The 55,613-nt window shown below is 71.0% G+C and carries 53 protein-coding genes; 18 read left to right on the top strand and 35 right to left on the bottom strand.

All coding sequences use genetic code 11. The features are described 5' to 3' along the window. Positions 1-46: 46 nt before the first annotated feature. Positions 47-2,698 carry a GNAT family N-acetyltransferase gene (locus AB0H21_RS36280; RefSeq protein WP_358525927.1) on the top strand — a complete coding sequence of 884 codons (2,652 nt, stop codon included), beginning with the start codon at positions 47-49 and terminating at the stop codon, positions 2,696-2,698. A gap of 78 nt (positions 2,699-2,776) precedes the next feature. Then, complete coding sequence (locus AB0H21_RS36275; protein ID WP_358525926.1) at positions 2,777-3,463, top strand: CBS domain-containing protein; 687 nt, start codon at positions 2,777-2,779, stop codon at positions 3,461-3,463. Positions 3,464-3,537: 74 nt separating this feature from the next. On the opposite strand, the gene AB0H21_RS36270 is transcribed toward AB0H21_RS36275, so the two are convergent. Then, positions 3,538-4,413 carry a universal stress protein gene (locus AB0H21_RS36270; protein ID WP_358525925.1) on the bottom strand — a complete coding sequence of 292 codons (876 nt, stop codon included), beginning with the start codon at positions 4,411-4,413 and terminating at the stop codon, positions 3,538-3,540. A 327-nt stretch (positions 4,414-4,740) separates the two neighbouring features. Beyond that, positions 4,741-5,412, bottom strand: coding sequence for a CBS domain-containing protein (locus AB0H21_RS36265; RefSeq protein WP_358525923.1), 672 nt, complete (start codon positions 5,410-5,412; stop codon positions 4,741-4,743). 225 nt (positions 5,413-5,637) lie between these two features. Here AB0H21_RS36265 and AB0H21_RS36260 point away from each other — a divergent pair, with 225 nt between their 5' ends. After that, complete coding sequence (locus tag AB0H21_RS36260) at positions 5,638-6,075, top strand: pyridoxamine 5'-phosphate oxidase family protein (RefSeq protein ID WP_358525921.1); 438 nt, start codon at positions 5,638-5,640, stop codon at positions 6,073-6,075. Positions 6,076-6,186: 111 nt separating this feature from the next. Here AB0H21_RS36260 and AB0H21_RS36255 read toward each other — a convergent pair whose 3' ends face one another. Both AB0H21_RS36255 and AB0H21_RS36250 read right to left on the bottom strand, forming a co-directional pair. Beyond that, entirely contained in the window at positions 6,187-6,942 is a 756-nt protein-coding gene (locus tag AB0H21_RS36255; RefSeq protein WP_358525919.1) for a serine hydrolase, read from the bottom strand. Positions 6,943-7,137: 195 nt separating this feature from the next. Continuing rightward, positions 7,138-8,145: a nitroreductase family protein gene (locus AB0H21_RS36250; RefSeq protein ID WP_358525918.1), complete on the bottom strand. Its 1,008-nt coding sequence runs from the start codon at positions 8,143-8,145 to the stop codon at positions 7,138-7,140. A gap of 342 nt (positions 8,146-8,487) precedes the next feature. Between AB0H21_RS36250 and AB0H21_RS36245 the strand changes: the two genes are divergently transcribed. From AB0H21_RS36245 to AB0H21_RS36235, 3 genes are all read left to right on the top strand, one after another. Beyond that, positions 8,488-9,048, top strand: a complete 561-nt coding sequence (locus tag AB0H21_RS36245; protein WP_358525917.1) for a hypothetical protein — start codon at positions 8,488-8,490, stop codon at positions 9,046-9,048. Between the two features lie 118 nt (positions 9,049-9,166). Next, positions 9,167-9,826 carry a response regulator transcription factor gene (locus AB0H21_RS36240; RefSeq protein WP_358525915.1) on the top strand — a complete coding sequence of 220 codons (660 nt, stop codon included), beginning with the start codon at positions 9,167-9,169 and terminating at the stop codon, positions 9,824-9,826. A gap of 34 nt (positions 9,827-9,860) precedes the next feature. Then, positions 9,861-10,265 carry a pyridoxamine 5'-phosphate oxidase family protein gene (locus AB0H21_RS36235; RefSeq protein WP_358525913.1) on the top strand — a complete coding sequence of 135 codons (405 nt, stop codon included), beginning with the start codon at positions 9,861-9,863 and terminating at the stop codon, positions 10,263-10,265. A gap of 53 nt (positions 10,266-10,318) precedes the next feature. Here AB0H21_RS36235 and AB0H21_RS36230 read toward each other — a convergent pair whose 3' ends face one another. Continuing rightward, entirely contained in the window at positions 10,319-12,034 is a 1,716-nt protein-coding gene (locus AB0H21_RS36230) for a GAF domain-containing sensor histidine kinase (RefSeq protein WP_358525911.1), read from the bottom strand. Between the two features lie 307 nt (positions 12,035-12,341). Here AB0H21_RS36230 and AB0H21_RS36225 point away from each other — a divergent pair, with 307 nt between their 5' ends. Further along, positions 12,342-14,483 (top strand): acetate--CoA ligase family protein, encoded by a 2,142-nt coding sequence (locus AB0H21_RS36225; RefSeq protein WP_358525909.1) that lies wholly within the window; start codon positions 12,342-12,344, stop codon positions 14,481-14,483. Between the two features lie 20 nt (positions 14,484-14,503). Here the strand turns inward: AB0H21_RS36225 and AB0H21_RS36220 are convergent, their stop codons facing one another. The 5 genes from AB0H21_RS36220 to AB0H21_RS36200 form a co-directional block, all read right to left on the bottom strand. Then, a complete protein-coding gene (locus AB0H21_RS36220; RefSeq protein ID WP_358525908.1) occupies positions 14,504-15,646 on the bottom strand; it encodes a hypothetical protein in 1,143 nt (380 codons plus the stop codon). 82 nt (positions 15,647-15,728) lie between these two features. Beyond that, a complete protein-coding gene (locus tag AB0H21_RS36215; protein ID WP_358525906.1) occupies positions 15,729-16,385 on the bottom strand; it encodes a response regulator transcription factor in 657 nt (218 codons plus the stop codon). 6 nt (positions 16,386-16,391) lie between these two features. Continuing rightward, entirely contained in the window at positions 16,392-17,465 is a 1,074-nt protein-coding gene (locus AB0H21_RS36210; protein WP_358525905.1) for a HAMP domain-containing sensor histidine kinase, read from the bottom strand. A gap of 240 nt (positions 17,466-17,705) precedes the next feature. Further along, positions 17,706-18,545 carry an undecaprenyl-diphosphate phosphatase gene (locus tag AB0H21_RS36205; protein WP_358525903.1) on the bottom strand — a complete coding sequence of 280 codons (840 nt, stop codon included), beginning with the start codon at positions 18,543-18,545 and terminating at the stop codon, positions 17,706-17,708. Continuing rightward, a complete protein-coding gene (locus AB0H21_RS36200) occupies positions 18,542-19,279 on the bottom strand; it encodes a DedA family protein (RefSeq protein ID WP_358525901.1) in 738 nt (245 codons plus the stop codon). The genes AB0H21_RS36205 and AB0H21_RS36200 overlap by 4 nt, the downstream gene beginning before the upstream one ends. A gap of 127 nt (positions 19,280-19,406) precedes the next feature. Here AB0H21_RS36200 and AB0H21_RS36195 point away from each other — a divergent pair, with 127 nt between their 5' ends. The 4 genes from AB0H21_RS36195 to AB0H21_RS36180 all read left to right on the top strand — a co-directional run bounded on the left by AB0H21_RS36195 (position 19,407) and on the right by AB0H21_RS36180 (position 22,821). Then, on the top strand, positions 19,407-19,796 hold the full coding sequence (locus tag AB0H21_RS36195; RefSeq protein ID WP_358525900.1) for a BlaI/MecI/CopY family transcriptional regulator: 390 nt from the start codon (positions 19,407-19,409) through the stop codon (positions 19,794-19,796). Between the two features lie 10 nt (positions 19,797-19,806). Beyond that, positions 19,807-20,742, top strand: a complete 936-nt coding sequence (locus tag AB0H21_RS36190; RefSeq protein ID WP_358525898.1) for a M56 family metallopeptidase — start codon at positions 19,807-19,809, stop codon at positions 20,740-20,742. 227 nt (positions 20,743-20,969) lie between these two features. Continuing rightward, positions 20,970-22,229 (top strand): ROK family protein, encoded by a 1,260-nt coding sequence (locus tag AB0H21_RS36185; RefSeq protein WP_358525897.1) that lies wholly within the window; start codon positions 20,970-20,972, stop codon positions 22,227-22,229. 115 nt (positions 22,230-22,344) lie between these two features. Further along, a complete protein-coding gene (locus AB0H21_RS36180) occupies positions 22,345-22,821 on the top strand; it encodes an ATP-binding protein (RefSeq protein WP_358525895.1) in 477 nt (158 codons plus the stop codon). 24 nt (positions 22,822-22,845) lie between these two features. Here AB0H21_RS36180 and AB0H21_RS36175 read toward each other — a convergent pair whose 3' ends face one another. After that, a complete protein-coding gene (locus AB0H21_RS36175) occupies positions 22,846-23,940 on the bottom strand; it encodes a sensor histidine kinase (RefSeq protein ID WP_358525894.1) in 1,095 nt (364 codons plus the stop codon). 247 nt (positions 23,941-24,187) lie between these two features. On the opposite strand from AB0H21_RS36175, the gene AB0H21_RS36170 reads away from it, so the two are divergent. Genes AB0H21_RS36170 through AB0H21_RS36160 form a run of 3 tightly spaced genes read left to right on the top strand, consistent with a single transcriptional unit; the run spans position 24,188 to position 26,269 of the window. Further along, positions 24,188-24,799: a TetR family transcriptional regulator gene (locus AB0H21_RS36170; RefSeq protein WP_358525892.1), complete on the top strand. Its 612-nt coding sequence runs from the start codon at positions 24,188-24,190 to the stop codon at positions 24,797-24,799. After that, a complete protein-coding gene (locus AB0H21_RS36165; protein WP_358525891.1) occupies positions 24,796-24,996 on the top strand; it encodes a ferredoxin in 201 nt (66 codons plus the stop codon). Before AB0H21_RS36170 ends, AB0H21_RS36165 begins: the two co-directional genes overlap by 4 nt. A 1-nt stretch (position 24,997) precedes the next feature. Then, a complete protein-coding gene (locus tag AB0H21_RS36160; protein ID WP_358525890.1) occupies positions 24,998-26,269 on the top strand; it encodes a cytochrome P450 in 1,272 nt (423 codons plus the stop codon). Positions 26,270-26,395: 126 nt separating this feature from the next. Here AB0H21_RS36160 and AB0H21_RS36155 read toward each other — a convergent pair whose 3' ends face one another. The 13 genes from AB0H21_RS36155 to AB0H21_RS36095 all read right to left on the bottom strand — a co-directional run bounded on the left by AB0H21_RS36155 (position 26,396) and on the right by AB0H21_RS36095 (position 40,364). Beyond that, entirely contained in the window at positions 26,396-27,190 is a 795-nt protein-coding gene (locus tag AB0H21_RS36155) for a sporulation protein (RefSeq protein WP_358525889.1), read from the bottom strand. A 220-nt stretch (positions 27,191-27,410) separates the two neighbouring features. Then, entirely contained in the window at positions 27,411-28,619 is a 1,209-nt protein-coding gene (locus AB0H21_RS36150) for a serine hydrolase domain-containing protein (protein ID WP_358525887.1), read from the bottom strand. Between the two features lie 106 nt (positions 28,620-28,725). Continuing rightward, positions 28,726-29,373 (bottom strand): response regulator transcription factor, encoded by a 648-nt coding sequence (locus AB0H21_RS36145; protein WP_358525885.1) that lies wholly within the window; start codon positions 29,371-29,373, stop codon positions 28,726-28,728. Next, a complete protein-coding gene (locus AB0H21_RS36140; RefSeq protein ID WP_358525884.1) occupies positions 29,361-30,629 on the bottom strand; it encodes a sensor domain-containing protein in 1,269 nt (422 codons plus the stop codon). Before AB0H21_RS36140 ends, AB0H21_RS36145 begins: the two co-directional genes overlap by 13 nt. Positions 30,630-30,803: 174 nt before the next feature. After that, on the bottom strand, positions 30,804-31,847 hold the full coding sequence (locus AB0H21_RS36135; protein ID WP_358525882.1) for an ABC transporter ATP-binding protein: 1,044 nt from the start codon (positions 31,845-31,847) through the stop codon (positions 30,804-30,806). Further along, positions 31,844-33,367 (bottom strand): iron ABC transporter permease, encoded by a 1,524-nt coding sequence (locus AB0H21_RS36130; protein ID WP_358525881.1) that lies wholly within the window; start codon positions 33,365-33,367, stop codon positions 31,844-31,846. Before AB0H21_RS36130 ends, AB0H21_RS36135 begins: the two co-directional genes overlap by 4 nt. A gap of 35 nt (positions 33,368-33,402) precedes the next feature. After that, entirely contained in the window at positions 33,403-33,552 is a 150-nt protein-coding gene (locus AB0H21_RS36125) for a hypothetical protein (protein WP_358525879.1), read from the bottom strand. A gap of 220 nt (positions 33,553-33,772) precedes the next feature. Further along, positions 33,773-34,471, bottom strand: coding sequence for a sulfotransferase family protein (locus AB0H21_RS36120; RefSeq protein ID WP_358525877.1), 699 nt, complete (start codon positions 34,469-34,471; stop codon positions 33,773-33,775). A gap of 208 nt (positions 34,472-34,679) precedes the next feature. Continuing rightward, the gene (locus AB0H21_RS36115) at positions 34,680-36,020 is read right to left on the bottom strand and encodes an ATP-binding protein (protein WP_358525875.1); all 1,341 of its coding nucleotides are present in this window, start codon (positions 36,018-36,020) and stop codon (positions 34,680-34,682) included. Beyond that, positions 36,017-36,682: a response regulator transcription factor gene (locus tag AB0H21_RS36110; RefSeq protein ID WP_358525873.1), complete on the bottom strand. Its 666-nt coding sequence runs from the start codon at positions 36,680-36,682 to the stop codon at positions 36,017-36,019. The genes AB0H21_RS36115 and AB0H21_RS36110 overlap by 4 nt, the downstream gene beginning before the upstream one ends. Before the next feature lie 22 nt (positions 36,683-36,704). Beyond that, the gene (locus AB0H21_RS36105; RefSeq protein WP_358525871.1) at positions 36,705-37,487 is read right to left on the bottom strand and encodes a hypothetical protein; all 783 of its coding nucleotides are present in this window, start codon (positions 37,485-37,487) and stop codon (positions 36,705-36,707) included. 77 nt (positions 37,488-37,564) lie between these two features. Continuing rightward, complete coding sequence (locus AB0H21_RS36100) at positions 37,565-38,950, bottom strand: HAMP domain-containing sensor histidine kinase (RefSeq protein ID WP_358525870.1); 1,386 nt, start codon at positions 38,948-38,950, stop codon at positions 37,565-37,567. A gap of 322 nt (positions 38,951-39,272) precedes the next feature. Then, positions 39,273-40,364: a sulfite oxidase gene (locus AB0H21_RS36095; protein WP_358525868.1), complete on the bottom strand. Its 1,092-nt coding sequence runs from the start codon at positions 40,362-40,364 to the stop codon at positions 39,273-39,275. A 231-nt stretch (positions 40,365-40,595) separates the two neighbouring features. Between AB0H21_RS36095 and AB0H21_RS36090 the strand changes: the two genes are divergently transcribed. Then, the gene (locus tag AB0H21_RS36090) at positions 40,596-41,606 is read left to right on the top strand and encodes a permease (RefSeq protein WP_358525867.1); all 1,011 of its coding nucleotides are present in this window, start codon (positions 40,596-40,598) and stop codon (positions 41,604-41,606) included. A 5-nt stretch (positions 41,607-41,611) separates the two neighbouring features. Then, positions 41,612-42,379 (top strand): TIGR03943 family protein, encoded by a 768-nt coding sequence (locus tag AB0H21_RS36085; protein ID WP_358526028.1) that lies wholly within the window; start codon positions 41,612-41,614, stop codon positions 42,377-42,379. Positions 42,380-42,391: 12 nt separating this feature from the next. On the opposite strand, the gene AB0H21_RS36080 is transcribed toward AB0H21_RS36085, so the two are convergent. The 3 genes from AB0H21_RS36080 to AB0H21_RS36070 are packed head-to-tail and all read right to left on the bottom strand — an operon-like array spanning position 42,392 to position 45,030. After that, entirely contained in the window at positions 42,392-43,288 is an 897-nt protein-coding gene (locus AB0H21_RS36080; protein WP_358525865.1) for a metal ABC transporter permease, read from the bottom strand. Then, entirely contained in the window at positions 43,285-44,079 is a 795-nt protein-coding gene (locus AB0H21_RS36075) for an ABC transporter ATP-binding protein (RefSeq protein WP_358525863.1), read from the bottom strand. The genes AB0H21_RS36080 and AB0H21_RS36075 overlap by 4 nt, the downstream gene beginning before the upstream one ends. Before the next feature lie 21 nt (positions 44,080-44,100). Then, on the bottom strand, positions 44,101-45,030 hold the full coding sequence (locus AB0H21_RS36070; RefSeq protein WP_358525861.1) for a zinc ABC transporter substrate-binding protein: 930 nt from the start codon (positions 45,028-45,030) through the stop codon (positions 44,101-44,103). A 288-nt stretch (positions 45,031-45,318) separates the two neighbouring features. Between AB0H21_RS36070 and AB0H21_RS36065 the strand changes: the two genes are divergently transcribed. Next, positions 45,319-46,044 (top strand): hypothetical protein, encoded by a 726-nt coding sequence (locus AB0H21_RS36065; protein ID WP_358525859.1) that lies wholly within the window; start codon positions 45,319-45,321, stop codon positions 46,042-46,044. Between the two features lie 89 nt (positions 46,045-46,133). Here the strand turns inward: AB0H21_RS36065 and AB0H21_RS36060 are convergent, their stop codons facing one another. The 8 genes from AB0H21_RS36060 to AB0H21_RS36025 all read right to left on the bottom strand — a co-directional run bounded on the left by AB0H21_RS36060 (position 46,134) and on the right by AB0H21_RS36025 (position 54,785). Continuing rightward, positions 46,134-47,954, bottom strand: a complete 1,821-nt coding sequence (locus AB0H21_RS36060) for an RICIN domain-containing protein (protein ID WP_358525857.1) — start codon at positions 47,952-47,954, stop codon at positions 46,134-46,136. 556 nt (positions 47,955-48,510) lie between these two features. Further along, positions 48,511-49,332 (bottom strand): 3-(cis-5,6-dihydroxycyclohexa-1,3-dien-1-yl)propanoate dehydrogenase, encoded by an 822-nt coding sequence (gene hcaB, locus AB0H21_RS36055; protein WP_358525856.1) that lies wholly within the window; start codon positions 49,330-49,332, stop codon positions 48,511-48,513. 24 nt (positions 49,333-49,356) lie between these two features. Further along, positions 49,357-50,205: an alpha/beta hydrolase gene (locus AB0H21_RS36050; protein WP_358525854.1), complete on the bottom strand. Its 849-nt coding sequence runs from the start codon at positions 50,203-50,205 to the stop codon at positions 49,357-49,359. Next, the gene (locus tag AB0H21_RS36045; RefSeq protein WP_358525853.1) at positions 50,202-51,560 is read right to left on the bottom strand and encodes an FAD-dependent oxidoreductase; all 1,359 of its coding nucleotides are present in this window, start codon (positions 51,558-51,560) and stop codon (positions 50,202-50,204) included. Before AB0H21_RS36045 ends, AB0H21_RS36050 begins: the two co-directional genes overlap by 4 nt. Beyond that, positions 51,547-51,855 carry a bifunctional 3-phenylpropionate/cinnamic acid dioxygenase ferredoxin subunit gene (locus tag AB0H21_RS36040; protein ID WP_358525851.1) on the bottom strand — a complete coding sequence of 103 codons (309 nt, stop codon included), beginning with the start codon at positions 51,853-51,855 and terminating at the stop codon, positions 51,547-51,549. Before AB0H21_RS36040 ends, AB0H21_RS36045 begins: the two co-directional genes overlap by 14 nt. 26 nt (positions 51,856-51,881) lie before the next feature. Further along, positions 51,882-52,388: a 3-phenylpropionate/cinnamic acid dioxygenase subunit beta gene (locus tag AB0H21_RS36035; protein WP_358525849.1), complete on the bottom strand. Its 507-nt coding sequence runs from the start codon at positions 52,386-52,388 to the stop codon at positions 51,882-51,884. A gap of 63 nt (positions 52,389-52,451) precedes the next feature. Further along, the gene (locus tag AB0H21_RS36030; RefSeq protein WP_358525847.1) at positions 52,452-53,819 is read right to left on the bottom strand and encodes a Rieske 2Fe-2S domain-containing protein; all 1,368 of its coding nucleotides are present in this window, start codon (positions 53,817-53,819) and stop codon (positions 52,452-52,454) included. 69 nt (positions 53,820-53,888) lie between these two features. Continuing rightward, positions 53,889-54,785 carry a VOC family protein gene (locus tag AB0H21_RS36025; RefSeq protein ID WP_358525846.1) on the bottom strand — a complete coding sequence of 299 codons (897 nt, stop codon included), beginning with the start codon at positions 54,783-54,785 and terminating at the stop codon, positions 53,889-53,891. Between the two features lie 116 nt (positions 54,786-54,901). On the opposite strand from AB0H21_RS36025, the gene AB0H21_RS36020 reads away from it, so the two are divergent. Beyond that, a complete protein-coding gene (locus AB0H21_RS36020) occupies positions 54,902-55,522 on the top strand; it encodes a TetR/AcrR family transcriptional regulator (protein WP_358525844.1) in 621 nt (206 codons plus the stop codon). Positions 55,523-55,613 lie beyond the last annotated feature (91 nt).

The raw sequence follows: 55,613 nt of genomic DNA, 5'->3' as shown, positions 1-55,613 counted from the left end.
CTGTCGACCCTGGCGGCGGATAGCGGCATCGGCCGAGGGTGGGATCATGACGCAACCCATCGACGAGGAATGCGATGTCCTCCTGCGCGACGGGGGAATCGCCCACATCCGGCCGTTGTGCGCCTCCGACCGGGAAGACCTGCACGCACTCGTGTCCAGGTCCTCCGAGCGCTCGGCGTATCTGCGCTTCTTCGCCGGAGGCGCCGCCACGGCGCACGCCTACATGGACCGGCTCACCGGCGGCGCCTACCGAGGCCACGCGGTGGTCGCGCTGATCGATGGCCGTGTGGTCGGCGTGGCCGAATACATCCCAGACCCGCGAGCGCGGGATGCCGACATCGGAATCCTCCTGGACGACCAGGCGCAGGGACGGGGCCTCGGCATGCTGCTCCTGGAGCGGATCGCCGTGGACGCCGCCGAGAGCGGCGTCCAGGAGCTGGTGGCCGTCGTCCTCGCGGAGAACCGCCAGATGCTCCAGGTCATCGACGATCTCGGTCTCCCGGTGAGGCGGCGGTCGGACCAGAGCGAGATCGAGGTCCGCCTGACCCCGGGAACCGACGCCGCCCTGCTGCGGAGGATCGACACGCGGATGCACGAGGCGGAGCGCGCGTCACTGGCCCGCGTGCTGAACCCCGGCTCGATCGCCGTCGTCGGCGCCGGCCGGGACCCTGGCGGCATCGGGCACCGCGTGCTGCGCAACCTCATCGACGGACGCTTCCCCGGCCCCGTCTACCCGGTCAACCCCCGTGCCAGGGAAGTGTGCCACACTCCCGCCTATCCCGATCTCGCGGCGGTACCGACGCACGTGGACCTCGTCGTGGTGGCGACCCCGGCGGACACCGTCCTGGACGTCGCCCGGGACTGCGCCCGTCACGGCGTCCACGGCCTGGTGGTGGTGAGCGCGGGGTTCGCCGAGGCCGGTGAGGCCTCCCTGGAGAGACGGCTGCTGCGGATCTGCCGTGACGCGGGCATGCGCCTGGTCGGCCCGAACTGCCTCGGGATCGCCAACACGGCCGCATCCCTCAACGCCAGTTTCCTGCCCGATTCCCCTCCCGCCGGTCCGCTGGGTCTCATGTCGCAGTCGGGGGCCGTCGCCGTCGCCATGATCGAGCGCGCCGGCGAGCTCGGCCTCGGGATCTCCTCGTTCGCCTCCGTCGGCAACAAGGCGGACGTCAGCGGCAATGACCTGCTCGAATACTGGGAGGACGACGACGCCACGCGTGTCATCGGCATGTATCTGGAGTCCTTCGGCAACCCACGCCGGTTCGGCCGCATCGCCCGCAGGATCAGCGCCACCAAGCCGATCATCGTCGTGAGCAGCTGGCACGGCGGCTCCGGCGACAGGACCGTACGCTCCCGCACCGCTGCGGTCGCCACCCCCGACGTGTGCGTGGACGCGCTGCTGCGCGCCTCCGGGGTGATCCGCGAGACCGGCGTCCAGGGCATGCTGGACACCGCACGACTGCTCGCCTTCCAGCCTCTGCCGCCCGGCCGCCGGGTCGCGATCGTGGGCAACTCCGGCGGCCCGGATGCCATGACCGCCGACGCGTGCGAGCAGCGAGGGCTCAGTGTCCCGGAACTCTCACCCGCCACGCAGGCGGCCCTGCGGTCACGCCTTCGCGCGGCGGCGGTCCGCAACCCGGTGGAGCTCAGCACGGACGGCTACGCCGGGGAGTTCGCGTCCGCGATCGAGATCGTCCTGGCCGATCCGGCCGTCGACGCGCTGCTCGTGGTCTACACGCCTCCGTTCGGCTCGGGCCTCGCCGCGACCGGGAAGGCCGTCGCGACCGCCGCCGCGGGACGGGGGCGGACCGTCGTGGCCTGCGTGATGGGACACGACGGGCTGATCGAGGGCGAGGTGCCCTGCTACGCCTTCCCCGAGCAGGCGGTCCACGCCCTCGCCCAGGCCGCCGACCACGCCGCGTGGCGGGCCCGGCCGACACCGCCCGAGGACACCATCCGCGTGGACGTCCAGGCGGCACGCGAGATCGTCCGGAAAGATCTGCGCGCGCACCCGGGGGGACGCCGGCTCGACACCATCGCCGCGGCCGCCCTGTTGTCCTCGTACGGCGTCCAGGTGGCCGATTCGGTGAGCGCCGACGGGCCGGAGACCGCCGCCGAGGCCGCCGCGTGGGTGGGACTGCCGGCCGTCCTGAAGGCACGTGGCCCCGATCTGGTCCACAAAACCGAGGCCGGCGGCGTCCTCCTGGACCTGCGGACGCCCGAGGAGGTCCGGCAGGCGTACCGGGAGATGGCCGGGCGCCTCGGCCCCGCGATGACCGGGGCGGTCGTGCAGCACATGGCGAAGGACGGCATCGAAATGATCATCGGTGGCGTCGCGCACGAGGCGTTCGGACCGCTGGTCATGGTGGGGCTCGGCGGCGTCACGACCGAACTGCTCGCCGACCGCGCCTTCGGCGTGCCGCCCATCGACCGGGCCGAGGCGGCGCGGATGATCGGCGAGCTTCGGTGCGCGCCTCTGTTCTCCGGGTACCGCGAGCGGCCCCCGGCGAACCCGGCGTCGCTGGCCGACCAGATCGTACGGGTCGGACGGCTGATGGACGACCGGCCGGAGATCGCCGAGATCGACCTTGACCCGGTGATCGTCACATCGGCCGGCGCGGTGGCGGTGGACGCCCGGATCAGGCTCGCGCCCGCGGCCCCGCGCCCGTCCCCATGCCGGCGACGACTCCGCTGACGCCTTGGCGGGGAACCTCGAGGATGAGACGAGATGGAGTGGTCGCCGTCGGGCTCGACGGCTCCAGGGGGGCAGATCATGAGGAAGAAAGTGCGTGACGTCATGACCAGGAAGGTCGCGTCCGTCAACGGGAGCACGCCGTTCCGGGACGTCGCCGAGGTGCTGATCCACCACGGAGTCAGCGCGGTTCCGGTGGTCGACGGCGAGGGGCACGTGCTCGGGATGATCTCGGAGGCCGACCTGCTTCGCAAGGAAGAGTTCAAAAGGCAGTACTACCACGAGGGCTACCGGCCTCCCCTCAGCGCGCGGCTGCGCGAACAGCTCGCGCGGCGAGGTCGCGGCCCCGAGGACCGGGCACGCGGTGACGTCGCCGCCGAGCTGATGACCAGCCCCGCCATAACGGTCAAGGACTATGCCTCGCTGGTGACCGCGGCCCGCCAGATGAGCGCGAACGGCGTCAAGCGCCTGCCGGTCGTGGACGACGAGGGCCGGCTGGAGGGCATCGTCAGCCGTCACGACCTGCTGACGGTGTTCCTCAGAAGCGACGAGGAGATCGCCGGCGAGATCCGCGGCGACGTCGTCGGGGCTCTCTGGCCGTACACGCCAGAGGTCGACGTGTCGGTGGACGACGGCGTCGTGACGCTGGCCGGGCGCATGGCCACCGCCGGTGACGCGCGGCTACTGGCCCAGATGGCCGAACGGGTCAACGGAGTGATCGACGTGATCGACGAACTGGAGTGGCCGACCAGCGCCGCCCGATCATGAGACCCGAGCTTGAGACCCGAGCATGAGAACGGCCCCCGGCCCATCGTCCGGGGGCCGTTCCGGTCGGGTCACGGTCACTGGCCGGCCGGGTGGGGGCGGACGATCGCGACGGGGCAGTGGGCGTGGTGGAGGACGCCGTGGCTCACCGAGCCGAGCAGGGCGGAGCCGACCGCCCCGAGGCCCCGAGACCCGACGACCAGCAGGTCGGCGGTCCGGGACACGTCGGTGAGCACCGAGACGGGGTACCCGCACACAGTGGTCGTCTGGAACTCGACATCGGGGTACTTGTCCCGCCACGGAGCCACGAACTCCCATGCCCTGCGGGAGCCCTCGGCGAAGCCGCCCTCGACCACGTCGGTGTAGCCCGCGGCGTACGGCGACAGCATGGGCATCGGCCAGGTATAGACCGCATGAAGCTTCGCGGGGCGCAGTCGCGCCTGCTCGAAGGCGTACTCCAGGGCGGCCTCCGAGTGCGCCGAGCCGTCCACGCCGACGACGATCTCACCGAAGATCGCGGGGGCGGGCCGGCGCACGACCACGACCGGACCGGCCGCGTGACCGGCCAGTCCCAGCCCGACGGAGCCGAGGATCAGACCGGTGAAGCCACCGGTCCCCCGGCTGCCGATCACCGTCTCGACGGCGTTCTCCGACTCCTGGCGCAGCGTCCCGACCACCTCACCGGTCGCGAGGAATGCGGTCACCGGGATGGCCGGCGATCGTCGCCCGATCGTCTCCACCGCCCTGTCGAGAACCTCGTCGCAGGGGTGCGGCGGCGACGTCTCGGGCCGAGGTTCGCGGACGTGCACGAGTCTGATCGCGGCGCCACGGCGGAGGGCGTCCTCGGCGGCCCACCACGCCGCGGCGAGGGAGGAGTCGGAGCCGTCGACGCCGACGACGATCGGCTTGCCGGTCCGGTCCTGGCCGGATGTGGATGCGGAGGTGTCGGACATGTTCTCTCCCATCGATGTCGTCACCGGCGGCCGGCCTTGAAGCGCCGCCGGCGTCGGGGGTTCGGTGAAGGGACCGGCCTACGCCTGGGCGGGCCAGGTCCGGTCGTAGACGTCCATCGGGAAGCTCCAGGATTCGGGGGCGCTTTCGGAAGACTCCAGCGATCGGGGATGCCGGCCCCAGAGCCCACGGACCTCACCGGACGGGACCTTCGTCCCTCCGGCGGCGGGACGATTCGCGTGCGTTCACACAGTCGCCGTGGCCTGGCGGCGATGTGGCCGGCGTCCACCGCGCCCGGGCGCCGGCCACATCGGGGTCCCAGATCGGGCTCACAGGAGCGGAGGCAGGACGACGTCGCCCCGCCAGGGCGGACAGGTCAGATGGGAGACGACGGCGACGACACCGTCGACCTCACGGACCGCGTCCAGCAGCGAGGAGATGTCGAGGGGGTATTCCATCGCCCCGCGGATGGTGACGACACCGCCGGCGATGCCGATCGACAAGGTCGCCGGGTCGACCCCGAACCCGTCGTGGATCACCGAGGCGATCTCCTGACGAAGTTCCTCCACGGGGCGTTCGAACACACGCAGCAGGTCCGACTGGTGCACGGTGCCGGTTATCCGGCCCGTCACCGGGTCGATGACCGGCAGCTGCTTCACGTGGTGGTCGTGCATGAGGCGAGCGGCGTCCCGGATCGGCGTACCAGGAGTGACCGTTATCGCCGGCGCGGTCATGAGCTCTCCCGCGCGGACACCTCCGGCCTTGCGCTGTTCGATCCGCCGTCGGTGACTCACCAATATCGTGTTCCCGTGCGCGGGTGTGACCTGCTTCAGCAGCAGGTCGTCCTCGGAGACCACGCCCACCGGCCTGCGGTCGCGATCGATGACCGCGACGGCGCCGACCGCGTACTTCCTCATCGTGGCCAGGATCTCGGCGAACGGCGCTTCCTGCTGGACGGCGATGCCCACCCGGCCCATTACTTGCCCGACTTCGATCGTCATGATGACTCCTCCTTCGCCCTCCCAGCGTGCTCGGAGGTGATCGCGCGGGGCAGCGGCGAACGTCCCTGCCGCGAAGGGCTTCCGTCGTGAGATGGTGGCCCGGAAGCACCCCGTCCCTGCGGGCTCCGATGCCGAAGGTCCTCACCGAGAGGAGCCCATCGGCCGTACCGGACCGGATCTTGCCTCGGGACACTGAACGCACCGACGACAGGGAAGGACGATCCGATGTCCGAGAACGCGAACACGCCCGAAGCCGTGCTGGAAGAACTGGACCGGGAGGAGTGCCTGAGCCTGATCTCCCCCGGCGGCATCGGCCGGGTGGCCTTCAGCGGCGCGCCCGGGCCGACGGTCCTGCCCGTGAACTACCGCGTCCTCGACGGCACCGTCGTCTTCCGCACGCGGGAGGGCGGCGCCATGGACCAGGACCTGCGGTCCGGTATCCGCGGACTCGACATCAAGATCGCGTTCCAGGTGGACCACATCGAGGAGGCCACCCAGGAAGGCTGGAGCGTCCTGATCCAGGGCGCGGCGCACCACATCCCCGACGACGAGGTCTCCACCGTCGCCGACGTGGACGTGCGCCCATGGGCGGGCGGCGACCGCGACCACTACGTCCGGGTCATCCCGGTACGCATCACCGGGCGCCGCATTCACAACCTCTGACCGGTACAGGGATCTCGAACACGTCGAACGGCTCTGACGGAGGCCGAGTCAGCGGAACGTGCGCCGGGGCCGTGGCCGGTGGACGCGTGCCGGTCCGTTGTCAGGCGGCTGTCAGGCGGCGCCCCAGTCCAGCAGCGACGCGGCCGTGTCGAAGCGTCGAGAGGAGATCTCCTCGCCGAGGATCACGCCGACCAGGCGGTGTCCGGCGCGGTCGGCCGCGAAGGTCAGGCAGAAACCGGCGTTGTTGGTGAAACCGGTCTTCACGCCGAGCACACCGGGCTCTCCGAGCATCTTGTTCGTGTTGGTCCAGGTGTAGGCCTGGTGCTGCTCTGACTCGTCCACGGAGTGGCTCCGCGTGGACACCACCGTTCTGAACGTCTCATCACGCAGCGCGGCCGCGGCGAGCCGGGCCTGGTCCTTCGCGGTGGAGTAACCGTCACCGTCCGAGGTGGGAAGCCCGTCGGCGTTGACGTACCGGGTGTCGGACAGCCCGAGCCGGCGGGCGGCGGCGTTCATCTTGCCGACGAACCCGCTGACGCCGTGGCCGTAGAAGCGGGCGAGCGCGTGGGCGGCGTCCGCGCCCGAAGGCAGCAACAGGCCGTAGAGCAACTCCTTGACCGGAATCCGGTCGCCGGGGCGCAGGTCGGCGGTCGTGCCGCCGCCGTCCTCGGCGTACTGCACGTCTTCCCCGCGGATCTGCACGCTGTCGCCGGGCTTGGCCTCCTTGAGGACGACGTAGGCGGTCATCACCTTGGTGAGGCTCGCGATCGGCATTCGCTTCGTGGCGTTCTCGTCCAGCAGGGCCTTGCCACGGGTGGCGTCCAGGAGATAGACGGCGCGCCCGAATACCTCCGGCGCGTTGTTCACGGGCTGGGCATGGCCGGGAAGAGCGGGTGCTTGGGCGGATTGGGCGAAGGAGGGTGCCGAGAGGCCTGTGACCAGGGTCAACGCTGCGGCGCATGTACTCAGGAGAATTTTGGGGTTACGCACGGACTTTAGGCTGCCATGGGCTTATTAATGCATTTATCCCGATTTAGGTAAAATAGCCGTGGATCTTTAGAGTCACGCGCACGCGCCTTCCGCGCCGGGGCGGTCGAACTCCTCCAGGACGTCGCTCACCGGACGTCTGACGGCACGGGTCTCGCCTGCCGGGTACCCCAGGCGCATGATCATCTGGGGGTACTCGCCGGAACACAGCTCCTGGCGGACGAACTCCCGCAAGTGGTACAGCTCCAGCGCCTGGGTGTGGAACGCGGCGCTGACACCGTGCGCGGATGCGTGCAGCAGCACGCGTTGCAGCGCCTGCCCGGCCGCCATCCAGTCCGGGGGTGTGTCGCCCGGCGTGGTCAGCACCGCGACGACACCGGGAGCGGTCGCCGTCCGCTGATCTTCCTCGCTGCCCCAGGAGGCACGTCCTCCGGCGTAGTCACGCTGAGGGAAGTGCGGCCGGGTCCGCCGCGGCTCGCTGGGATACGCGCCGGCGGGCACGCCGTCGCGGTACCTGCTCCCCGGGGGACGGCCCCAGCGCAACATCTCCAGGGCGAACGCGCGGTCCCCCGCCTGGACGTCCTGGGCCGCGGCCGTCACCGACGCCAGCACCCGCACCACCGCTTCGGACACGGCCGGGGTCAGCCGGGCGCCCTCGGTCCGGGCCTGCGCGACCAGGGCCTCCAAAAGCGCATCAGGCACCTGCTTGCGGGTGAAACCGGCGCGATGGGTGCGGCGGTGGCGGATCTGCGCGTTCATCGCCAGGGTCTGCTCGTCGGCGTCCTGGCGATCCCCAAGACGGACGGTCGCCAGCAGGCCCGGGCGATCCGGGTCGGGCAGGACGCGGACCACAGGACGGTGCCCCGTCGCCCACACCGCGAGGCGGATGTTGAACAGCGCGGCGCCGCAGCTCACCAGCATCTCCCTGCCCTCGGCGTCGGAGACGCGCAGCAGGCGGTCGGTGTCCGCGCGAACGCTGAGCTCGCCGTCCGTCACCGCGAACGTCCACGGCTGGGTGTTGTGCACCGACGGCGCCCAGATCGCGGCCTCGACCGCGGCCCGGAGCTCCTGTGACGTGTGCATGAGCGGCGCCACCTCCCTTCGCGGCTCCATTCCAGCGGCGGCGCGGCGATCGGTTCAGAGGCGAAAGACACGAGCCGTCAGGCCCTTTGGACGTCCCCTGCCCACCCAGCGCCAAGACCTCGGCAAGGCCGTGGAAAATCTCGTCGATCAGAGGCCGACCGATCGGCGGGACGAAGATCCTCGCGCCGACGGGCGCATGCCCCGCAGAGCCGAAGGTCCCACGACGCGAGGGACGTCCGGCCGAACGGGTCGCGTCGGACGGCACTGCCCGCCAGGACGCCGAAACGGTGAACTTGAGGTGAGCAAGAAAGCAGTGACCCCCGCACTGAACGGAGCACAGCCATGGCACTCCTCGAAGGACGCCACCAGAACGGCGCAGCCGACCGCACCCCCGCCGCCCACGCCGCGCAGGTCGACCACACTGCGGCCGACCGCCTCTTCGCCGTCGCCCGCATCGCCATCGGCTGGCTCTTCCTGTGGGCCTTCCTCGACAAACTGTTCGGCTGGGGCTTCGCCACCCCCACGGCCAAGGCGTGGATCCACGGTGGAAGCCCGACCACCGGGTTCCTCAAGGGCACCGCCGAGAACACCTTCGGCGCGGCGTTCAGCGGCCTGGCCGGACAGCCCTGGGTCGACTGGCTGTTCATGACCGGCCTGCTGGGCATCGGCGTCGCGCTGATCCTCGGCGCCGGCATGCGGATCGCCGCCGTCGCCGGCGGACTGCTGCTGGTGCTCATGTGGGCGGCCGAACTGCCCCTCGCGACCAACCCCTTCCTGGACGAGCACCTCGTCTACATCATCGTCATCGCGGCCCTGGCCCTGGCCGACGCCGGCCGCACCTGGGGCATCGGCGGATGGTGGGGCGAGACCACCCTGGTCAAGCGCCTCCCCATCCTCAAATGACCACACCGGTCCTCGGCCGGTGCCCACCCCTCCTGGCGAGGGGAGGGCACCGGCTTTCGCCGTTGCAGGGACCTTGGTCCCTATCAGGCGACGGGAGATCAGGCGTAAATTTCTCGCCATGATTAGCGTCTTCCTGCTCGACGACCACGAAGTGGTCCGCCGCGGCGTGGCGGCCCTGCTCAACTCCGAGGACGACATCGAGGTCGTCGGCGAGGCGGGCACGGCCGAGTCGGCGATCGCCCGCATCCCGGCGCTGCGGCCGGACGTGGCGGTGCTGGACGTACGGCTGCCCGACGGCAGCGGGGTGGACGTGTGCCGTGAGGTGCGCTCCCGGATGCCGGAGCTGGCGTGCCTGATGCTGACCTCCTTCGCCGACGACGACGCGCTGTTCGACGCGGTGATGGCCGGCGCCTCGGGGTACGTGCTCAAGCAGATCCACGGCTCGGACCTGGTCGGCGCGGTGCGCACGGTCGCCTCCGGGCAGTCGCTGCTGGACCCGCAGACCACCGCGACGATGCTGCGACGGCTGCGCGACCAGGCCAACAAGACCGACCCGCTGGCCGCGCTGTCGGCCCAGGAGCGGCAGATCCTGGAGTTGATCGGCGAAGGGCTGACCAACCGGCAGATCGGCGAGCACCTCTTCCTGGCCGAGAAGACCGTGAAGAACTACGTGTCCAACCTGCTCGCCAAGCTCAGCATGCAGCGCCGTACGCAGGCCGCGGCGCTGGCGGCGCGGATGAAGGCGGAACGGCGCGACCGGCATGACCTTCGTCCCTGACCGCGCCCCCTCCCAAGGGCCCACTCTGGATGGCATGAAAGTCGATTCGGCCGGGCTGCTGGTGCTGACCCGCGCGGAGTGCCTCCACCTTCTCTCGTCGACGCCGGTCGGGCGGATCGTGTTCACCGACCGCGCCCTGCCCACCGTGCAACCCGTGAACTACCACCTGTACGGCGAGACCATCGTCATCCGCACGGCCGGCGGATCCAAACTCGCCGCCGCGACCCGCAACGCCGTCGTCGCCTTCGAGGCCGACCAGATCGAGGTCGCCACCCGCACGGGCTGGTCGGTCACCGTCGTCGGGCACGCCCGGGCAGTGACCGAGCCGCAGGAGATCGAACGCCTCGACGCCCTTCCCCTGATCCGCTGGGCGCCGGGCGGCCAGGACCATTTCATCGTGATCCAGGCCGAGCAGGTCTCCGGGCGGCGCCTGGGGTGAGCCGGCGGCCAGGGGTCATCCGAGCGGGGACGCTCCATTGAGCCCGCGGCGGGTCATCCGAGCGGGACGCTCCAGGTCAGGCGGGTCCCGCCCTCGGCCGCCCGCTCGGCGGTGAACTCCCCTCCGAGCCGGTCCGCCCGCTCCCGCAGGTTGCGCAACCCGCTGCGACGGCCGTCCTCGGGCAGCCCGACCCCATTGTCCTGGACGACCAGCGTGACCCGCCCGTCCCCGACCGTGACCGCCACGTCGGCCTTGGACGCCCTGGCATGCCGGACGACGTTGGACAGCGCCTCCCGCAGCACCGCCGGCAACTGGTCGGCCACGGACGCGGGCACATCGTTGTCCAGCGGCCCCTCCATCCGCAGGCCCGGCATGAACCCCAGATGTCCCCGCGCGCCCTCCACCAGCTCGACGACGCGCGCCCGCAGGCCGGGCTCGGCGACGTCCCGGGGCGTCTGCAACGCGAAGATGGTCGAGCGGATCTGCCGGATGGTCTCGTCCAGCTCGTCGATCGCGTGCCGCATCCTGGCCGACCCCTCGGGGTGCTCGACCAGCCGCACCGCGCTCATCAGCGTCATCGCGACCGCGAACAGCCGCTGGATCACCACGTCGTGCAGATCCTTGGCGATCCGGTCGCGGTCCTCCAGCAGGCCGAGCCGCTCGGCGTCCTCGCGGGCCTCGGCCAGTTCCAGCGCGATGGCCGCCTGCCCGGCGAACGCGTGCAGCATCCGCAGCATCGACGGCGTGAACGGCAACCGGCCCGGACGCTTGCCCAGCGCCAGCACGCCCCGCACCGATCCGGCCGCGCCCAGCGGCACCGCCGCGCCCGGACCCCACACCGCCGCCCCCGTGGCCTGCCCGGGAGGGGCCATGATGCCGAGGTCGCCCAGCTCGTTCACCATCCGCGGCTCACCGTCGACGTACGCCGCGCCCGGCAGCGAACCCTCGACGCCCATCTCGGCGTCCACCAGGTCCTCGGCGCCCTCGGCGATCCGCACCCGCAACGTCCCGGACGAGGCGCCGACGGGGTCGGAGGGGAACAGGAGCATGACCAGGTCGGCGTCGGACATCTCCCGGACCCGGCGGGCCACCTGGCTCAGCACCTCCCCCACGCCGGCGCCCGACAGCAGGGCCGTCGTCACCTCCGAGGACGCCTGCAGCCAGATCTCCCGCAGCCGCGTCTCCTCGTACAGCCGCGCGTTCTCGATCGCGACGCCGGCGGCGGTGGCCAGGGCGGTCACCACCGCCTGGTCATCCTCGTCGAACTCCGCCCCTCCCCGCTTCTCGGTCAGGTACAGGTTCCCGAAGACCTCCTCGCGCACCCGCAGCGGCACCCCCAGGAACGACCCCATCGGCGGGTGGCCGGGCGGGAAGCCGTACGACTCGGGGTGGTCGGCGATCGACGCCAGCCGCAGCGGCGCCGGCTCCTTGATCAGCAGGCCGAGCAGGCCCAGGCCGTGCGGCCAGTGCTCGATCCGGGCGATCTCCTCCTCGCTCAGGCCGACCGGGATGAACTCCACCAGCGTGTTGTCCTCGCCGACCACGCCCAGCGCGCCGTAGCTCGCGTCCACCAGCCGGACCGCCGTCGCCACGATGCGGCGCAGCACCGTCTCCAACTGAAGATCGCTGCCGACCGAGACCACCGCCTCCAGCAACGCGTGCACGCGGTCCCGCGTGGCCAGCACGGCCTCCAGCCGGGTCTGCAACTCCGCCAGCAGCTCATCCAGCCGCATGTTGGGGACGAGCGAAGGCGACGAATCAGCTGACATGGCGGGATTCTCGCATCTCCCGGTCTCGGAGCCCATCCCGCACCCCGGACTGCGCGGAACGGCTCCGCGAAGGTCCACCCCGGCCGGGCCAGCCAGGCGGGGCCGGCCGTGCGCCGCTCCGGACCCGGGCGCCGTCGAAGACCAAAGTCACTTTCGGGAGGGCCGTCCGGCACTGCCCCACCTGCGCCCCGGACGGAGATCGTGGCGGTGGACTTCTCAAGGAGACGCGATGACCACGTCAGGCCCGGGCACGACCCGGCCGCTCCCCCTGGCGCATCGCCGTCCCGCACCGGATCGGAGACCTGCCATGACCGAGGAACACGACGTCCCGCTCCGCGACGGCGCCACCGCCCACGTGCGCCCGCTCACACCCGGCGACCGGCCCGAGCACACGTCACTCGCGCGCGTGCTGGCGCCCGGCTCCATCGCGGTCGTCGGCGCGGGACGCGGGCCGTCGGGGGCCGGGCACAAGGTGCTGCGCAACCTCGTCGACGGCGGCTTCCCCGGCCCGGTGTACCCGGTGAACCCCAAGGCGTCGCACGTGGCGGGAATCCAGGCGTACCCGGACGTGCGCGCGCTGCCGGGACCGGCCGACCTGGTCGTGGTCGCCGTCCCCGCCGGCGCCGTGCTCGGCGTGGCACGCGACTGCGCGGCGACCGGCGTCAAGGGCCTGGTGGTGCTGACGGCCGGGTTCGCCGAGAACGGCGGGCAGGACGCCGAACACGAACTGGTGCGGATATGCCGGTCGGCGGGCATGCGCCTGATCGGCCCGAACTGCCTGGGCATCGTGAACACCTCCGCCCGGATGAACGCGACCTTCCTCGCGCGATCCCCGCGCGAGGGGAGCATCGCGGCACTGTCGCAGTCGGGCGCGGTCGGCGCGGCACTGCTGGAGCGGCTGCCGATCTCCTCGTTCGTCTCGGTGGGCAACAAGGCCGACGTCAGCGGCAACGACCTGCTCGAATACTGGGAGGACGACGAGGCCACCCGCGTCATCGCGCTCTACCTGGAATCGTTCGGCAACCCGCGCAAGTTCGCGAGGATCGCCGCGCGGGTGGGCCGCCGAAAGCCGGTGCTCATGGTCAAGAGCGGCCGGTCCGGGGCGGGGGAGCGGGCCGTGCGCTCGCACACCGCGGCCGCCGCGACGCCGGACGTCGCCGTGGACGCCCTGGCGCGCGCGGCCGGGGTCATCCGCCTGGACAGCGTGCGGGACATGATGGACATCGCCAGGCTGCTGGCCGCGCAACCGTTGCCCGCCGGCCGCAGGGTCGCCATCGTCGGCAATTCCGGCGGCCCCGAGGCGATGACCGCCGACGCGTGCGAACGGAACGGCCTGATCGTCCCGCCGCTCACACCGCCCGCCTCGCTCGCCGCCCAGGTCTCACCCGCGGCGGCCCTCGGCAACCCGGTGGACCTGACCGCCGACGCCACCGCCGAGCAGATCGGCGCGACGATCGAGGCCGTCCTGGCCGACCCCGGCGTGGACGCCGTCCTGGTCGTCTACACGCCGCCCTTCGGGTCGGGCCTGGAGGCGACCTGGAAGGCGATCGCCGAGGCGACGCGCGCCGCGACCAAGACCGTGGTGGCGTGCGTCGTGGGCCACGACGACCCGGGCGGCGACCTGATCGACGGGCGCGTCCCGGTCTACGCCTTCCCTGAGGAGGCCGTCCGCGCGCTGGCCCGCGCCGCGGCCTACGCGGAATGGCGCAACACCCCGGCCGACCTCGTGGAGCCCGCGTCGCGGGACGACGACCGGGCCGCCACGGAGATCGTCCGGTACGCGCTCGCCGAGCGTCCCGGCGGCGGCTGGCTCGACCCCGCCACCACCGAACGGCTCCTGCGCCACTACGGCGTGACCGTCGCCGAGTCGATCCTCGTGGACGATCCCGAGTCCGCCGCCGAGGCGGCGTCCGCCCTGGGGACGCCGGTCGTGCTCAAGGCCGTCGGACCGGTGCACAAGAGCGACGCCGGCGGCGTCCGGACCGGGCTCACCACGCCCGCGGCGGTGCGGTCCGCCTACCACGACATGAAGGCGGCGGTCGGGCCGGTGATGACCGGGGCGATCGTGCAGCGCATGGTCCCCGAGGGCGTCGAGATCATCGTCGGCGGCGTCAACTACCCGGCGTTCGGCCCGCTCCTCATGGTGGGCATGGGCGGCGTCGCCGCCGACCTGCTCGCCGACCGCTCCTTCCGCGTCCCGCCCGTCAGCCTGGACACCGCGTGCGAGATGATCGCCGACCTGCGCTGCTCCCCCCTGCTCTACGGCTACCGTGGCCGCCCGAAGGCCGACGTCCAGGCGCTCGCCGACCAGATCGCCCGGGTGGGACGGCTGCTCGTCGCCCTGCCCGACGTGGCCGAACTCGACCTCAACCCCGTGATCGTCACCCCCGAGGGTGCGGTGACCGTGGACGCCCGCGTCCGGCTGTCCGCCGCCACCCCCTCGCCGTGAGGGCCGTCCTGGCCGTCCGCTCAGGGGTTGGCGGCCAGCAAGAGGTAGGCGGCGCACAGGCACAGGTGGACCGCCGCCTGGAGCAGCGTGGCTCTGCCCGGCATGACGGTGAGGATGCCGACGCCCGCGGTGAGGGCGAGGAGCACGATCTGGGTGGCGCCCAGGCCGAGCAGCAGCGGACCGCCCACCCAGATGGAGGCGACCGCGATGGCCGGGATGGTCAGGCCGATGCTGGCCATGGCCGAGCCCAGAGCGAGGTTGAGGCTGATCTGGGTACGGCCGCGGCGGGCGTTGCGGGCGGCGGCGAGGGTTTCGGGGAGCAGGACGAGCAGGGCGATGACGACGCCGACCACCGCCTGTGGCAGGCCGGCGGCGCCGACCATCCGCTCGATCGTGGCGGACTCGACCTTGGCCAGGCCGACGACGCCGATCAGGGCGGCCAGGAGCAGGCCCAGGCTGGTGAGGGCGTCCCTCGGCGAGGGGACGGGAGCGTGATCCTCCTCGGTGGCCGTGCCGTCGCCGGTCCGCGCTGTGCCGTGGTCGGGTGTGTGGACGGGGAGGAAGTAGTCGCGGTGGCGGACGTTCTGGACGAACACGAACAGCCCGTACAGGGCCAGGGACGCCACCGCGGCGAAGACGAGCTGCGGCCCGGAGAACTCGGGGCCGGGCGTGCTGGTCGTGAAGGCGGGCAGGACCAGGCACAGGGTCGCGAGCGTGATCACGGTGGCCAGCGCGGCGCCGGTGCCCTCGGGGTTGAACTGGGCCGTCCGGTGGCGTAGCGCGCTGAGCAGGAGTGACAGGCCCACGATGCCGTTACAGGTGATCATGACGGCGGCGAACACGGTGTCGCGGGCCAGTGAGGCGGCCGAGGAGCCCCCGGAGGTCATGAGGCTGACGATGAGGCCGACCTCGATGACGGTGACGGCGATGGCGAGGATCAGGGAGCCGAAGGGCTCGCCGACCCGGTGGGCCACCACCTCGGCGTGATGCACCGCGGCCAGGACCGAGGCGGTCAGAAGGGCCACGATGAAGATCTCGGCGATGGCGGGCAGGTGGCGCCCCCACAGCAAGGCCAGTACCAGGACCGCCAGGACGGGAACGACGGCCGCGACCAGGCCGAGGGCAGAACGGATGGAGGGCGGAGCGGGGACGGGACCGCTCATGTGACCTTCACGGTTCGCACGGCGGGGGCGTGGGAAGAGGGACGAGCGGCTGTTCTCATCTGGGTCTCCGTCCTGGTGGTGATCACGGTTCGATGAGCCCGGCGCGGATGGCATAACGGGTCAGTTCCAGCCGGTCGCGCATGCCCAGCTTGGCCAGGACGTTGGCGCGGTGCCGCTCGACGGTCTTGACACTGATGACCAGCAGGTCGGCGATGTCCTTGGAGGAGTGACCTTCGGCGACGAGTTTCACGACCTCCTCCTCGCGCGGGGTCAGGATGGCGGCGGGGCCGCGTTCGCCCTGCTCGTCACGGCGCAGGAAGTCGCGGATGAGCGTGGTGACGGCGCCCGGGTAGAGGAAGGGCTCCCCGCGCATCGCGGCCCGGCAGGCTTCCAGAAGGTCGCGGTCGGCGACGGACTTGAGCACATACCCGCAGGCCCCCGCCTTGAGGGACTCGAACAGGTACTGCTCGTTGTCGTACATCGACAGCATCAGCAGCCGGACCTCGGGGGCGCGCCGGGCGATCTCCCGTGCGGCCTGGATGCCGGTCATCCGCGGCATGGCGATGTCGAGGATGGCGAGGTCGATGCCGCCACCGCAGCCCAGTTCGACCGCCTTGGCGCCGTTGGCCGCCTCGGCCACCACGGTCAGGTCCGTCTCGGCGTCCAGGATCAGGCGCAGGCCATGGCGGACGAGCGCGTGGTCGTCGGCGAGCAGGATGCGCGTCGGTGAGGCCGGCATCGCCGATCACCTTCCTTCCGTGCCGGTGGGACCGGTGGGATTGGGGGGACTTGGGGGACTTGGGGGAATGGTCAGGCACACCGTGGTGCCGCCCTGGTACGGGTGGGTGATCTCCAGGCGGGCGCCGACCAGCAGGGCGCGTTCACGCATACCGCGCACGCCCGCGCCCTCGGCGATCGGGCCGCCCTTCCCGTCGTCGCCGACCGTCAGCACGACGGCGTCGCCGTCCCGGCCCAGGGTGATCGCGACGTGGCGGGCCTCGGCGTGGCGGGCGATGTTGGTCAGGGCCTCCTGGGCGATGCGATACAGCACCAGTTCGGCCTGCTCGCTCAGCGGCGGCAGCCGCGCGTCCAGGTGGCGGGTCACCGAGACGCCGCGCTGCTGCGCGATCTCGGTGGCCAGGGCGCTCAGGGCGCTGGTCAGGCCGAGGTCCTCCAGGACGCCGGGCCGCAGTCGGCGGGCCACCTGGCCGACCTCGTCCAGGCTCGCCCGGACCGTCTCGGTGATGGTGCGCAACTCCTCGCGCAGGTCGGCCGGGGCGCGGTCGGCGGCGCGTTTGAGACCCAGCAGCACGACGGTCAGGCTCTGACCGATCTCGTCGTGCAACTCGCGGGCGATCCGCCGGCGCTCGCCTTCCTGAGCCGCCAACGCGTGGGCGGCGGCGGTGCCGCGCTCGGCCTCCAGACGGTCCAGCATCGCGTTGAAGGCCGCGACCACCCCGGCCAGGTCGCCGTTGCCGCTGAAGCGCAGCCGGCCGGTGGGGCGCAGCACGTCGACCCGGTCCATGAGGCCGGTCAGCGCCTGGAGCGGAGCCAGGCTCCGGCGCAGCAGGAGGGCGTTGGCGGCGAGGATCAGCGCCAGCCCGGCGGCCAGCACCGGCAGCTCGGCCCGGTGAACCGGTGTGGACACGGTGGCGGGCGAGAGTGCCAGGACCAAGGTCCCCGCGGTGAAGACCACTCCGTTGATCACGAAGATCCGCCAGAACAGGGCCTTGGCCGGCGCACGCCGGAACCGGGCCGCCCCCGCCGGCTCACCGGCGGGCGGCCGGACGGCGGTGTGCGGGCCGGTATGAGCGCTCATGTCCTCAGCCTCGCCGCCGCGGGCCATGCCTGTCCATCCGGCGTGACTCCCATCACCCCGGCTCACCTGCGGCTTGACCGGTGAGCGCCTACATGGCGCACCCCCGCCGGAATGGGGGCCGCACGCCCGGCACCCCCGTCACCGCTCGGGCGACGCGCCCGGGTAGCCGATCCGGACGGCGGGGAACAGTGACAATGCGGTCGCTTTTGTACGACTAAGCGGGGCAGGTGGGGCGTGTGGTCACGCGGTCAGCGCTCCGGTGCCGAGGAGCGCGAACAGCAGGATCCCGACGACGATGCGGTAGGCGACGAAGACGTTGAAGGAGTGCCGGGCGACGTACCTCAGCAGCCAGGCGATGGAGGCGTAGGCCACCACGAACGAGACGGCCGTGCCGACGACGAGCGGCGCCGCGCCGACTCCCGGGCCGGCCATGGCGTCCTTGAGTTCGTACAGGCCGGCGCCGGTCAGCGCGGGAATGCCGAGGAAGAAGGACAGCCTCGTCGCCGCCAGCCGGTCCAGGTCCAGGAAGAGGGCGGTGGACATGGTCGCGCCCGAACGGGAGAAGCCGGGGAAGAGCAGGGCTAGGATCTGCGAGCAGCCCACGAGCATCGCGTCCTTGAAGGTGGTGTCGCCCTCGCCGCGCTTGTGGCGGCCCATCCGGTCGGCCGCCCACATCAGGCCGCTGCCGACGATCAACGAGCCCGCGACCACCCACAGCGAGGCGAGCGAGCCCGCGATCAGTGGCTTGGCGAGGAGACCCACGGCGACGATCGGAAGGGTGGCGAAGATGACCCACCAGGCGAATTTGTAGTCATGCTGGTCGCGTTGCCGGCGATCGGTCAGGCCGCGGCCCCAGGCGGAGACGATCCGCACGATGTCGGTGAAGAAGTACACCAGCACCGCGGCGATCGCCCCGACCTGGATCACGGCGGTGAAGCCGACCACCGCGGTGTCGTCGACGGGGATGCCCATCAGGCCTTCGGCGATCTTGAGGTGGCCGGTGGAGGAGATGGGGAGGAACTCGGTCACCCCCTCCACGATTCCGAGCACGATGGCCTGGCCGAGGGTGATGACGCTCATGGGATCCGTCTCCGTGCTGGTCGTTCGGGTGTCATGGTGGGGTGCGCTTCGTGCGTGCGGTCTGCGGGTGCGGGGCGGCCGACGTCGTTCAGGGCAGCGCGCTGCGTGGTCGTATGGGAGCGGCGGCGGGACCGGAGCACCTCCACGAGCAGCGGCAGCAGGGAGACGGCGACGATCACGCCGACCAGGGGCAGCAGGTAGCGGTCGACGCCGGGGATGCTCGCTCCCAGGCCGTAACCGGCCAGCACCAGGCCGGCCGTCCACACCACGCCGCCGGTGATCTGCCAGACCGTGAAGGTGCGCGTGGGCACCTTCACGGCTCCGGCGAGCGGGTTCAGCACGGTACGCACCAGGGGGATGAAACGGGCCAGGACGATGGCCTTGCCGTGGCCGTAGCGGCCGAGCAGTTCCTCGGCCCTGACCGCGCCGCGCAGCAGGTGACGGTTGCGGGTGCGGGCGAGCAGGGCCCCTCCGGCGTGGCGGCCGATGAGGTAACCGGTCTGCGCGCCGAGCAGCGCCCCGGCCACGGCGGCGGCCAGCACCCCGGGCAGCGAGAGCTGTACGCCGTTGACCTGGGTGGTGCAGAGCAGGCCTGCGGTGAACAGCAGCGAGTCTCCGGGGAGGAAGAACCCGACCAGCAGGCCGGTCTCGGCGAACATCACCAGGAAGACCCCCGCGGTGCCGAACGCCGACAGCAGCGCGGCGGCGTCCAGGAGGTCGAGCGCGTGAGACACCCGCGGGTCCTTCCGTCGTGCGCTGTCCCTGGGGCTCCGGCGCGTGGCAAACTGGGCAGACGGCAGCTTTTACACCGCCGTAGAAGTTTTACACGACTGTAGAAGATGGGTGAGGAAACGACAACCCATGAGTGCGAACGCGCAGGGACGGGGCCCCAAACGGGCCAACGGCGAGCGGGAGGCCGAGATCCTCGACCTGCTCCAGCGGGCCGGCGACGCGCTGACCCCGGGCGAGGTCGCCGAGCGCCTCGGCGGTGAGCCGACCTACAGCACGGTGGTCACGATCCTCACCCGCATGCACGCCAAGCAGTTGCTCACCCGCAGCCCGCGCGGCCGGGCGTACGCCTACACGCCCGTCACCGACGACCCCGGCTTCGCCGCCCGGCGCATGCGGACGGTCCTGGAGGAGCGGTCCGACCGGGAGGCCGTCCTCGCCCGCTTCGCCGACGGCCTGTCCAGCGCGGACGCGGACCTGCTCCGCCAGTTGCTCGGATCCGATCCGCAGCCGGATCGGTAGAGGACCCCGGATGCGCGTCGCCGTCTACCTCCCGCTGTTGCTTTCCCTGCTCGCCCCTCTCGTCGCACGACCGCTGTCCGAACGCTGTGAGCCCCGGCTGGCCACCTGGCTGCTCACCGTCTCGGCGGTGGTGCTCGCGGCGGCGACCACCATCTCTCTGGGACTGCTGACCATCACCGGGCTGATCCGCATCCCCCTGCTCGCCGATCTCGGCCACTGGTCGGCCCACGCCGCGCAACGCGACGACCCCACCGGACCGTCCATCGCCCTCGTCGCCGGCCTGCTGCTCGGCGGCGCCGTGCTCACCGCGGCACGCGTGCTCGTGCGACGCGCCCGCACGCTGGTCGCCGCCGCCGCGGAGGCCGCCTGCATGCCCACGCCCGACGGTCTCGTCGTCGTCGAGGACGACACCCCGGACGCCTTCGCCCTGCCCGGGCTGCCCGGCCGCGTCGTCGTCTCCACCGGCATGCTCCACGCGCTGGAGGAGAGCGAGCACGACATCCTGCTCGCGCATGAGCGGGCTCACCTGGCGGCGCACCACTACCTGTTCGTGGCCTTCGCGGGGCTGGGCGCCGCCGCCAACCCCCTTCTGCGCCCGCTCGCGACCGCCGTCACCTACACCGTCGAACGCTGGGCCGACGAACGCGCCGCCGCCGTCACCGGTGACCGGGCCCAGGTCGCCCGCACCGTCGGCAAGGCGGCCCTGGCCGCCCGCCGCGCCCCCGCCCCCGCCCCCGGCGCGGCCCTCGGCATCTTCGGCCGTCGCGGCCCGCTCGGCGGCGCCGGCCCGGTCCCCCGCCGCGTCGCCGCCCTCCTCGCCCCTCCCCTGCGCCGCCACCCCGGCCTCGTCCTCGCCACCGCGGCACTGCTCGCCATCGCGGCCTGCTCCACCGCCGAGGCCGGGCACGACCTCCACCTCCTGCTCGAGATCGTCGGCGCCGAATAGCCTCGACCGCGAGCGTCCGCCTTCGCCGAAATCGGCGCCCACCTGCGATGATGGCCGGCCGGTCGATGGGAAACCGATTTCGGGTTCCTTGCCGCCGGGCCCCACTTTTGATTATTTCAACAAAAATACCAATCAAATCGCCAAAAGGCCTTCCCGGCAAGGTCGAAAGCGCGGTACGTTCCCCCCGAACACCTACACCGAGCAAGCGCTATCTCGAGGAGTGGTAGGTGAAGACGAACCGGCCGGAGGACTCGCACCAGGCCGCGCTGCTGCGCCTGATGCGGGATGGGCCCCGCTCGCGGGCCGAGCTGGCGGATCTCACCGCGGATTCCACCGCCCCCGCGGGCTCCCCGGCGCTGCCGCCCGGCGCCGCGTACCCGCACCCCGCGTACCCGGACCCGTGGCCGATGTCGCGGGCGAGGCTCAACGCCGCCCTCAACCGGCTCGTCGGGCTGGGGCTGGCCGAGACCGACGGCCTCGCGGCCTCCCGGGGCGGCCGCCGCTCGGGCCTGGTCCGGCTGTCGCGCGACACCCGCTTCGCCGGCATCGACATCGGCGCGACCTCGGTCGACGTCGCGATCACCGACGGCGAGCTGCGCGTGCTCGGCCACGTGAGCGAGCCGTGCGACATACGGTTCGGCCCTGCCCACGTGCTCGACCGCGTGCTGGTCCTCGCCGGGAAGCTGAAGCAGCAGGGGTTGTTCACGCAGCTCCAGGGGGCCGGAATAGGGGTACCCGGGCCGGTCAGTTTCGCCGAAGGGGTGCCCGTCGTACCGCCGATCATGCCGGGCTGGGACCGGTACCCGATGCGCGAGATAGTCAGCCAGGAGCTCGGCTGCCTGGCCATGCTGGACAACGACGTCAACATCATGGCGCTCGGGGAGCTGCACGCCGGGCCGGCCCGCCAGGTGAGGGACTTCCTGCTCGTCAAGATCGGCACGGGCATCGGCTGCGGCATCGTGGTGGACGGCAAGATCTACCGTGGCGTGTCGGGCAGCGCGGGCGACATCGGGCACATCCGGGTCGACCAGGTCGGCCCGGTGTGCGCGTGCGGCAACACCGGCTGCCTGGAGGCGTATTTCAGCGGCGCGGCCCTGGCCCGCCAGGCGCTGGCCGCCGCGCGCTCGGGCGCCTCGCCGTACTTGGCGGAACGGCTGGCCGCCGCCGGGACGCTGTCGGCCGAGGACGTCGCCGCGGCCGCCGCGCAGGGCGACGCCACGGCGGTCCAGCTCATCCGGGACGGCGGGCGCCGTGTGGGCCAGGTCCTCGCGGGCCTGGTCAGCTTCTTCAACCCGGGGCTCGTGATCATCGCGGGCGGGGTGGCCCGGCTGGGCCACGTGCTGCTCGCCGAGATCAGGAGCGTCGTCTACCGCCGGTCGCTGCCCCTGGCCACCGGGAACCTTCCCATCGTCCTGTCGGAACTGAACGGCACCTCCGGGGTCGTGGGCGCGGCCCGCCTCATCAGCGACCACGTCTACTCCGTATGACCACCGCCTGAACACCGCTCGTCCCGATCGCCTGATCCGATCAGATTCGTCCCGCCGACCCCGCGTCCCGAGGCCGGCATCGTCCGCGACACACCTCCCACCCCCCGAGGACGCGATGTTGGAAGTCCGGAACCTCCCGCGCGCCGCACTTCCACAGCCCGCGCCGAGCCCCACGGAACTCATCGAGACGACGATCGATTCCCAGCGCGGCGGCATGGTCTGGCGCCGCACCTTTCCAGGCACGCTCGACCAGATCCCTCACGCGCGCCACATGGTCCGCTTCCTGCTCGGCGACTGCCCGCGCCGCGACGACGCCGAACTGATCGCCTCCGAGCTCGCCGGCAACGCCGTCCGGCACACGCGGAGCGGCCATGACCAGGGAACGTTCGTCGTCGAGGTCTCCCGCACCGGTCAGGTCATCACCGTGGCGGTCTACGACCGCGGGCGGGGCGGCACCCCGCGGTTCGGCACGCGCTGCGAGGCCGTGGCCGAGTTCGGCCGCGGGCTGGCCATCGTCGTGGCCCTGGCCGACCAGGTCGGCTACGAAGGCTCCGGCGAGCACGGCCACCGGGTCTGGGCCCGGCTCTCCTGAAACCGGGCGATCCGGCGACGGAATTCACCGGCGGGCCCTCAGGGGGAGCCGGGCCGTGATGGCGAAGCCGCCGTCCGGAGTCGGGCCCGCGGCGAACCGGCCGCCCGCGAGGGTGATGCGCTCCCTGAGTCCGGCCAGCCCGTAGCCTCCTCCGACCGAGGGGGCCCTTCTCTCCGTTCCGTGGCTGTCGTCCCCGTGACGGGGGGTGTTGTCCACACGGACGCTCACGTGATCGTCCTCCAGCTCGCAGGTGATCTGGACCTGTGACCCCGGCGCGTGCTTGCGGACGTTGCTCAGCCCCTCCTGGACGAGCCGGTAGCAGGCGTGTTCCACCTGTGGCGGAAGCGGCTCCCTGGGAAGGTCGATGCGGCAGTCGACCCGCAGCCCGCCGGCTTCGGCGTCCTTCACCAGGCGGCTGATCGCCTCGACCCCGCCGGTCGCGGGCACCTCGTCCCGGCGCAGCACGGTGAGCAACTGGCGCAGCTCGGCCAGCGCCTGGACCCCCTTGTCCTCGATGCCCGCCGCCAGATCGGGAATCTCTGCGGGATCCTCGGCGTCGCCGATGATCCCGGCGTTGAGCACCATGCCGGTCACCGCGTGCGTCACCGTGTCGTGCAACTCCCGGGCCAGCCTGCGCCGCTCCTCCGACGCGGCGAGTTCCTCCCGCTCGCGCACCCCGGCCCGCAGCTCACCGATCAGCCGCCGGTATTCCCATACCCAGGTACCCGCCAGCGCGGGCAGGTAGATCAGCGTCAGCGCCCGGATGACGGGGAGGGGCAGGTATTGGTCGGTGTACGGGTTGAAGTAGTCGGCGACGACGTACACCGCCACGAGCGCCAGGGCGACGCTCTTCCACGAGCGCATTCGATGTTCGGACGTCATCGAGAAGGCCGCCAGGATCAAGGGTACGGTCTGCGCGGTGACGAAGGCGCAGACGGCCGAGGCGATGATCGCCGGCCAGGGGGTGCGGCGCCGGATCAGCATGGTCGCCGCCGTGATCGCCCCCGCCAGATAGCCCAGCCAATGCGGCGGTCGCCCCCATGGAGAGAATGCGTGGTCGATGGCCGTCGTCGGGATCGTGAAGGCCAGGACGGCGGCGGCGAGCAGCGCATCGACCACAGTTGATCGATACTTTCTGACAATCCTTGAGGATTTTCCGCCCATGTGACCCATTTTGCAACTTTGCCAATGACGCACCGTTACCGGGAGGTGGGTATTACCCCTGCACGCCGGCCGTCCTCGGCAGGCCTCGGGGTTCGGCGTCCACGCGGCGCGAAATCGGCCATGGTGAGCGCCCAGGCCCGGCATACCCAGGAGGAATGACACGGGCCTTGACGTATCAAATGAATGATCATTTAATTACCGTATGGGGCGGATCGCGGGCGTCACCGCCGCCGAGACGCGCGAGCGGCTGCTGCACGCGGCCGCCGAGGTCTTCGCGCGGCGAGGGTACGAGGGCACGCGCGTCACCGACATCGCGTCCACCGCCGGGGTGAGCAACGGAGCGCTGTACGCGCACTTCGCCTCCAAGGCGGAGCTGCTCGTGGCCGCGCTGCGGGCGCACGGGCCCAGGCTGCTCGCGGACCTGCTGGCCGCCGACCCGGACCGGCCGGTCATGGACCTACTGGTCGCCGCCGGTCGCCGGCTCCCGCGCCTGGCCAAGAGCTCTCTGATCGCCGAGGCGCTGGTCACGGCCCGCAGGGACGAGGACGTCGCCCGGCCGACGCGTGAGTACGTCGGCGAGCGCGCGGACTGGCTCACCGAGCTCGCGCGCGTCGCCCAGAGCCGCGGCGAACTGGACTCCGCGGTGTCCCCGGACGCGCTGGCCCACTTCTGCCTGCTGCTCGCGATGGGCAGTGCCCTCATCACCCCCGAGATGCACACGGTCGATGATGAGGAGTGGACCGCGTTGCTCACGCGTGTCGGCGCCGCGTTCGCCCCTGCCGACACCACAGCACAGAGGGAAGCGCCGAAGTGAAAGTCAAGATCAACACCGAGCGGTGCCAGGGACACGGCCGCTGTTACGACCTCGCGCCGAGCCTGTTCGGCGAGGACGACGAGGGTTACGGGCGGGTTCTCGGCGACGGCGTCGTCCCGCCGGGCGAGGAGCAGACGGCGCGCCTGGCCGTCGCCAACTGCCCGGAAAGAGCGATCGAGATCCACGAGGAGGCGTGACATGGGCGTCGAGGATCACTTCGGCGAGAGGTTCCGCGAGACGCTGAGCGATCGCGCCCTCGGGACGCGCAACGAGATCGTCACCGGGCCCGTCTCGGACTGGGCGAGCGACTTCTCCCACACCGAGCCGGAGTGGGCGGCCGATCCGTACCCCATCCAGGACGACCTGCGGCAGCGCTGCCCGATTGCGCACACCGGCCGGTTCGGCGGCGGCTGGCTGCCGACGCGGTATGAGGACGTCGCGGCCATCGCCTACGACACCGAGCGCTTCTCGTCCCGAGCGATCATCATGAGCAACTTCCGGCCGCCCCAGGAGCTGGCGCCGATCGGCGGCGCCCCGCCGATCTCCTCCGACCCGCCGTTCCACCACGACGCGCGCAAGCTGCTGCTCCCCGCGTTCACCAAGAACGCCGTCGCCAAACGGGAGCAGGCGACGCGAGAGTTCTGTCACTCGCTGATCGACGCGCTGGAGGGGCAGGACGTCGTCGACGCGGCCCACGACTACGCCCAGCACATTCCGATCCGGGTCATCGCCGACATGCTGGGATTTCCCCCTGAGGACGGGCCGCGGTTCCGCGAGTTCGTCGAGAACGCGCTGGAGGGCGTCAACCGGCAGCCGGAGGACCGCATCCAGCGGCTGGAAGCGCTGTTCGACTACCTGTACGCGCAGATCCGCGACCACGTCGACAACCCGCGCGACGACCTGACGACGTACCTCATGAACGTGGAGCTCTACGGCCGGAAGCTGGAGCCGACCCATGTGGCCGGCACGATGTCCCTGCTGCTCATCGCCGGGATCGACACCACGTGGAGCGCGATCGGCGCGTCGCTGTGGCACCTGGCGAAGACCCCCGAGCACCGCGAGCGGCTGGTCGCCGACCCCGGGCTCCTGCCCACCGCGATGGAGGAACTGCTCCGGGTGTACGCGCCGGTCACGATGGCACGGCTGGTCAAGGAGGACATGCACTGGCGCGGCGTCGACATGAAGGCCGACGACTGGATCCTCCTGTCCTTCCCGGCGGCCAACCGCGACCCGGCGCAGTTCGACCAGGCGGGTGACGTCGTCCTCGACCGGGAGGTCAACAAGCACGCCGCGTTCGGCCTCGGCATCCACCGCTGCGTGGGCTCCCACCTGGCACGCATGGAGCTCCGGGTCGCCCTGGAGGTCTGGCTGGAGCGCATTCCCACGTTCAGCCTGGAGGACCCGTCAGCCGTGACCTGGGCCACGGGCCAGGTGCGCGGCCCGCGCACGCTCCCGCTCCGCATCCGCTGACCGGGATCGTGCGGCGCGGGAGCCGGGACGCCCCGGGTTCCCGCGCCGCACGGCGGGCCGATCAGACGGCGCGCGTGCCGGCGGCGACGCGCGGCCGCCGCCGCGAAGACGGCCGAGGGACCCCGGTCAGGTCGCCCCCTGAGCGGCGCCGTGGCCGGTCAGTCCCGCCAGCCATCGGTCCAGCTCGGCGGCCCAGTCGGTACCCAGCGCCTCGTCGTGGCCGACCTGGAAGCGGATGCCGGCGTCGGCGGGGAGCTGTCCGGCGACGTGCTCGACGGCCTCCAGGATGATCACCAGTCCGGCGGGGCCGGCGACGAAGGTGAGGTCGACCTCGTCGACGACCTCGGCGAGCCGGGGCGGCGAGGAGAACGCGATCACCTGGTAGAACGGCAGTTCCTGGCTCACCCCGAAGTTGTAGCCGAGTTCGAGGTCGGCGGCCTGGACCTGGAAGCCCAGGCTCAGGAGCGCCTCCAGAACGCGCAGCTGGGAGGGCAGGGGCTCGACGGCGAGCGGGTCCAGATCGCCCTTGTCGACCGCCTTGGCGATGGCCAGCTCGGTGCGCACGCCGAGCGCCATCTCGGCGAGCTGCCGGCCACCGACCTCGCTGATGGGGCTCTCCCAGGGCATCTCGATCTCGAAGGGGACCGCGCGCTCCTCGCCGGCGCGCAGGATGAAGGGGCCCGAGACCTGGACGCGAAGGAACTCGTCGTCGTCGGGCCGCGGCATGTCCTCGTCGGGCACCAACTGCGCATGGGCCACCAGGCCCAGGGTGATGTGCTCGATGTGGGCGTCGAAGTCACCGCCCTTGAGCCGCACGTCACCGGCCAGCACTCCCCCCGGCTCGACCCGCGGGCCGGCCAGAACGGTGTCCACCGACGGGGCGCCGACACCGAACGCACCCAGAATCCGTTTGAAGACCACGACTTCTCCCCTCGCAACCACGCTCTGAGGCCCCCGCATCGGCGATCCGTGCGCGAGGGCGGCTCCGGTCAGGACCAGGTCATGTCACGTTCAAGCGATACATACCCGCGCGAGGTGGTGTTGGTCCCCTCCTCGGAAGCCGATCATCCGGGCGGCGGGGCGGGCGGCGCATCGGCCGCCCGCTTCGTGAGCCCTCGTGCCGCGCCGGGGCCTCGGTCTCCTACTTCTGGGCGCAGAGGGCGGTGTCGAGGGCGGCCATGACACTCTCGGCGGCCTTCTGCTCGGTGGGCAGGGCGGTCACGACCACGGTCGCCGCCCGGCCGTCCTCGGTGATGCCGGTGCGGGACTCGTAGCCGTCGATGTCGCCGCCGTGGCCGTACACGTAGCCGCCGCAGCTCAGCTTGATCTTGACCAGCCCGAGCCCGTACGTCCACCCGCCCGGGAGACCGGGGGCATTGACCGTGTGCTTCATCTGCTCCAGCTCCGCCGGCTTGAGCAGCCTGCCGTTCATCAGCGCGACGAGGAAGCGGTTGACGTCGCTCGGGGAGCCGATGAGCTGCCCGGCCGCCCATCCCCACGACGGGTCGAGTTCCGTGATGTCCACCATGCTCTCAGCGCTCTCGGCGCTCTCGGCGCTCTCGGCGCTCTCGGCGGCCTGCTCCCCGGGCTTCTTGGCCTCGTACCCATGGGGGTGGGCGCCGCGGATGGCCTGCTCGCCGACGCCGGGCCAGTACGTGTCCCGCAGCCCCGCCCGCTCGATGACCCGCTTGGTGATCTCCTCACTGATCGGCCTGCCGGTGACCTTCTGGACGAGCAGGCCTAGCACGACGTAGTTGGTGTTGCTGTACTGCCAGCCCTGTCCGGGAGCGAACGTCGCCTTGTGCGCCAGCGCGACGTCGACCAGTTCCCGGGGCTCGCTGTACTTGTGCTGGATCTCGGAGATCGGCGGGAAGTACAGCGTGTAGTTCGGCAGGCCGGCGGTGTGCTGGAGGAGCTGGCGGATGGTGATCTTGCGACCGTCGTTGCCGTTGCCGCGGATCAGCTCGGGCAGGTACTTCTCGACCGGCGCGTCCAGCTCGATCTTGCCCTCGCCGGCCAGTTGCAGCACGACCACGGCGGTGAACATCTTGGTGTTGCTGGCGATGCGCACCCGTCCGTCGACCGGGACCTTCGCCTTCGTCGCCAGGTCGCCGACACCGGCGGTGTAGTTGTGGGTACGCCCGTCGGCGTCCCGCACCGCGGCCAGGGCGCCCGGGAACGCGCCCCCGCGCACCAAGTCGTTCAGGCTCTTCTGCACGGGGTCGGCGGGCTGCGCGTTCGCCGGCCCGGCGGTCAGGCCGAGCCCGCTCAGCGCGGCGATGGCCACCGCGGCCAGGGCGAGCCGGCCGCGACGCTTGGTGGAGGGGGACTTCACGGTGGGATACGACATCGGGGGACTCCCTGCTCGATGTGGTCGTTCGCGACATCACCCAGCATGTCGGCGGGACCGGTTCACGATCGATCCCACCCGCTGGAATCCCGGGGTACAGCTGGCGCTACCTGCCTTCGAGGTAGTGCAGGACGGCGGCGACGCGCCGGTCGGTGCGGTCGGTGGGCGCCAGGTCGAGCTTGGCGAAGATGCTGCGGATGTGCTTGTGCACCGCACCCTCGCTGACGAACAGCTTCTCGGCGATGGCGGCGTTCCCCAGCCCTTCGGCCATCAGCGCCAGCACGTCGAGCTCGCGCGGGCTGAGCCGGTCCAGCCGGCGGTCCGGGCGCGTGCGGGACAGGAGCTGCGCGACGACCTCGGGATCGATGGCCGTGCCCCCGTCCGCCACGCGGTGCAGCGCGGTCATGAACTCCTGCACCCGCCCGATCCGCTCCTTCAGCAGGTAACCGAGGCGAGAGCCGCCGTGGGACAGCAGGTCGGTGGCGAACGCCTGCTCGACGTACGCCGACAGCACCAGCACGGCCAGGTCCGGTCGGCGGCGCCGGGCCTCGACGGCGGCGACGATGCCCTCGTCGGTGTGGGTCGGCGGCATCCGGACATCGATGATGGCGACATCGGGCTCGTGGGCGTCGACGGCGGCCAGGAAGCCGTCGGGGTCGGCGGCGGTGGCCACGACGTCGAGCGACTCGGCGCGCAGCAGCAGCGCGAGGCCCTCGCGCAGCAGCGGGTCGTCCTCGGCGATCACGATCCGCATGGCAGGCTCACGCTCAGGGTGGTCGGGCCACCCGGGGGGCTGGTCAGCATGAACGTCCCATCGTGTGCTTCGGCCCGGCGGCGGATCCCGCCGAGCCCGGACCCGCCGCGGTCGTCCGCCCCGCCACGGCCGTCGTCGATGATCCGGAGGTTCAACCGGCCGTCGCGCCGGTGGACCGCGACGGTGGCGTGCCGGGCCCGGCTGTGCTTGGCGATGTTGGTGAGCGCCTCGGCCACGACGAAGTACGCGGTCGCCTCCACGGACGCGGCGCACCTGCCGGGGAGATCGGCGTCGACCTCGCAGGGCACCGGGCAGGCGGCGGCCAGCCCGGTCAGCGCGCCCGCAAGGCTCCTGTTCTCCAGCACCGGGGGCAGGATGCCGCGCACCACCGCGCGGAGCTCGGAGAGGGCCTGCTCGGCGGCGTCCTGCGCCCGTTCGAGGATCTCCTCGGCGGTGGACGGGTCGCGCGCCACCGCCCGGCGGGCCGCGCCGAGCAGGACGGTGACGGCGATGATCCGGTTCTGGGTGCCGTCGTGCAGGGACCGCTCGATGCGCCGCAGCTCGGCGGCGTGCGCGTCCAGCGCGCCCGCCCGGGTCGCGGTGAGGTGGGCGACCCGCAGCGCGAGGTCGGTACCGGCGTCGGCGTCCAGGAGCCGTCGTCCGGTCCAGGCCTGGAGCCGCGCCATGCCCGGCGTGAGCAGCGCGAAGAGGGCGATCCAGCCGACGCCGAGCGCGCAGACCCAGAGGGCGCTGGGCAGGTCGCCGACCTCCCACAGCCCCATGGCCGCGCCGCCGGACTCGTTCGGCGGCAGCAGCCTCCACCACAGCGGGAAGGTGAGGTCACGTATCGCGCTGAACGACAGGGTCAGGCCGATGAGTCCGAGGAGCAGTCCGAGGGTCGCGTGGGCGGCGACCCAGGCAAGCTCACGCCGGGTGGCCGAGCGCGCCAGGGCGGCACGCAGCCCGGGCGGCGGCGGCTCGGGGCCGACGATCTCCGGGCCCCACCGGGTGAGCCTGGCCCGCTCACGATCGGCGACGGCCCGCAGGCCGCGCAGCGTGGTGGGCGCCAGCGGCAGGCCCACGCCGATGGTGCAGAGCACCGCGACGGCGGCCAGGCCGATCAGCGTGAACAGCGCCAGGGTCGCGGTGCCGAGCCCACCGACGAGGTGTTCGAGGCCGTCGAGCGCGGTGCGGGCTCCGGCTGTCAAGTCCCGCGGGCGGGCCCGCCCGCGACCGGCCGTGGCGTGGGTCGGCATCCTCAGCTCCTGACTCAGCGCACATGCCCCTGTCCGGGCCATCGTCAGATCACCGGTCGAGAATACAGCCTGCCATACCTTTTGTGCCCTGTTGGCGGGATCGTCGACTACAGCGGGGATTCGTAGCTTTTACGGCATGACAGACGGCACCTCGAACAGGGAGCACACGATGCGTCACGGGCCGTCCGGGGACGGGAAGGCCGTGGCCGGGCCGTTGACGGTGAGGTGCACCCGGCTGCCCGGGTGAGGGGTACGGGCGCCGCTGACCCGGGCGACGATCTCCGGGCCGTCCGGCTGGAGCATCATGGCGACGGTGGCGTCGTGCCCGAAGTAGGTCACCGCCCCGACGGTGGCGGGCACGCCCGCGCCGCCGTCGAGGATCTCGATCTGCTCGGGGCGGACCAGCACCTGGGCCTCGCCCTGCGCGGAATCGCCGCGCAACGCGAGCGTGCCGAGCGCGCACCGCGCCGTCCCGCCGGTGACGACGGCCGGCAGCAGCACCGCGTCGCCGACGAACCGCGCCACGGCCGGGTCGGCCGGGGTGGCGTACACCGTGCCCGGCGGGCCGGCCTGCACCAGCCGGCCCTCGCGCATGACGGCGACCTGGTCGGCCAGTGACAGCGCCTCGTCCTGGTCGTGGGTGACGAGGATCGCCGTCGCGCCCGCGGCGCGCAGCGCCTGCACGACCGTCCGCCCGGTCGACAGGCGCAGGTTCGCGTCCAGGGACGAGAAGGGCTCGTCGAGCAGGACGATCGAGGGACGCGGGGCCAGCGCCCGTGCGAGCGCAACGCGTTGCTGCTGGCCGCCCGACAGCTCGTGCGGGTACCGCTCGGCGGTGGAGGAGTCCAGCTCGACCAGGTCGAGCAGCTCGGCCAGCCGATCCCGCGACCGGCGGGCGGAGCGGGGCAGGGCGAAGGTGATGTTGTCGGCGACGCGCAGGTGCGGGAAAAGGGCGCCCTCCTGGGGCACATAGCCGATGCCGCGCCGCTGGGGCGGGACGGCCGTGCGTGGCTCGGACACCACCTGGTCGCCGAAGCTGATCGTGCCGGCGTCGGGCGTCGTGAAACCCGCGACCAGGCGCAGCAGGGTGGTCTTGCCACAGCCGGAGGGGCCGAGGATGGCGGTGAGGCTGCGCGCGGGCACGTCGAGGTCGACGCCCGCCAGCGCCGCCACGGCGCCGAAGTTCTTGCCGAGCCCCCGGATGGTCAGGCCTGTCATGTGGACCTCCTGGCGGTCGCGGTGAGCAGGTAGGTCGCCGGAGCCGAGATCAGCACCATGAGCACGGCGTACGGGGCGGCGGCGCCGTAGTCGACGTCCCGGACCTCGCTCCAGAACTGGGTGGCCAGCGTGTGCGTGCCCGTGGGCGACAGCAGCAGGGTGGCGGTCAGCTCGGTGACGACGGCGAGGAAGACCAGCGCCGCGCCGGCGGCGACGCCCGGGGCCACCAGCGGCAGCGTCACCCGGCGCAGCGTCGCGGCCGTGCCGGCGCCCAGCGAGTGCGCGACGTCGTCCAGGACCGGCTGGGCCTGGGCGATGGCCGCGCGGACGCTCACCAGCGCCCGGGGCAGGAACATGATCATGTACGCGGCGAGCAGCAGCCCCGTGGTCTGGTACGCGGGCTGGACGAAGCGGATGGACACCGTGATCAGCGCCAGCGCGACCACGATGCCGGGCAGCGAGTTACCGATGTAGGTGCTGCGCTCCAGCAGGCTGCCGACGCGCCCGCGGTGGCGGACCGCCAGCCAGGCCACCGGCAGCGCGCACACCGTCGTGACCAGGGCGGCCATCAGCCCGAGCCCGAGCGCCGTGCCCGCCGTCTGGACCAGGGTCTCGACCGGGAACGACGTGGAGGCGCCGACCAGCAGCCAGTGCGCCAGGCTGGCCAGCGGGACGCCGAGCCCGAGCGCGACGACGCCGAGCACGGCGAGCAGCGCGGGGACCGTCCACAGGCCGAGGCGGGCCGGCGGGGCGATCCGGGCCGCGCCCGAGCCGAGGCGGGCGTACCGGCGCCGGCCGCGCAGCCGCAGCTCGGCGAGCAGCAGCACCGCGCAGCACGCCACGAGCACGCCGGCCAGCATGTTGGCGGACTGGGCGTCGTAGGCCGACCGGTACTGGTCGTAGATCGCCGTGGTGAACGTCGGGAAGCGCAGCATCTGCAGGGCGCCGAACTCGGCCAGCAGGTGCAGCCCGACGAGCAGCGCCCCGCCGAGCACGGCCGGGCGAAGCTGCGGCAGCACGACGCGGGCGAAGACGGCCCACGAGCCGAGGCCCAGCGAGCGGGCGGTCTCCTCCAGGGCCGGGTCCAGCCCCCGGAGGGTCGCGGCCACCGGCAGGTACACCAGGGGATAGTAGGCGAGGGTCACGATCAGCAGGGCGCCGCCGAAGCTCTCGACGGCGCCGGTGACCGAGACCCACCCGAAGCTCGTGACGAACGCGGGGACCGCGAGGGGCGCGGCGAGCAGCACGTGCCAGACCTTGCGTCCCGGCAGGTCGGTGCGGTGCACCAGCCACGCCGCGGCCGAGCCGAGCCCGGCGCACAGGACCATGCAGCCGAGCGTCAGCTCGACCGTGTTGACGAGCAGCTCGCCGACGCGCGGGCGCACGATCAGCCGCCATGCCTCGTCCCAGCCGACGCTCACCGCGTAGCCCACGACGAAGAAGAGCGGGACGGCGGTGACGAGGGCGACCGCCGCGCACAGGGCGAGCAGGACCGGAGGGTACGCCCCGTCGCGGCGCACCCTCCGTCGTGCGATGCCCCGTAGGGCCGTGCCGGTCAGAGCAGGCCCGCCCGCCGCATCGGCGCGATCGCCTTGGGCCGGCCGAGCGAGGACGGCCCGATCTCGCCCGTCCCGCCGCGGCCGGCCACCCCGAACGCCACGGCCGGCGTTCCGGCGACCGGCATGACCCGGCCGTATCCACGCATCCCCAACATCCCCTAAGGCAAGGCAAAGCTAAGCCAGGTAAACCTAAGGTCGCGCGTGACCTCGTGTCCAATCCGGCGGCGGACCCGTGAACGCTCACGCGGGACGGCGTGCCCGGTCAGGCCATGATCAGTGAGGGGTGGGGGTCTGGAAGGTGATCCTCGATAGACCGCTCCGCGCCGGCGCCGGACGTCACGTCGCCCGGCGCCGGACGCCGTGGGCCTAGAAGGCGGGGCCGAAGGGGGAGATCACACGGCCCTCGCGCCGGGAGCGCTCGATGTTGCGGCGCATCCATTCGGTGTCGTTGAGGTGCGGGTACGGCTCGTCCTCCGGCGGCTCGACGCCGAGGAAGTCGCACAGCGGGCCCCAGCCCTGGCTCGCCTCGAACACCAGCAGGCGATCGGCGGGAACGGCCGCGCGGACGGTCTCGATATGGCGCTCGAACACCCGCACGGCGTCCTCCTCGTCCGGCACGCTCTCTCCGAACCGCCAGTCATCGCCGAAGGTGGACTTCCCCATCATCGCGAGCACGGGTGCCATGCGCAGCATCGGCGCCATCACCTGGGACATCTCGCCCGGCTCGCCGGGGCCGCTCCCCGCGCGCGTCATCAGGGTCCGGAAGCTGGTGTACCAGCGCTGGGGGTCGCGCACGGTCAGGATGACCTTGGCGTCCGGATAGGTGTCGGCCAGGTCGCGCCAGAAGTAGGAGGCCGGCCAGTCCACCGCCGACCGGTAGCCCTCGAACACCGGCTCCCAGTCGACGGGACCGCCCTGGACGACGGGGAGCCACCGGTCGACGTGCTCGGGATGGGTTATGACCTCGAACATGTGGTAGCAGGGACCGAAGCCCAGCCGGTCCAGAGCTGCTTTGAGCGACGTGGTGCCTGTACGCGGGAATCCCGCGCCGATCACCGTCAACATCTCTCTGCTCCTGTCGGTCAGCGGCACCGACCTCGTGCGCGCCGCGCGGATTCTGCGGTCGAGTTCTCTAGTTCTCGACCGGATTAGTCGAGTACCCAGATATTGGGATAATTCAACATGAGATGGGTTTTGTCGCGCGGCCTGGGCGCCCGGCCGCACGGGGAGCGACCATGCGGGGACGCTCAGCCGCACTCCGGCGGCGCCCCGATCAGACCCTCTGGTTCACCGCCGCGGCCACCGGGAGCCGCAGGTCGACGATGCCGCCGGACCCGCCCGCACGCGGCGTGAGGCTCCCGCCCGCCGCCTCCGCCAGGCGGCGGGCCAGCGCGAGGCCGAGGCCGGAGCCCTCGCCGGGCGTCGAGGCGTGGCCCTGGACGCCCGGGCGCAGGACCACCTCCAGCTCGTCCTCGGCGAAGCCGGGGCCGTCGTCGCGGACGCGGAACAGCACCTCGCCGCCCTCCCGCCCCACCTGCAGGGTGACGGCGGAGCGCCCGAAGCGCAGCGCGTTGTCCAGCAGCGGCTGCAGCATCCTCAGCACGACGTCGTGATCACAGCCGACCAGCACCTCGCCCTCGCCGGCCCGTTCTAGGTCCAGGCGGATCCCGCCGACGCGATCGCGGCAGGCGCGCAGCGCGTCCCTCGCCACCTTCCCGGCCGGCGTCGTGCCGTCGGCGGGGCGGATGTCGCGCTGGGCCAGGCCGATCAGCGTGTCCAGCGCGTTGGTCATGCGGTCGGTGGCGTTCGACACCTCGGTGAGCGCGGCGCGCAGCTCGGACGCGGGACGGTCGCGGCGCAGCGCGACCTCGGTCTCCAGCCGCACCTGGCTCAGGGGCGTCCGCAGTTCGTGCGCGATCTCGGCGGTGACGCGCTGCTCGTGGCGCAGCGCGGCCGACAGGCGGCCGAGCAGGTTGTCCAGCGTCGCGGCCAGCCCGCTCAGCTCGTCGCGCGGCGGTCCGAGGCTGAACCTCTTGTCGAGATCGTGCTCGGACCATCGCGCCGCCTGGTCGGTCATCCGCGCCACCGGGCGCAGGGCCTGGGTCACGGCGCGGCGCACGAACACCGCGCCCAGCCCCAGGATCAACACGTCGAAGACGATCGCCGCGACCAGCGTCGTGTGCTCGGCCTCCAGGAACGGGGCCAGGGAGAGGGCCACGACGAGGGTGCCGCCCGGGGCGGCGTACTCGCGCAGGGGAACGGCCAGGAAGCGCAGATCGCCACCGTGGCCGCGGAACGTCGGGCGGGTGACCCCGGCGAGGGCGCGGGCCTCCCGGTCCAGCGCGCCGGCGGCGGGCGAGCTCACCACCGCGCCGCGGGCGTCGAACACCCAGACCCCGTTGTCCAGCGCCTCGTCGAACGGGGTCTCGATCATGTGGAGCCGGCCCGAGGACACCGTGATGACGCCCGCCGCCGCGTCGGCCCGCGCCCGCAGCGCGTGGTCGGCGTCGCGCTCCAGCCGCCAGGACAGGACGACGTAGAAGCCTGCGGTGAGGGCGACGAGCGCCACGGCGAGGGGGACGGCCGCGCTGAAGACCAGCCTGCGGCGGATCATCCGACGCGGTACCCCACGCCCCGGACCGTCTTGATCGCGTCCGGCCGGCCCAGGTCGGCCAGCTTGCGCCGCAGCCTGAGCAGGTAGGAGTCCAGCGTGTTGTCGTGGACGGTCGCCCCGGACGGCCAGGCCGCCGCGATCAGCGCCTGCCTGCGCACCACCTCTCCCCGCCGGGCCAGGAGGATCGCGAGCAGGCGGAACTCGGTCGGGGTGAGCGGGGCCCGGTTGCCGTCGTGGCCGACCTCGTGGGCGGCCAGGTCGAGGTAGAGCCCCTCGGGCGGGTCGGCGGGGCCCTGGCCGCGCCGGGCCAGGGCCCTCAGCCGCAGGACCAGTTCCTCGAAGTGGAAGGGCTTGGGCAGGTAGTCGTCGGCGCCGGCGTGGAACCCCGACAGCCGGTCGGTGACGTGACCGCGCGCGGTCAGCAGCATGACCGGCGCGCCGATCCCCCGGGCGCGCAGCGCCATGACCAGGTCGCGGCCATCGGTGTCCGGCAGCCCGATGTCGATGACGAACACGTCGGGACAGACCTCCCCGAGGCCGGCCAGCAGGTCGGTTCCGGACCCCGCGGACAGGACCACCTCGAAACCGTCCTCCCGCAGCCCCCGGCCGAGCCCCAGCCGCAACGCGAGGTCGTCCTCGACGATGGCGATCTTCGTCGTCACGTTCACCCCCGTTCTCGCGGGCTCAGGCAGAGGCCTCCGCCGGGGTCGCGTCCCTGCGCGTCACCGCGAGGTAGACGACGAACGCCAGGATCGTGACCAGGAAGAGCCCGCTGGTGGCCACGGTACCCAACCCCAGGCCGCCGTCGTCCGGGGACTGCGACAGGTAGTCGCCGAGGGAGGCGCCGAGCGGGCGGGTCAGGACGTAGGCGATCCAGAACGTCAGCACCGCGCCGGCGCGCAGAACGAAGTGGGCGGCGGCCACGACGGCGATCAGCCCGCCGAAGATCAGCGCCGAGGGCAGGTAGCCGAGGTCGAGACGCTCGGCGGTCAGGTCGCCCGCGGCGGTGCCGAGGGCGAAGGTGAACAGGATGGCCAGCCAGTAGAAGGCCTCGCGGCGCGGGGTGTGGATCGTGTGGATGGACAGCGTCCGCTCGGCGGCGTACCAGGCGGCGAAGGTCAGCGCCAGGACCACGGCGAACACCGCGGTCGTCACCTCCAGCGAGACGCCGACGTTGTCGGTCAGATTGTCGGTGATCAGGGTGCCGACGACGCTGATCAGCACCACCGCGACCCAGTACACGCCCGGCGAGTACCGCCGGGACCTGTACTGGACGATCAGGGCGATGATCAGCAGCACGCTCATGACCAGGGAGGTGCCGGTCAGCCCGAACCCGAGGTTCTGGTTCAGGAAGTCGGCCGCCGTCTCCCCCACCGTCGTGCACAGGACCTTGATGATCCAGAAGTAGATCGTGACCTCGGGAACCTTGTTCAGCATCCGGCGTCGAGCCGTCGTGGTCGTCGTCATGGCGGGAGACTTGCACGCCCCACCTGAACACGACCTGACTACGATCAGCCGTCACGCGCCCGATCTGCCGGTTGTTGTCATGATTCGCCGACGGGTTCCGCCGCGGCCGGCTCCCGCTCGCCGTCATCGTCCGCCAGGGGCAGGCACAGGACGAAGCAGGCGCCGCGGGCGGGGGCGTCGGCGATGTCCAGGGTGCCGTGGTGGGCGTGGGCGATGTCGCGGGCGATGGCCAGGCCCAGGCCGGTGCCGCCCTGGCCGCGGCCGCGGGCGGTGTCCAGGCGGGTGAACCGGTGGAAGACCACCTCGCGTTCGGCTTCGGGGATGCCGGGCCCGTCGTCGGTGACGGTCAGCTCGGCCAGGCCGCCGCCGGCCCGCAGCCGTACCCCGACGCAGCCGGACGCGTGGCGCTGGGCGTTGTCCAGCAGGTTGGCGAGCAGCCGGGCGATCAGGCCGGGCGCCACCTCGACGCGCACGCCGGGCTCGAGGTCGAGCCGGACCGGGTGCCGGTCGTCCTCGCGCCACCCGGTCTCGGCGGCCACCAGCCCGCCCAGGTCCAGCGTGCGCAGATCGCCAGGATGGACGGCGCCCATCTGGGACAGCAGCAGCAGGTCGGTGATGATGGCCTGCAGGCGGTCGACGTCCCGCAACGCGTGGCGCAGCACGTGCGGCATGTCGCTCTCGTCGGGATGCAGCTCGGCGTCCTCGAGCTGGGCGCGCAGCCCGGCGAGGGGGGTGCGCAGCTCGTGGGAGGCGTCGGAGGTGAAGCGGCGCTGCTGGTCCAGCATCCGTTGCAGCCCCGCGCGCACCCGCTGCTCGGCGTCGCGCGACCGTTCCAGGCGTTCCAGGGTCTGGTTGATGGTCCCGGCGAGCCGGGCGACCTCGTCCTCGCCCCTGGGCTGGGGCACCCGGGTGTCCAGGTCGCTGGCGGTGATGTGGGCGAGCTCGGAACGGATGGCCTCCACCGGGCGCAGCGTGCGGCCGGTGACCGTCCACGCCGCCCAGGTGGCCAGCGCGACCAGCAGGATCGCCTCGACGGCGAACAACCCGTCCAGCTTCGCCGACGAGATCGCGCCCGGCGCGGCCCTGCCGGCGTAGACGACCGGCGAGCCGACCGCGGGCGACACGCGCAGCGCCGAGATGAGCAGGCACGGGACGCGGGGCCGGCACACCTGCACGTCCTGCGCCGGGTCCGCCGCCGCCGGCCAGGCTCCGACCAGGGCCGGGCCCCGGGCCTGCGCCGAGGCGGCGATGACCCGCCGGCCGGGAGCCACCACCTGCACCAGGTCGACGCCGGGCGTGGACGGCACGATCACCCCGGTCAGCCGCCGGGCGCGGACCGCCGCGGCGGTCAGCTCGGCCTGGCGGCGGCTGTGCTGCCACACGCCCTGGTTGATCACCGTACGCGCCACCAGCCCGGCCGCCACCGACGCCGGCACCAGCAGCACCACCGCGATGAGCGCCACCAGCGCGGTGATCCGCGCGCGGATGGATTTCAGACGTGAAAAGAAAACAGGTGTGATCCTCATGCTCGGCCCCCGCACAGCATGATCGGAACGCGGAACCTCGGGTGAGATCGACCGTCGCGTTCAGGGGCTCGATGGCCGTCCTGAACCGCGGGTTCGACGCGAAGGCCGACCCTCACGGTGATCTGCGCAACACGATGAGCGCCGCGATCCTCTGCTGTGGGACGGGCTCACCAGTGCCAGGTTAGCGGTGTTTCATCACTTTTGTGAATTTCGCCTCTCGGCCTACGCGAATCGGGACGGTACATGTTCCGGCGCGACGTCAGGGATGGCCGACGAGGCGGAGGCGTGCCCACGCGTTGTTGACGTAGCCCAGCGGGTTCCACAGCGATTCGGGCGACTCGGGTTGCAGGGCGGCGGTGGAGTCCCAGGCACGCGCGGTGACCACGGTCTCGCCCGGAGGCAGGTCCACGGTGATCCGCCAGTGCTGCCAGGCCCACGGGCCCTCAGGGGCGTCGAGTTCGGCCTGCGCCCAGGTGCGGCCGTCGTCCAGGGAGACGTCCAACCGGGTCACGCTGCGGTCGTCGCCGGCGAAGGCGTAGCCGGTCACCAGGAGCGGCCCGGCGGGCACGGGGGCCGCGCCGTCCGGCCAGAGGATGTCGCAGTTGAGCGCCACCGGCCCCAACGGCACACCGTCGCCCGGCCGGGCCTCGGCGGGATCCGCGTCGGGCGGCAGCAGACGGTAGGCGACGGCCTGGAAGTAGTTGCGCGACGGCTCGGCCTGCGCGGTGATCCGCCGGAGCCACTTGACGCTGCGGGCGCCGATCCAGCCGGGGACGACGACGCGCAACGGCCCGCCGTGGACGCGCGGCAGCGGCCGGTCGTTCATCGCCCACGCCAGCAGCACCTCGTCCGCCAGCGCCTTGGCCACGGGAATCGAACCGCCGAACGGCTGGGGCGGGTCGGCGTCCCGCGAGACGTCCGGGGCCGCGAAGGCGACGAACGCCGCCTCGGGGAGCATGCCCGCCTCGGCCAGGACGTCGGCCAGGCGCACGCCGCTCCAGCGCGCGGTCGAGGTCGCACCGGGTCCCCACGGCTCCTGGCCGGGAATGTCGCGCACCTCCAGCAGGTCCACGCGGCGGTTGCCCGCGCACTGCAGCGTCGCGGTCACCTCCCATCGCGCGAACCCCTCGCGCAACCGGTCCAGGGACAGGCGCAACGGCCGCCGGACCAGCCCGTCGACCTCCAGACACCACAACTCCTCGCCGGCCTCGGGGATCGGGCCGTGGTTGCGGCTGTAGAAGGTGTCCACCGCCGTGATCGGACGCCCGGCCAGCGCGCACCGCGGCGGCTCCGCGTTGAAAGGCTCCCGCCGGTGCACGACCATGTCGCCCCGCTTGCCCCACAAGGTCATATGACGTGCGTACCCCCGTCCTCCGGGTGGATCCACGGGCGGGCGGCGTTTTACCCGGCAGGTACCGGACCGGGAGGGAACGAACGACGGCGGGCGTTACCGGCGGAGGGTGTGGGCCGCCGGTGAGCGCGCGGGCGCCGTCCACCTTGCGTTCACCCTGCGCCCCTACAGTTCCGGCGATCGTTGGCATTTCCGGAGGTACCAGCATGAAATCCCTGCCACACTTCACGAATGAGTGACGGCGTGGTCGCCTCCCCCACGGACACACGCGACCCCCTTCCGTCCACCGCGCAGGCACCGCGGACGGACGGCATCCCCTTGGTCTACGTACTGGTCATCGGCCTGCTGATCGCCGGCCCCATCTGGCTCACGCCGTACGTGCAGTCGCCCGCGCTGCAGACCTGGTCGACGATCTTCGTCGCGATCTGCGTGCAGGCGCTGCCGTTCCTGGTGTTCGGCGTCGCCCTGTCCGCGGCGATCACCGCGTTCGTCCCGGCGTCGTTCTGGGCGCGGGCGCTGCCCCGCCATCCGGCGGCCGCGGTCCCGGTGGCCGGGCTCGCGGGGGCCGTGCTGCCGGGGTGCGAGTGCGCGTCGGTGCCGGTGGCGGGCGGCCTCATGGCCCGCGGGGTGACCCCGGCGGCGGCGCTCGCGTTCCTGCTGTCGTCCCCGGCGATCAACCCGGTGGTGCTGGTGGCGACGGCCGTGGCCTTCCCCGGCGCGCCGCTCATGGTCGTGGCCCGGTTCGCCGCGTCGCTGCTGGTCGCCGTCCTCGCGGGCTGGGCGTGGGCGCGGTTCGGCCGCACGGACTGGCTGCGCATCCCCGCACGCCCCGCCGACGCCCGCGGGTGGAAGGCCTTCGCGGAGGCGATGCTGCACGACCTGCTGCACGCCGGAGGCTTCCTTGTGGTGGGCGGCCTCGCGGCGGCCACGCTCAACGTCGTCGTCCCCCAGTCGTGGATCAGCGGGCTGGCCGGAGTCCCGTGGCTGTCGGTGCTCACGCTGGCCGTGCTCGCCGTGATCCTTTCGATCTGCTCGGAGGCCGACGCGTTCGTCGCCGCCAGCCTCACGCCGTTCCCCATGACGGCGAAGCTCGCGTTCCTGGTCGTGGGGCCGATGGTGGACCTGAAGCTGATCGCCCTGCAGGTCGGGACCTTCGGCCGCCGGTTCGCGACGCGCTTCGTCCCGCTGACCTTCGTCCTCGGCGTTCTGGTGAGCGCCGTCATCGGATGGGTGCTGTTGTGAACCGCATGTCCCAGGGCCTGGTGGTCACGCTCCTCGGCGGCGCGACGCTGAAGATATCGCTGTTCTCCTCCACGTACGTGAACTACGTGAAGCCCGGCTTCCGGCCCTTCCTCATCGCGGCGGGGATCGGCATGCTGGTCCTCGGGGCGGTCCGGCTGCTCGGTTATTTCTGGTCGCCCGCGGCCGGGCACGCGGACGCCGGGTCCGAGGCGGCGGCGGCGCGTCCGGACGGCCACACGGACCACGACCCCGTGGGCCACGCGGACCACGACCACGGCCGAGGGCCGAGGGTGGCCTGGCTTCTCTGCCTGCCGGTACTGGTGATCTTCGTGATCGCCCCGCCCGCGCTCGGCTCGTACGCGGCCGTGCGGACGGCTGGACGCCCGGTGGCGCCTCCCCCGCCCGCGCAGGCGTTCTTCCCTCTGCCCGCGGACAGGATCACCGACCTGACGATGGCCGAGTTCGCCGGCCGGGCGGCGGCGGCCCCCGAGACGATGCGCGGCCTCCGGATCCGCCTGACCGGGTTCGTGACCGACGGCGAGGCCGGAGCCTGGTACGTCGGCCGGATGCAGATGGCGTGCTGCGCCGCGGACGCGGTCGCGTACACCGCGCGCGTGCGCGGAGCGGAGGCTCCGCCGCCCAACAGCTGGATCCGGGTCACCGGCACCTTCGTCCCGGCCGCCTCGGCCGGAGTACCCACCGGCATGGTGGCCCCCGAGCTCGCGGCGGAGAGCATCGAGCGCATCAGAGAGCCCGCGGAACCGTACGAATAGCCGCGCCTCGCCTCAGGTCGGCCTCACCGTCGCAACGCGGTCGGGGGACGCGGCGCGGCGCCGGGTCCAGGCGCCCCGGGCGCGGGCCGCGCCGACACCCCGGCAGGCGAGGTAGATCGTGAACGAGATCGTGGTGACATACGGGCTGATGGGGACGCTGCTGCCGAGCGCCAGCAGGGTGCCGCCGAGCATGGAGACGGTGGCGAAGAGCACGCTGAGCAGGGGAACCCTCACCGGCGAGGCGGTGACGCGCATCGCGGCGGCGGCCGGTGTGCACAGCAGCGCGAGCACGAGCAGCGCGCCCACGATCTGGATGGAGATCGCGACGGCCAGGCCCAGCACGATGGTGAAGATCGGCGCCAGCGCGCGGACCGGCACGCCCCGCGCGGCGGCGACCTCCGGGTCGACGCTGGCGAAGGTCAGCGGCCGCCACAGGACGGCGAGCGTGACGAGCACGACGGCCGAGGTCGCGGCCAGCCACGACAGCTGAGGGGCGTCCACGGCGATGATCTGGCCGGTGAGCAGGCCGAACTTGTTCGCCGCCCGGCCCTTGTACAGCGCCAGGAACAGCACGCCGAGCCCGAGCCCGAACGGCATCAGCACGCCGATGATGGAGTTGCGGTCCCGCGCCCGCACGCCGAGCACGCCGATGACGGCCGCCGCGACCAACGACCCCACCAGCGACCCGGCGACCACGTTCGCACCCATCAGCAGCGCGGCGGACGCGCCGGCGAAGGACAGCTCGCTGATGCCGTGCACGGCGAACGGCAGGTCGCGCATCACCACGAAGACGCCGATCAGCCCGCCGACGACCCCCAGGATCGCCCCGGCGACCAGCGAGTTCTTCACCAGGGCCAGCAGCGCGCCGTAGTCGGTGAAGTTGAAGATCTGGTGCCACACGTCGTTCACCGGCCGCGCGCCTCGCCACTCGGGTGATGGTGGCCCGAGGCCAGGGCCCCGGGCATGACTATCCGGCCGCTGATGCTGACCACCTCGACGGGCGTCCCGTACAGCTCCGACAGCGTGCGCGACGTCATCACCTCGCGCACCGTCCCGACGCGGAACCGGCCGTCCACGAAGTAGAGCACGCGGTCCACCATCGCCAGGACGGGGTTGATCTCGTGGGTGACGAACACCACCGCGGTGTCGTGCTCGCGCCGACGCCGGTCGATCAGCTCGGCGACGGCCCGCTGGTGGTGCGGGTCCAGCGACAGCAGCGGCTCGTCGCAGAGCAGGATGCGCGGGTCGGTGGCCAGCGCCTGGGCGATCCGGACGCGCTGCTGCTCGCCGCCCGACAGCGTCCCGATCGGGGCGTCGGCGTACGACTCGGCCCCCACCTCGGCGAGCAGCTCGCCGACGCGCGCGCGAACCGCCCGTCCGGCCCGGCCCATGCCCCAGCGGTGGCCGTCGATGCCGAGCCGCACCAGGTCGCGCGAGCGCAGCGGCATGTTCGGGGACATCGCCTTCTGCTGGGGGACGTAGCCGATCAGCGGGCTGCCGCGCCGCGGGGGCCGCCCGCCGATCGTCATCGTCCCCGCCGACAGGGCGACCTCGCCGAGCAGGGCCCGCAGCAGGCTCGTCTTCCCCGAGCCGTTGGGGCCGAGGACGACCAGGAACTCGCCCGGCTCGACGTCGAGGGTGAGGTCCTTCCACAGCACCCGCTCGCCGTAGGACAGCGCGGCATCTCGCAAGCTGATCATGATGACCTGACTTATCTGGACTTATCTGGACAGGGCGCCGCGGACGGCGGCGATGTTGTCGGTCATCCAGCCGATGTAGTCCTTGCCCGGCGGCAGGGTCTCGGTGACCGGCACGACCGCCACGCCGCCCTTCTGCGCGGCCTGCCTCACCTGCTCGGTCTCCGGCCCGGCGGTCTGCTCGTTGTAGACCAGCGCGGCGACCCGCTTGCCGGTCAGCAGGGCCAGCGTCTCGCGCAGCGCGCGCGGCGGGATCTCGCCGCCCTCCTCGATGGCCTCGCTGAACTCCCCGGGAGTGCGGTCGACCAGCCCGCAGGCCTCGAGCATGTACAGCGGGACGGGCTCGGTGATCGCGACGCCCTGCCCCTTGGCCGTGGCCGCGATGTCGGCTTCATCCTTCACCAGCGTGTCCAGCTTCGCCTTGAACGCCGACGCGTTGGCCGTGAACTGGGCGGCGCCCATGGAGTCGGCCTTGCCGAACGCGGCCGCGATCTGGTCGGCGATCTTGCCGACGCTCGGGAGGTCGTACCAAATGTGCTCGTTCAGCCCCCCGCCGGGCGGCGCGGTCTTCCCGGAGATGGTGACGGCGTTCAGCACCTGGGCGCCGGGGTTGCCGGCGGCCTTGAGCATGGTGTCGACGAAGTCGTCGTACCCGCCGCCGTTCTCGATGACGACCTTGGCGTTGGACAGCCGGAGCTGTGTCTGGGCGTTGGCCTCGAAGGAATGGGGGTCCTGCGAGGGATCGCTGATGATCGACACCACGTCGACCCGGTCGCCGCCGATCTGCCGGGCGATGTCGCCGTACACGTTGGTGGACGCGACCACCGAAACGCGGTCCGGTGAGGAGGCGGGCGCGGCGGACGGCGAGCCGCCTTCGGAGGGCGCGCCTTCGGACGACGCGCAGGATGTCAGGACGACGATGGCCAGCCCGGCCACCAAACTCGCGAGCGGCACGCGACGGAGGGTACGCACACCAGGCCTTTCGATAATGATAATGACAATCAACTGCAACCGTAGCAGTCGGCATCGCCGCAGGTCGACCCATGACAAAAAGGAGTTCTCTTCACCACCAGGACGATCTCCCCGTCACACGCCGACGAGGAGCCCACGCCCGCAGGCGGGTCCGGTGTCCGGCCCCTCGGGGTGATCAATCCGCCACGCACCGACAAAGGCGGAAAACCGGGCGGAGTGATATCTTCGGCCTCACAGCCGTGCGGGGGGCCGAGTCAAGAGGAGCTTTCGTTGGCCCGAAAGACGGTCCCGTCGCCTTTGGCCTCCACGCGAACCGCCACGACGCAGCCCGCCCCGGCCGGTCGCCGCCCCGTCGCCCTCCTGACCACCGCACTGGTCGCCGCCCTCGTCGCAGGGCCCATCGGGTACATGATCGGCCGCCCCGACGCCACGCAGGCCGCCATCGCCGACATGCAGGAGGCCGACGCCAAGCGGGACGTCCAGCAGATCGGCGAGCTCACCGCGTCCGCGCGCAAGACCGCCGAGGATCTGAACCGCGTCCTGGGCGGGCTCACCGCGGCATTCCCCAAGGACCCGGCCTCGAACCCGCAACCCGCCGGACCGGCGCCGCTCGGAGACCTCGCGACCTGGCAGAACACCCTCAAGGAGGCCGTCGCGCGACACGCGGAAACCCCCTCGGGGACGACCGCCACCAACGTGGCGCGCGGAGGCTTCCGCAGCGCGGTGAACACCCTCGCCGCCGCGGTCGACACCTACGCCGCCGCCGAGAAGCTGCCCGCCGACGCGCGGCAGCCCATCATCGACCTCGCCACGCGCCAGCGCTCCACCGGCATCGCGATGTGGTCGGTCGCGGCGACCCAGCTCGACCAGCTCAACATCGACGCGGGCAACGGCCACCAGCACGTGTACCTGCAGAGCACACCCGGAGAGGGCGCCATCGCCCCCGACGACGTGCCGGAAGGTCTCCCGAGCACCGGCGCGCCGGCTCACTCCTGAACACCTGCCCGCGAACGCGCGAGCAGGCACGCCCGCCCGGGACGTGCCTGCTCTGATGCCGACGGGGCCGCTCAGGCGGCCGCGAGGGGTTACACGGGGTTCAGGAACCAGATCTGGTTGCCCGCGACGATGCCGAGGCCGCCATCGGTGTTCCCGGTGATCGTCTGCTGGTCCAGGGTCGTCCCGCTGCCGGGCGGCAGGTCGAGCACCTTACCGCTGTGGCGGTTGACCAGGTAGAACGTGCCGTCCGCCACCCGCTGGAACGTCCATTGCTGGCTGTTGGCGGTGCCGCAGGTCTGCTGCCTGAGCTGGATCCCGTTGGCGGTGCTCGCCGAGACCAGGTCCAGGCACTTGGCGCTGTTGACGTTCACCAGCTTCCAGTACGACCCCGTGGCCTGGAGCGTCCACCGCTGGCTGGTGGCGCCGGACGGCGCGTCGTGGGTGATCAGCGCGCCGGCCGCGGTCGAGCCGCCCACCGGCTCGGCGTTGTCACGGCTGTCGCGGCCCTGCAGGTAGTACACGCTGTTGTTGGTCGGCGTGATACCGGAGACCTGGTTGAAGACCCACTGCTGGTTGGTGGCGCCGGTGTAGGTCTGCTGCGTGATGGGCGCCGGGTAGGTGCCGGTCGCGGTCAGCGCCAGCCCGGACAACCAGTCGAAGATCGCGAAGGTGTTGCCGCCGGTCGGCAGGTACGCGAAGCGCATGCCGTCCTGGCCGTTGCAGATGTACTGCAGGAGCGTCGTGCCGGGCGTGGTGCCGCTGTAGGAGCTGTCGGCGCACAGGCGGCTGCCGACGTTGATGAACTGCAGGCCGGTCGTGTAGCCCATCAGCCACTTCTGGCTGGGAGTGTCAACGCGGGCGCGCTGGCTCAGCTCCACCAGGGTCCCGGTGGACGCGCCGATGGGTTCCAGCGCGCCTCCCGTCGACACGTTCGTGATGACGTAGGTATTGCCCACCTTGGGGTGCGGATCGCTGTCGGCCGTGGCGCCCGCGATGAAGTAGGCGCTGTTGGCGGTGTTCCAGTGCGTGGCCAGGTAGCTGCCCGCCGTGGGGTTGGCGTTGAAGTAGTCGTCCCGGTTGCAGTCCGGCAGCCGGTAGTCGTTCCACTGGAGGCAGTTCCACGACGGCGTGCCGCCGTAACACATGAGGTCCCACTGGTCGAGGCAGTGCCAGCTCCCATCCGAATGGGCCGCGCTGAGCTGCACGGCGCCGAACGTGTGCCCCAGCTCGTGGGAGATGGCGTTCGCGCCGAAACAGCCAGGGATGGCGTCCACCCGGGCGTAGGCGAGGCCGTTGTTGAGGTTCGCCGCGCCGGTCGTCAGGTCGTCGCCCTTGATCTCGCCCATGCCGCAGATCACCGTGGCCTCGGTGAGCAGCAGGTAGTGGCGGTCGTTGCTGGTGTAGCCGAGGGCCTGAACGGCGCTGACGCTGGAGTAGAAATCGGCCAGCGAACCGGCGGGAACGACCAGGTTGCGCACGACGGCCGCGCAGCCGCCACTCACCGCCGTGGTGACGTAGCGGATGTGCCGGCTGCGGTTGGACGTGGCCGCGCCGTCGTTGAACTGGTCGTCGGCGTTGGCCAGCCAGGCCCGGAACATGGGCAGGAACTGCGCGTAGCGGTCCGGCATGGACGGCTCACGCACGTACAGGACCTCAACGCGCTTGCCGCTGGTGCCGTCGCCGTCGCAGGCCACGAGCTGCGGGGTGACCGGCGCCTTGCCGAGGCCCGCCCCGAGCGCCGCCGGACCGGCGCGCTCGCCGATCTTGACGCCGGGGAAGACGTCGGAGGCGACGTGGGTGCGTCCGCCGTCCGGCGGCGCGGCGGCCGACGCCGCCGGGGGTGAGGCGATCAGACCGGCTGCGAGGAGGATCCACGCGGCGGCCAGCGAGAGATTTCGCCTGAGCTGCATGCCGATGAACTCCGATCGGTACGGAGACGCCCTCCGAGGGCGATTCACCGGCAATGATCACATCGCCGACGTGCAGTCCATGATGATTGTTACCTTTATCACAAGCCATTGACTGCGCATATTTCAAGTGGGTCAATCAGGCGATTGCCGGTTGATCTGGTAACTCTGGTTTCCCGTGATGAGTACGGATACAATACGACGCCACCTGTCACGCTGCGCTACTTCGCGGCGGCCGGTGTTCACTGTGTGGACAGGAAGCCACTCAGCCGCCTCTTCCGTTCACATGCTTCTACCAGCGGAAGCGTCGTCCCGGGCGAATAAGAGCCGCCATCCGCCAACCCGCGCCACGAAAGTCCGATAAATCGATTGCGAGACTCCATCCAAGACCGGTGGTGGGACCGTGCCACGGACGCGCCAACGCATCGTCCGGAACCTCTGCTGCACCTGGCCACGGCTTGACCCTCACGGTCCGATCAGCGTTTTAATCCCGGCCGGCGACTGTTTTGTACCATCCTTTTCAAACGCCGGTCGGCCGATTGGCGTACTTCGGACATGCTTAGCCGACCGCACCATTCAGAGCCGGCTTCTGAGGCGTTCCGACGGAGCTGATATCCAGGACCGCACCGGTCGTGATCCGTGCGTCTCGCCGCGACGCAAGTAGGACATAGGCCGCCACATAGTCCTCTGGTTCCGGTGCCAGCTCAAGGGCGGAGAACCGCGCCAGATAGTCGCGAATCGGCATCGCGCTGATAGACCGGTCGGCAAGATCAAGCGCGACCGGGCCGGTCAGCTCAGTGGCCATACCGCCGGGAGCGACCGCGTTCACGCGCACTGTTGGTGCGAACTCGAAGGCGAGCTGGCGTACGAGGCCGAGACCCGCATGCTTTGAAGCGGTGTACAGCGCGCCGCCCCCCATCGGGTAGAGGGCTGCGTTGGAGAGCGTGAAGATGATGGAGCCGTGAGACTTCTGAAGCTCCTCAATCGCCGCCCGGGCTGCGAGCAGGTAGCCCTTCACGTTCACGTCGAACAGTTCGCGGTATCCGCGGTCGACCTCGTCGATGGTCATGTCGGCCAGCGGCCGGCTGAAGTCCCACAGGCCGGCATTCGCGATAAGGGTGTCCAGGCCACCGAAAGCTGACACAGCAGCTTCCACGGCCTCGACGTTGGAGCGCGGGCTCGTCACGTCTCCGACGGCGGTGCGGATCGAATCGCCGTACCTGGCCTCGAGCTCCCTGAGCCGTCCCTCCGACCGGTCGAGGACAGTGACGACGGCACCCTCGTTGATGAACCGCTCGACCAGGGCCCGGCCTAGACCGGCACCGCCTCCGGTGATGAGGACGGACGAACCCTCGACGGTCTCGCTGATCTTTGATTCCATGGCTCTTCGCATGAACCTTTCCGCTCAGTTCTGCGAGATGAAGTCGTCGACCATGTGGTTGAACGTCTCGGCTTGCTCGAGCTGAGCCCAGTGTCCGCACCGGTTGAGCAGAACCAGCCTCGAGTTCGGGATCAGGCTGAGCGCCCGCAGGCTCATCTCGAAGTGCACCGTGCGATCGTCTCGTCCATGGATGAGCAGCGTCGGCACGCTCGACTCGGGGAGCTTGGCGGCGGCCTCCATGAAACCGTCCGCCCCCCGGCCCGCGCGCATCAGATCAAGCCAGTTGCGAAGGTGCTCCGGCCGCGCAGCGGCGCTCTTCGCGCGTTCCTCGGCAAGCTCGTCGGTCGCGAAGGCCTGGTCGTGGCACATGACGCTGACGAGACGCTTGAAGTTCACCGGCGTCGGGTCCTCATAAGCGGACCACAGTGCACGAAGGCCTTCGCTCAATCCGGTCGGTCCGACGACGGCTGGGCCCCAGATCCCCGCCCCCATCGTGATCATGTGCGTCACTCGTTCGGGGTGCTTGGTCGCCATCACGGTAGCGATTCCGCCTCCCATCGAGTTGCCGACGAAAGCCGCCTTCTCGATGTCGAGGGCGTCCATGAGCTGGCGGATCGCCTCGCCTTGGTCACGGCCAGTGTTCAGATCCTGCGGTGAGGACCCGCCCCAGCCCGGCATCGTCACGGCGATGCACCGGTACTTCGCCGCGAGAGCCTGGACATTGGGCTCGAAGTTCGACCAGCCAGAGGCACCGGGACCGGTTCCGTGGATCATGATGATCGGGTGGCCCTGGCCGGCGTCGTTGATCTGGATGTCGTAGTCAGCGGTCTTGATGAGACGGCTGGTGTCCTCGTAGGTGTAGACCGAAGTCATGAGGCTCGCTCTTTCGTCGTCGGATCGCGAACAGGAGTGCTGGGTGAGGTGCTGCCGGCGACGGGTCCAAGCGGCTTCGTGCGGGTTTGCATCGTCGCCGGGCGGTGGATGGCCTTGAGGTCAAGGTCTGCCGCGGCGAACGCCGCTGGATCGAGCGGACGTCCCGCGCCGATCAGGCGGCGAGCGATGCCTACCTCACGGCGCATGTCGCACCCCAGTACCGCCGACATGACGGAGCCGCGAAACCAGAACGCGAGGAACCGGCTGGGTGTCGAACCGTCCCTGAGGATGAACGTGTCGCCGGCCTGTCGTCGGCCGAAGTACTGCAGGGTCAGGTCGTACTGGTCGGACCAGGCATAGGGAAGATCCGTGAAGGGTGTCGGTTGTCCCGCGATCGTGGCCCCGACGGCCGCCCCGTGCTTCATCGCCGTGTCCCAGTGCTCGATGCGGCCAGGCGCGGGAAGCGATGGATGGGGCTGGCTCGCCACGTCCCCGCACGCATAGACATGCGGGTGACTCGTGCGACCGCAGGAGTCGACAACGATCCCGTACTCATCGACGACGACACCGGCAGCTCGGGCGAGTTCGGTTCGCGGGACGACACCGATGCCGCTGACGACCAGGTCGGCGCGAAGTGCCGATCCGTCCGTCAACACGATGCCTTCGACCGCGCTCCTGCCGGCGACACGGCTGACGCCGGTGCCGAAACGGAAGGTCACGCCACGGTCCTCATGCAGCCGGCGAATGAGCTCGCCGATCTCTTCTCCGAATGCGTGAACGAGAGGGCCACCAGCGATGTCGACCACGGTGACGTCGATGTCGAGCCCTCTCATCAAGGCAGCGAGCTCGAGGCCAATGAAGCCGGCGCCCACGATCACGACCCGACGGGTCTGATCGAGCCGGTTTCGAAGCGCCGAGGCGTCGGCTGCATCGCGGAGGAGCAGGACGCCGGGGAGGTTCGCACCGGGCACGTCAAGCGGTCGTGCCGAAACACCGGTGGCCAAGACGATGTCGTCCGCCTGCCGAACTTCCCCACTGTCGAGGACGAGCTCGCCACGATCAGGGTCGATGCGCGTGACTTCCTGACCGAGAACCAGCTCGATGCCGTACTCCGCGTAGGTGATCTCAGGCACGATGGGTCGCAGCCCATCGCCCTCGGAGTCAATGATCGACTTCGAAAGCGGAGGGCGCTCGTAAGGTGTCCGACAGTCCTTGTCGACCAGGGTGATCTCCCCAAGGAAGCCACGGCGGCGCAACTCCACGGCCGCCGACACTCCGGCCGCGCTCGCGCCGACGATCGCGACGTTCTTCGCAGCGGAGCCGCTCTCGGCGGGCCGGGCTTCAGCGATCGACATGCACCATCACGTCGTCTCCGTCGATGCGGACGTCGTACGTGGACACCGCGACCGTGGCCGGTGGAGTCAGTGCGGCTCCCGTCTTGATGCAGAACTTGGCGAAGTGCCACGAACATTCGACCTGACCGCCGTCGACGTATCCATCGGCGAGGGAGGACTTGTCGTGCGTGCACGTGTCATCGATCGCGAAGTAGTGGCCATCGACGTTGAACACTGCGATCGGGGGGTCGATCTCAACCTGAAACGCGTCGCCGTCCTCAAGGTCGTCGACGGTGCAGGCTCGGAGCCATGTCAAGGAAAGGCCTCTCTTCCAGCCATTGCTCAGAAGAAGTTGCTGAGGTTCTGCGAGTGCAAGACCGTCTGGTCGAGATAGATGTGGCGACGAGCGATCTTGAATCCGCCCTCGGTGCGGCGCAGCGCATCCTCGCGTCTCCCGATCCACTGGTCGAGGTCATCCTTGAGGCGGGTCCGATAGAGGAGGAAGTGACTCTCGGCCGTCAGCTCGTCTCCATCGTCGGACGTGATGCGGATGTTGGTGATGAGGTGGCGCGTCCGTGACGGCGGATCTTCGGCCCAGGCCGTCCCTGTCGCCAGCTTCTGAACTCGTAGGCTCAGGAGCACGAAGTCGTCGTCGAAGAAGGCCATCTCGCCCGGCTGGGTGAACTCGCGCTTGGTCTGCCGGCGGGGCAGCGTGCGCCGGATCGGCATGAAGTAGTGGGTGTCTTCGGTGAAGAGCTTGATCCACTTGTCGTACTCGTGCGCATCCAGCAGCGCCGCTTCGTCCGCGTAGAAGCGCTCCACGCTGTACTGGCGCAGCATGTCGCTCATGAGTGCCTCGTCGTATCCACGAGGTACGGGGTCGATCGTCATCGTTCGTCCTTCCTCAGCGGCTCAGAGAAGATCACCGGGGACGGTGCGTGTCCGCAACTCGTCCCATGACGGGTTCTTCAGCCACTCTTTCCAGGCGTAGTAGGTCCAGAGCTGGGCGTACTCGTTGACCGGCGACTCGATGATGTTGAGGCCATCCTCGTGCCGGATCTTGCCTCGCCGGATGCCCATCTTCAGTGCCTGCGGGACCCGGCGGCTCTGGTCGCCGCGGGTCTGCATGGTGCTCTGCGACCAGTTCTCGCCGTCCTCCTGCTCGAGCATGCCTGCGGGACCGAACGCGTGGATCTGCCGGCTCAGCTGGGCCGCCTTCTCCTCAGGGCTCGCGTTCTTGTCACGGAAGCTGAACCACCAGACCTCGGTCACCCCGGGGCTCCGCGGGATCCGGAGGCTGAGCTGGCTGTCGACCGTGAGCCAGGTGGTGGGGAAGATGTGCGGATGGCCGCCGACGAGCGAGCCGTTCGGGCCGAGCTTGGCCTGCGTCTCAGGGGTGTGGCGCCAATCGAAGACGCTCCGGTACTCCTGGGGAATCTGCGCCTCAACCGCGAGCTGGCTGGGCCCCGAAATGGCGTGGCCGTACTCACCGAGCATGGTGATGGCCTGCATGTCTGTGGAGAGCTGGGCGACGCCGAGGTCCTGGCCCTCCTCGTTCTTCGCGCCGCCGTCATCGATGACGTTGCTGGTCACGGGGATGGCTCCCACCGCGATGGCGGACATATGGGTGATCTGCGGGTGGTAGAAGTCGAAGACGTTGTCGACGGTGAACTTCCAGTTGCATCGGAGAACGAACTTCTGGATGCCGGGAACCACCTCCATGTCGCCCTTCTCCGCGATCAGGTCGAGACTCAGAATGCCGGTAGGGCCAAGGAACTCCTCGAGTGGCGGAGCGTCCGGGTCGAACGTCGCGAAGACGAAGCCCCGGTAGCCGGCCACCTGGGCCGGCTGTCGAAGGGGGTGCTTGCTCTTGTCGAGGCCGTTGGCGTAGAAGGTTGACATCCCCGGGACCCCGATGAGTTCGCCGTCGAGCCCGAACGTCCAGCCGTGGTAGGTGCACATGAAGTTCTTCACGTTGCCTTCCTCGGCACGGCACACAGCGTTGCCGCGGTGCGTGCACGTGTTCAACAGCACCTTGATGTCGCCGTCGCGCTGGCGCACCACGAGCACGTTGTCACGTCCCATCGGCGCCTCGAAGAAGTCGCCCCGCTTCGGAATCTGTGACTCGTGACAGAGGAACAGCCATGCCCGCCCGAAGATGTATTTCATCTCGAGGTCGAAGATCTGCTCATCGCTGAAGATCCGCCGATCGATCTCGCCGGTTTCGAGTGAGACGAGGCTGTCCAGCTGCGACTGAATTTCTGGCGTCGTGACGCTCATGCTTTTCTCCAAGTTGGTGCAGGTCCGTGCAGCAAGGCGTGGACGAAATCTGTGGCCAGAGCGGCCGGATCAGTGGCTACGGTCGTGACCCCACGTCTCGGCTGCGTCCCACGAGGTGACGGTCCAGGTGTCGTCGTCGATCAACACCCCCGACGTGCCGTACTCGACACCGATGCCTGAGGGGGACTTCACGTAGAACGAGACCATCTTGTCGTTCGTGTGCCTGCCCAGGCTCGCGGTCAGCGACATCTCACGCTCGCGCACAACGTCCAGCGCACGTCCCACGGTGTCGATGTCGTCTACCTCGACCATGAAGTGGTCCAGGTAGGGCTTGGCGCCCTCAGGTGCGGGCCCGAAAGCGAGGGAGTGGTGTCGCGGGTTGACGTGCGTGAAAGTCAGCGTCAGACCGTACTCGGCAAGCTTGATGTAGTCGCTGATCGCGAACTTCAGGACGTCGATGTAGAAGCTGATAAGATCGTCGCCGTTCGGGCAGACGAGAACGATGTGGCCCAGACCCAGGCTGCGACCGCGAGGATCCGACGTGACGAAGCGGGCGTTCGTGGGCGACACGAAGCGGTCACGCGTCGTGGTGACGCCGGTGCAGAACTCCAGCTGGAAGCCGGCGGGGTCCTGACAACGCACGAGCCGATGCACTCCGCGGGCCGCCGCCAAGTCCGGGTCCTCCTTGTACGGCACCCCGGCCGCGTCGAGATCCCGGAGGAGCTCGTCCAGTTCCTCAGACGAGTCGACTTCCCAGCCCGCGTACGTCAGCTCGTCTTCCCCAGGCCGGATCGCGATCCGGTGGGCGCGGTCGTCCATCCGCAGGAAGAGGGTCTCGATCCCGTCGGCATCGGGACGGCGTGAGACCTGCATTCCCAAGACGTCCGTCGCGAACGATTGCCAGTCGTCGAGGCTCGTAGCGCCGATGCCGATGTAGGCCAGTGCGCTGATGTGACGGTCGGACACAGCCGTCCTCGCTTTCGTCCGTGTGGGCCCGGGGGCCAGAGGCGATAACTAAGAACTCACTCACATTTATCGGGTACCATAGGCTTGCTCTCGGCTCGCCGCAAGAGACTCGGGAGATGTTTGTGTCGATAGATGCACCGACCAGCCAGCGCGCCCCTCGTCGCCGACGCGCCGACGCCGAGCGCAACATCCGACGCATCCTTGAGTTCGCCGACAAGGTGGTGCGCCGCGACGGCGCCGATGCGTCGATCGAGGAGATCGCCCGCCTCGCGAAGGTCAGCACCGCCACCCTTTACCGGCACTTCCCGTCGCGGATGGCACTCATGGAGGCGGTCTTCAGAGGCAGGATGGACGCCCTCTGTGCGGACGCCCGTCGGCTCGCCCACGAGGCACACGCCGACGACGCGCTCGAGGTCTGGATGCACACCATCGTCTCGGACTTGATCGAGGCTCAGGGGATGCTGAGCGCCCTGACGACTCAGGGAATCGCGGAGAGCGACGCCGAGGGCAACTTCGCGTCCGGTATCGCGACCCTGCTCGAGGCCGCCACCGACCTTGTCAGCCACGCGCGCGACCAGCGCGTCATACGTTCAGATGTGACTCCGCAAGACGTCGTCGACGTGATCGCGGGGATCGCTCTGACCCTCGACCGGATCAAGCCGGAAGGGCAGGACGTCGCAGCGCGTGCCGATCACCTCCTCGACCTGGCCATGAACGGCCTGTCATCACGCAACTAAGTGGTCCCGCCCGTAAGTCCTTCGGGGGTCAGTAGCTGAGGTAGAGACCACAGGCGCAGTCGAGGGCTTCTTGGGGTGTGCCGGCTGACAT

The organism is Sphaerisporangium sp. NPDC051011 (assembly GCF_040653595.1).
GTDB lineage: Bacteria > Actinomycetota > Actinomycetes > Streptosporangiales > Streptosporangiaceae > Sphaerisporangium.
The sequence above is the reverse complement of the archived record's forward strand: the minus strand, read 5'-3'. Positions and strand labels throughout refer to the sequence as shown.

What these genes read in the sequence shown, in the direction of transcription:
- hcaB (WP_358525856.1), bottom strand. Translation starts at nt 49,332, where the DNA reads ATGGAATCAAAGATCAGCGAGACCGTCGAGGGTTCGTCCGTCCTCATC.
- AB0H21_RS36280 (WP_358525927.1), top strand. Translation starts at nt 47, where the DNA reads ATGACGCAACCCATCGACGAGGAATGCGATGTCCTCCTGCGCGACGGG.
- AB0H21_RS36190 (WP_358525898.1), top strand. Translation starts at nt 19,807, where the DNA reads ATGCGCGTCGCCGTCTACCTCCCGCTGTTGCTTTCCCTGCTCGCCCCT.
- AB0H21_RS36090 (WP_358525867.1), top strand. Translation starts at nt 40,596, where the DNA reads ATGAGTGACGGCGTGGTCGCCTCCCCCACGGACACACGCGACCCCCTT.
- AB0H21_RS36060 (WP_358525857.1), bottom strand. Translation starts at nt 47,954, where the DNA reads ATGCAGCTCAGGCGAAATCTCTCGCTGGCCGCCGCGTGGATCCTCCTC.
- AB0H21_RS36125 (WP_358525879.1), bottom strand. Translation starts at nt 33,552, where the DNA reads ATGCGTGGATACGGCCGGGTCATGCCGGTCGCCGGAACGCCGGCCGTG.
- AB0H21_RS36230 (WP_358525911.1), bottom strand. Translation starts at nt 12,034, where the DNA reads ATGTCAGCTGATTCGTCGCCTTCGCTCGTCCCCAACATGCGGCTGGAT.
- AB0H21_RS36050 (WP_358525854.1), bottom strand. Translation starts at nt 50,205, where the DNA reads ATGACTTCGGTCTACACCTACGAGGACACCAGCCGTCTCATCAAGACC.
- AB0H21_RS36210 (WP_358525905.1), bottom strand. Translation starts at nt 17,465, where the DNA reads ATGAGCGCTCATACCGGCCCGCACACCGCCGTCCGGCCGCCCGCCGGT.
- AB0H21_RS36275 (WP_358525926.1), top strand. Translation starts at nt 2,777, where the DNA reads ATGAGGAAGAAAGTGCGTGACGTCATGACCAGGAAGGTCGCGTCCGTC.
- AB0H21_RS36035 (WP_358525849.1), bottom strand. Translation starts at nt 52,388, where the DNA reads ATGAGCGACATGCTGCGCCAGTACAGCGTGGAGCGCTTCTACGCGGAC.
- AB0H21_RS36145 (WP_358525885.1), bottom strand. Translation starts at nt 29,373, where the DNA reads ATGCGGATCGTGATCGCCGAGGACGACCCGCTGCTGCGCGAGGGCCTC.
- AB0H21_RS36265 (WP_358525923.1), bottom strand. Translation starts at nt 5,412, where the DNA reads ATGACGATCGAAGTCGGGCAAGTAATGGGCCGGGTGGGCATCGCCGTC.
- AB0H21_RS36220 (WP_358525908.1), bottom strand. Translation starts at nt 15,646, where the DNA reads ATGAGCGGTCCCGTCCCCGCTCCGCCCTCCATCCGTTCTGCCCTCGGC.
- AB0H21_RS36160 (WP_358525890.1), top strand. Translation starts at nt 24,998, where the DNA reads ATGGGCGTCGAGGATCACTTCGGCGAGAGGTTCCGCGAGACGCTGAGC.
- AB0H21_RS36270 (WP_358525925.1), bottom strand. Translation starts at nt 4,413, where the DNA reads ATGTCCGACACCTCCGCATCCACATCCGGCCAGGACCGGACCGGCAAG.
- AB0H21_RS36020 (WP_358525844.1), top strand. Translation starts at nt 54,902, where the DNA reads ATGTTTGTGTCGATAGATGCACCGACCAGCCAGCGCGCCCCTCGTCGC.
- AB0H21_RS36205 (WP_358525903.1), bottom strand. Translation starts at nt 18,545, where the DNA reads ATGAGCGTCATCACCCTCGGCCAGGCCATCGTGCTCGGAATCGTGGAG.
- AB0H21_RS36095 (WP_358525868.1), bottom strand. Translation starts at nt 40,364, where the DNA reads ATGACCTTGTGGGGCAAGCGGGGCGACATGGTCGTGCACCGGCGGGAG.
- AB0H21_RS36115 (WP_358525875.1), bottom strand. Translation starts at nt 36,020, where the DNA reads ATGATCCGCCGCAGGCTGGTCTTCAGCGCGGCCGTCCCCCTCGCCGTG.
- AB0H21_RS36240 (WP_358525915.1), top strand. Translation starts at nt 9,167, where the DNA reads ATGATTAGCGTCTTCCTGCTCGACGACCACGAAGTGGTCCGCCGCGGC.
- AB0H21_RS36170 (WP_358525892.1), top strand. Translation starts at nt 24,188, where the DNA reads ATGGGGCGGATCGCGGGCGTCACCGCCGCCGAGACGCGCGAGCGGCTG.
- AB0H21_RS36250 (WP_358525918.1), bottom strand. Translation starts at nt 8,145, where the DNA reads ATGCACACGTCACAGGAGCTCCGGGCCGCGGTCGAGGCCGCGATCTGG.
- AB0H21_RS36075 (WP_358525863.1), bottom strand. Translation starts at nt 44,079, where the DNA reads ATGATCAGCTTGCGAGATGCCGCGCTGTCCTACGGCGAGCGGGTGCTG.
- AB0H21_RS36150 (WP_358525887.1), bottom strand. Translation starts at nt 28,619, where the DNA reads ATGTCGTATCCCACCGTGAAGTCCCCCTCCACCAAGCGTCGCGGCCGG.
- AB0H21_RS36120 (WP_358525877.1), bottom strand. Translation starts at nt 34,471, where the DNA reads ATGTTGACGGTGATCGGCGCGGGATTCCCGCGTACAGGCACCACGTCG.
- AB0H21_RS36030 (WP_358525847.1), bottom strand. Translation starts at nt 53,819, where the DNA reads ATGAGCGTCACGACGCCAGAAATTCAGTCGCAGCTGGACAGCCTCGTC.
- AB0H21_RS36140 (WP_358525884.1), bottom strand. Translation starts at nt 30,629, where the DNA reads ATGCCGACCCACGCCACGGCCGGTCGCGGGCGGGCCCGCCCGCGGGAC.
- AB0H21_RS36135 (WP_358525882.1), bottom strand. Translation starts at nt 31,847, where the DNA reads ATGACAGGCCTGACCATCCGGGGGCTCGGCAAGAACTTCGGCGCCGTG.
- AB0H21_RS36260 (WP_358525921.1), top strand. Translation starts at nt 5,638, where the DNA reads ATGTCCGAGAACGCGAACACGCCCGAAGCCGTGCTGGAAGAACTGGAC.
- AB0H21_RS36085 (WP_358526028.1), top strand. Translation starts at nt 41,612, where the DNA reads ATGTCCCAGGGCCTGGTGGTCACGCTCCTCGGCGGCGCGACGCTGAAG.
- AB0H21_RS36045 (WP_358525853.1), bottom strand. Translation starts at nt 51,560, where the DNA reads ATGTCGATCGCTGAAGCCCGGCCCGCCGAGAGCGGCTCCGCTGCGAAG.
- AB0H21_RS36245 (WP_358525917.1), top strand. Translation starts at nt 8,488, where the DNA reads ATGGCACTCCTCGAAGGACGCCACCAGAACGGCGCAGCCGACCGCACC.
- AB0H21_RS36215 (WP_358525906.1), bottom strand. Translation starts at nt 16,385, where the DNA reads ATGCCGGCCTCACCGACGCGCATCCTGCTCGCCGACGACCACGCGCTC.
- AB0H21_RS36225 (WP_358525909.1), top strand. Translation starts at nt 12,342, where the DNA reads ATGACCGAGGAACACGACGTCCCGCTCCGCGACGGCGCCACCGCCCAC.
- AB0H21_RS36195 (WP_358525900.1), top strand. Translation starts at nt 19,407, where the DNA reads ATGAGTGCGAACGCGCAGGGACGGGGCCCCAAACGGGCCAACGGCGAG.
- AB0H21_RS36235 (WP_358525913.1), top strand. Translation starts at nt 9,861, where the DNA reads ATGAAAGTCGATTCGGCCGGGCTGCTGGTGCTGACCCGCGCGGAGTGC.
- AB0H21_RS36180 (WP_358525895.1), top strand. Translation starts at nt 22,345, where the DNA reads ATGTTGGAAGTCCGGAACCTCCCGCGCGCCGCACTTCCACAGCCCGCG.
- AB0H21_RS36105 (WP_358525871.1), bottom strand. Translation starts at nt 37,487, where the DNA reads ATGACGACGACCACGACGGCTCGACGCCGGATGCTGAACAAGGTTCCC.